The following is a 57,671-nucleotide window of genomic DNA, read 5'->3' as shown; positions in this document are numbered from 1 at the left end:
GTTCCCTCTGTCCGGTCTACAACAGCATTCAGAAGTTTTTCAGAACCACTGACTTCCACTTCCATCTCCTGCAGTTTCTGACCGGAAAGCATACTCAGAAGATAGGCAAAGCTTCTGGAGGCGTTCCCACAGAACTCCCCACCCATCATTTCCATCCTGAACCTGTCCTGGTCTGTCCTCTCTACAAACCCCACCTGTTCTCCCTTTAATTCCTTCTTTGCAAGGATCTGCCTGGAAATGGCAGGGTATTTTTCTCTCGCCACTGGAGTCATCACAAAAACAGTTATATTTCCCGCCGGATCTGCTACACGTACTTTTATCTTCAATCCTTCTCCTCCTCTCACCTTTCTCCAGGATGCTGCGGATATCGCCCTTCCGCCCATATTTCAGTCTGATATCATCATAACATGAATTTTCCATATCGACAATTATCATAAGCTATGATATATATTGTTATATCAGAGGCAATATGACCTCAATCATAATTTCAGGGGGGATTTTTTATGTCAAAAAAAGACGCCTCCGTAAATCAGATTACGGAAGGGGTTATATGGAAACAGCTGCTGATCTTTTTCTTTCCCATTATGCTGGGAACTCTTTTTCAGCAGCTCTATAATACGGCAGACGCCGTGGTCGTAGGCCGGTTCGTGGGAACTAAAGCTCTGGCGGCAGTAGGGGGCTCTACCGGCCAGATCACGAACCTGATCGTAAACTTCTTCGTGTCCCTGGCTTCCGGCGCTACGGTTATCATTGCCCGGTATTATGGAGCCAAAAACAAGAAAGATCTGAACGATACCCTTCACACCGCCGCCGCTCTTTCCATAGTAGGCGGTATCATCACCACCATCATCGGTATCGCTCTTGCGCCGGTTCTTTTGGAGATGATGAAAACACCTGCAGATGTTATGCAGGATTCTGTCACCTATCTGCGAATTTATTTTGCAGGTATTATTTTTGTGTTTATTTATAACGTTGGCTCCGCCATTTTAAGAGCTGTGGGAGATTCTACCAGGCCCCTGTACTACCTTATTGTCTGCTGCTTTATCAATATCTTTCTGGATATCCTTCTGGTAGTAGGTTTTGGTATGGGAGTAGCAGGCGCCGCTATAGCCACTGTAATTTCTCAGGTGGTCAGTGCCGTTCTGGTGGTTCACGCACTGATGAAATCCACAGACATGTACCGCCTTCATCCCAAAGAAATCCGGTTCCATCGGTTTCTGCTGATCTCCATTGTCACCATTGGGCTTCCGGCTGGTATCCAGTCTATTATGTATAATATTTCCAATATTATCATCCAGACTTCCCTCAATAATCTGGGAACTGATACTATGGCCGCCTATACAGCTTTTGGAAAAATCGATGCCATCTACTGGATGATCTCCGGTGCTTTCAGCGTATCCATCGTAACCTTTATTGGGCAAAATTACGGTGCCGGTAAATATGACCGTATGAAAAAAAGTGTTAAAGTCTGCCTGCTCCTGGACTTTATCGCTTCTCTCCTGGTAAGTGCTCTGCTGCTGCTTTTGGGAAGGTATCTGCTCCAGCTCTTTACCACTGACCCGGAAGTCATTGAAATCGGCATGGAGATCATACAGATTATCGCTCCTTCCTATGTTCTCTTTATCTTTATAGAAATCCTGTCCAGTGCCCTGAGAGGCATGGGCAATGTACTGGTCCCCATGATCATGACCTGTACCGGTGTGTGTATCCTCCGTATCCTCTGGATTTTCCTGGCAGTGCCTCACTGGCCTGGAGTACGGACTATCCTGATGAGCTACCCCATCTCCTGGGGGCTTACCGCAGTGCTCTTCATTATTTATTATTACTTTGATCAAAAGAAATTTTTTAAAATCCATCAGTAAGGAGAATTTGCTTTATGAATCTCGAGTTTAAGGGGAAGCCGGAGCTGATCCGGTCTGTAGAAGAAGGAAGCCGCCTTCTCTTATCAGAAAACAACAATAACCAGGATGGCTCTCTTACAATTATTTTGGAAGAGAGCCTCGATGCCGCCAAGGCTTCTATTGAAAAAAAAGACCATTCCTGCACCATTCGTTTCCAGGATCCGGTTCTCTACTTCCGTCTTTTTAATTATGTCCTTCATCACAGCGGAGAAGATTTCTCTCTGGAAGAAAATCCTTACTTCCAAAAGCGGGGTTTTATGCTGGACTGTTCCAGAAATGCCGTAGCTGCCCCGGAAAAGCTCAGGTCCATTATCCGAAGACTGGCCAAAATGGGAATGAACCAGCTCTTTCTTTATATGGAAGACACTTATGAGGTACCGGATCATCCCTACTTTGGCACCTACAGAGGCCGGTATACCCGTGAAGAGCTGCAAAGTTTGGACAGTTACTGCAGCCTCTTTGGCATAGAGCTTGTTCCCTGTATCCAGACCCTGGCTCATCTTCACAGTTTTCTTAGGTGGCATAATTCTGAAAATCTGAGAGACACCGGCGATATTTTAAAAGCCGGATCTGAGGAAGTTTATGCCTTTATCCGCAGCCTTCTGGAATCTCTGAAATCTTCCTTTACCACCCGGAATATCCACATCGGTATGGATGAGGCCCATATGCTGGGACTGGGAAATTATCTGAAGGAAAATGGATATGAAGAAAGTTCTGTGATCATCCGGAAACATACAGAAAAAGTCCTGGAGCTTTGTAAGGATGCCGGATGGAATCCCATGATGTGGAGTGATATGTATATCACTGCCAATACGGTCGGGGGCTACTATGATGTGAAAGCCTCCACAGATATTTCTGGCTGGGAAAAACCGCCCAAAGAACTGGGAATGGTATACTGGGACTATTATAATACCCGCAGGGATATCTACCACAATATGCTCCGGGTCCACAAGGAGCTGTCAGACCGAGTAATCTTTGCCGGCGGCGTCTGGAACTGGAACGGAATTTCACCCAACTACGGTAAAGCTTTCTGCTGCAGCCGTCTGGCCCTTGGAGCCTGCCGTCAGGAAGGAATTCAGGAAGTATTTGCTACCGGATGGATGGACAACGGCGCAGAAACTCCCATTGATGCCATCTGGCCGGGCCTTGCCGTCTTTTCCTTCCTCTGTTTCCACGAAGATTTATATGAGGAAGAGCTAAGCACTTATTTCCGGGACTGCATCGATGGCAATCTGGAGGATTTTCTTCTTTTGGATTCCCTGGACTCTCTTTTCAAAGGCTCTGGAAAAAATCTTACTGCAGATAATCCTTCCAAGTACCTTCTGTACCAGGATCCTATGCTGGGACTTTTTGACTTTCATCTGAAAGACGTGGATACCCGGACCTACTATCAGTCCCTGGGTGATAAGCTGAAGACCATCTCTGAAACACCCGGAGAATATCAGGAGTTTTTCAGATTCTATGCTTATCTGGCTTTGGTCCTTGCTCAGAAGGCTGACCTTGGCCTCCGGATAAAATCCGCCTACGACGCCGGTGACTTATCCACATTGAAGGAAATTTCTGAAGAAGTTATCCCCAATATTCAGAAGGATCTGGCCCAAATGCACACTGCCAGAGAAAATCTCTGGTTCACCGATGCCAAGGCTTTCGGCTATGAGCTTCTGGACATCCGGTTGGAAGGTGTAAAAGCCCGCCTGAAAAACTGTCAGAGAAGGACCCGCAGCTGGCTGGAGGGCCAGACTTCCCGCCTGGAAGAGCTGGAACAGGAACGCCTGCCCTACTGGGAACTGGGTAATATGAACCCTCATGACCCCAAAGCAGAATTAAGAGAAAATCTCTGGGACAAGATCATCAGCGGCTGTGACCTGGTGGATACCGTATAAAAAATGCCCCCTCTTTTGGCCGAGCACACATGTTTCTGCCAAAAGAGGGGACTTCACTATTTATAGAGAGAATTATTCCAGAGTATCTATCTGAATCTCCCCTTCTATATCAGCAGTGATCTTATTCCCCAGGTTATACACTGTACTGCTGATCACGTATTCTCCTCTATTAATAAACACCTCTATAAGATTTTTGTCCACATAGATTTCCAACAGATCTCCCTCTTTCACTTCCGGAGAAACTGCGGTCTGTCTCCAGCCTCTGTGTTCCCGGAAAACCCGGGTCCGGTCTGTGCAGATGCAGTTGTTTCTGCGGCTGATAAGATATCCCCCGATATCCAGGGATTCCCCTTCTTTCAGTTCCAGTGTCAGCCGATATCCGGCTTCATGGGCCTGTGCAGGGGAAGTGATCTTTTTGGTAAACCTTTTCTCAATATTTGGATGAGGATGGAAGTATATATGCCCTTTTTTTACCTCTGCTACTCTGGGAATACAGAACATTCCCCTCCACTTTCCATCTACAGCCTCAGGCATACGGATCCATCCTGTCACTACCCTGCGCCCCTCCTCATCCAGGGTACTCTGAGACGCATACAGATCCAGTCCGTAGTCCAGAAACTGATAGGTATCCGGAAATCCTACTGAGCAGTCCTTTTCCTGAAATTCTACCACCATACACACTGCATGATTGGCCTCTTTATTTTCTTCCTGAAGGATTCCCATAGGAGAAAGCATAAGTATGGTCTGCCCCTGGACCTCAAAAAGGTCCGGGCATTCCCACATCCATCCTCTTTCCTCTTTTCCGGCCTGATTTACAAAAATCCAGTTCTCCAGATCCTGACTTTTGTAGAAGAGAATTTTCCCCTGCTTTTCCTGGTCCGTAGTTCCCAGTACCATATACCAGGCATCTTTCCCTCTCCATACCTTGGGATCTCTGGTATGGGTCCTGTCTCCCTTCTCTCCTTCCATAAAGGCCGGAATGATCACCTTTTTCCCTGAAAAATTGTCAAAGCTGAAACCATCTGGCGATGTGATCATCATCTGTGTCGCCTGGTATTTATCCCCAGGACATTTATGGATATTTTCCCGGTCTGTTTCATCATAGTGGATTCCCGTATAATAAAGATACATTTTCCCTTCATGTTCCACAGCACTTCCGGAAAAGCAGCCGTTCTGATCTTCGTATCTGGTGGGAAACAGGGCCACGCCCTTGTGCTCCCATTCCGTGAGATCGCTGCTGACCGCATGTCCCCAGTGCATGGTCCCCCACTGAGGGGCATAGGGAAAATACTGGTAAAACAGGTGATACTGTCCTTTATAATAAATAAAACCATTAGGGTCGTTGATCCAGTTCCCTGGTGCTTTTAAATGTATTCTGTCTTTCTTCATATCGAAACTGTCCCCTTTTATAGTAATGGAAAATGGGACCGCCCATGAACACAGAATCTGAATGTTTCATGGGGCAGTCCCCAAACGAATAGCATCTCTGGCTGCCTTTGGGCAGGAGCCTTATTTCACTGCTCCGGCAACAACTCCGCCGATAATCTGCTTTTGCAGCGCTACGTACAAGATCATGATCGGTATTACGCACAGCAGAAGACCTGCCATGATCGTTCCGTAATCCGCTGAATATGTACCGTAGAAGCTGTACGTGGAAAGGGGTAACGTTAAAAGCTTCTTATCTGTAAGTACCAAAGATGGAAGAAGGAAATCATTCCAAAAAGACATGGCGTTCAAGATCACCATTGTGGAAATCGTAGGTTTCAGCAATGGAAATACGATCTTGAAAAATGTCTGGATATGTGTGCAGCCGTCAATGTAGGCCGCTTCTTCCAGGGCTATAGGTACATTTCCCTTTATAAACCCATGGAACATAAACACGGACATTGCCATGGAAAATCCTGTGTGCATGAAGATCAAAGTGATTCTGTGGTTCAGGATATTCAGCGTGCCTCCGTAAATACTTACCAGAGGGATCATGATCGCCTGGAAAGGTATGATCATGGAAGCAACCATTAGAGCAAAAGTAATCTTAGAAATCTTATTATTGTGTCTCACGATATAGTAAGCCAGCATGGTTCCCAGAATAGTAACCAGCACAGTGGCAGAAACGGTTACGATCAGAGAATTTTTAAAAGCATTCAGAAAGTCCATCTGGTTGAAGGCATTGACAAAGTTGTCAAAGGAAAGTCCCTTAATGGTAAACAGCCAGGAAAAAGGACTCTTGATGATATCCCGTTTCTGCTTTAAGGAATTGATCAGTACCATAAGGAAGGGAAACATATAAGTAATAAAAATAACGATCAATACTGCCATTGCGATAACATTCTGAACCTTTCTCTTGGTTCCGCCGATTTTTTTCTGATTCATTATGCTTCCACCTCCTGTTTCTTTGTGAGATATACCTGAAGACCGCTGATACATGCTACTACGATGAACAGGATCAGGGCTTCAGCCTGGCCTGCGCCGAACTGCCTGGAAGTAAAGGCTTTTTCATATACATGCATGGCTGCCATTTCTGTAGTGCCGTAAGGACCTCCTGCAGTAAGAGAAAGGTTTACATCGTAAACCATGAAGGCTCTTGATAAGGTCAGGAACAGGCAGATCGTGATAGAGGACATCATCAGAGGAAGTACGATCTTTCTCATCTTTAACCATCCGGAAGCTCCGTCAATGCTGGCTGCTTCCATAACGTCTTCGCTGAGTCCCATAAATCCTGCCACATAGATCAGGATCATATATCCGGAAAGCTGCCATACAGAAACCAGTACCATAGCCGCAAAGGCCTTGTTTGGATCTGAGAGCCAGGAGGCTTCAAAAAGACTCCAGCCGGTGCTTTCTCCAATATTTACAAACACTCTGGAAAATACGAACTGCCAGATATATCCCAGAACGATACCTCCGATCAGATTCGGTGTAAAGAAGCCTGCCCGGAAGAAGTTCTGGCCTTTAAATCCTCTTGTAAGAAGATAGGCGATGGCAAAGGCGATAATATTTACCAGCAGCACTACAAGGATCACATATTTAAAAGTCAGCAGCATAGATGTCCAAAATTCATGGTCTTCGATCACCTTCTGGAAGTTGGCAAGGCCGATAAAGTTCTTTACCTCGGCTACGCCGTCCCAGTCCGTAAAGGTAAGGTAAACGCCGTATATAAAAGGGATAATCACTACTGCAAAGAAGCAAAACATTCCCGGCAGCGCGAAAATACCGAAATCTTTTCCTTTATTCTTTGATTTCATCATTCAACCTTCTTTCTTATTCCTGTTCTGCCCAATAATCCTCAATGGATCCTATCAGTTCCTCCCGGTCACTTCTGCCTGCCAGATATTTCTGCATGGCTGCTCCCAGCACAGACCAGTGGTCATTAGGAACAATAGCAGATGCATTAAAGGCTTCTCCCCTCTGTACCTTCTCATAAATGTCACGGCTTAAAGGATCTGCCGGTTCATAAGGATTGTTCTGGAAGGGCGGTATCAGATTACAGGTATTTACCAGCATCTGCTGGCCGATCTCGCTGTATACGATCCAGTTCAGAAACTCTCTTGCCGCAGCCTTTTCTTCCTCAGAAGCCATCTGTCCATCCATCATGATCTGCTTGGAAGGTGAGCCCTGGATCATCTGGTTGGCAAAATCTGTTTCATCATCGCTCATGAAGAATGGAAGGAATCCGTATTCGTCCTCTTTCTCAGCTCCTGCCTCTTCCAGGTTCGGCCATGCCCAGTTTCCATTGACCCAGAAAACCGTCTTTCCATCTGCAAGGTCAATGGCCATCTCATCATAGTCGGCTCCCAGAGGATCTGCTTTCGCCACATTATATTTCTTCAGTACATCAAAAGTATCCAGAAAACCTGTCATACGGTCATAAGATTCCAGGTCCAGGCTTCCGTCCTTGATCTCCTCAATAATCTCCTGGGCCCCTGCTGAAGTTCCGTCATAGGTCTCATAAATATACTGTAAAAGATGAGCGCCTAAAGACCAGTCTTCCTTTGCCACAGAAATTGGTTTTTCCACTCCGGCTGCCACCAGCTCCTCTAAGATTTCTGTAAAGTCCTCTCTTGTCTTAATAGAGGAAGGATCAAACTCCTCTCCCAGAGCTTCCTCGATAGCTGCCTTATTATAGATAATCCCTCTTCCCTCAATACACAGGGGGAAACTGTATACTTTTCCGTTCACTTTTGTAAGGTAATCCTCTGCCTCAGCCGTCCAGTTCTCTCCTGACAGGTCCTCTCCCTTCTCCTCAGCCAGAGCGATTACATCTGTGGTATCCAGAATAGACAGTGTAGGAGGCGTTCCGGAATTATACAGGCTTACCACCTTGGTATAGGGAGATTCACCGTCTGTAACCGGCATAACCTCCACATGGACTCCTGACTTCTCCTCAAACACTTTCCCCATTTCTTCCAGGGCAACCTGGATTTCTGCTTTGGAATTCAGCAGCGTAATGCTAGTCCCGTTCAGGCTGGAGTCATACTGAAAGCTGTCCACAGACATGTCTATGGGAATTTCCTCCTCCACCTCATTGGGATCATCCGGGTCACTGGCAAAACCAAATGTACAGCCAGACAGCCCCACAGCCGTCATAGCCACCACAAGTCCTGCGGCAATGACCTTTGCAGCCATTTTTCTTTTCATAGCCTTTCCCTCCAATTTCTTTGTTTACCCTTCGTTCAGGTTTCTTTTTGTAACCGGTTAAGTAACCGGTTACTTTATGCTCATATCTTAACACCTGCACAATACAGCGTCAAGGCCATTTTAGAACTTTGTAAATAGTACACAATTTCATCAGTCTCGTTTTATCTATGTTGAACATAACCGGTTACGTAACCGATTACTTCTTGTTACTCTCATAGTTTTCTGCTATACTGTTTCTTAAAGAAAACACTGGCACCGCCCCTGGCAGAGCCTGTATTTCATGGAAAAGCAGGCCAGCCTGGGCAGCAGCCGAATATTTTAATGGAGATATTATGAGCGAGAAAAAAAATATAACTTTTGACGATATTGCAAAGTATACAAATTTTTCAAAGACCACCATCTCCCGCTATTTCAACCATCCGGACTCTCTCACCCTGAAAAATCAGGAGATCATCGCCAAAGCTCTGGAGGACTTAAACTATAAAGAAAATAAGGTGGCCCGGATCCTGGCTAACGGAAAAACGGAGTTTATCGGTATTATCATCCCTGGACTTCACAATCACTTCCATTCAGAAATGCTGAATAAAATCCTGCTGACCTATGAAAAATTCGGGTACAAGTTTCTCGTTTTTATCGGAAATGAGCGGGAAGAGACAGAGCGGCAGTATATCCAGGAGCTGATGGCTTACAAAATTGAAGGACTGATTATCTTAAGCTTTACCATTCCCTCCAAGGAGCTTGCAGATCTTCAGATTCCCATTGTGACCATAGAAAGAGAAGATAAATATGTGTCCAGTGTCAACACAGACAATTATATGGGAGGTATACAGGCCGCAAGCCTTCTGGCTAAGCATCAGTGCGATGTCCTTTTCCATATCACTGCTCCCACGGCCCAGGAAATTCCCTCCTATGGACGAATTCAGGGATTCCTGGATCTATGTAAGGAAAAGGGTCTGGAGCATCAGGTAATCTATAAAGATTTTGGAGCTGCCTATGAAGAGATAGAAAAAGTTCTCCGGGAAGTCCTGACAGAACTGGAACAGAAATATCCTAAACAGAAAAAAGGGATTTTTATGTCCAACGATACTCTGGCAAATGTGCTGGTAAACCTGCTGATCCGTAAATATGGCCGTATGCCTGAAGATTATCTCATTGTGGGCTTTGACAACTCTCCCATTTCCAGAGAAGCTGTGGTTCCCATCAGTACCGTGGGCCAGCAGATCGACAAAATTGCTCTGGAGGCAGTGAGCCTCCTTGTAGACCAGATGAATGAACGAAAAAAAAGAAAACCGGCTCCTCTGAAGGAACCGGTCCATAAAGTTATCACTCCTATCCTATTCCGAAGGGAAACCACAGAGGGGCCGCTGTAGCGGCTCCTTTCCTCTGGCCTTTCCCAGCACTTTGCCTGCTCTTCTGTCATCTTCCAGTTTTTCCATAGCCTTTAACTCTTTTCAACTCTTCTTTGCTCGGCAGAACTGTTTGATACTTGCTGTTCTTCTTCATAAATTCTGCAGCCAATTTCATAATAGGCGTATACCATAGATAAATTAACGGCTGTTTTTGAATGCGCCATATCATCGAAAGGCCTATTTAATAATTGGTCAGAAGGTGTCTGACCAATTCACTTCCACTTTTTACACTCTTTTAAGTTAAAATTTTATTATACCGTTGCGAATTATAAGTAGCCAAATACCTATATAGAATGTACCTCTCCATAATCAAAAATTCCTGTTTTCATTTTATTATTGACTTTTTATGATGTCAACAACATAGTAAGAACACCAGAAAAGCGGAGCGTTCTCACGCTCTCAGCCCCCGGTCCATCAGCCGGCAGAATATCACCGCCACCCCTGTACTCACCGCCGTGGCCGCAATCGCCGGCCCTACGATTGCCGTAGGATTTACACTGCCGTACTGGCTTCGGTAGGCAATGATATTTACAGGTATCAGCTGTATAGAAGAAATATTAATGATGAGGAAGGTGCACATTTCATTTCCTGCAATTCCTTTTCCTCTGGCCTTTCCCGGCGCTTTGCCTGCTCTTCTGTCATCTTCCAGTTTTTCCAGTTCTTCCATAGCCTTCAGCCCAAAAGGTGTGGCCGCCCAGCCAAGGCCAAGAAAATTGGCGATCATATTTGCAGATATGTATTCCAAAGATCTGTGTGCTTCCGGTATCCGGGGAAATAAAAAATGAAGCAGCGGCCTCATTGCATTAGTAAGCCGATCCACCAGGCCAGAAGCCCTGGCAATCTCCATCAGCCCCACCCACATGGCCACGATTCCCGCCATGGTAATGCAAAGAGACACTGCCTCTTCCGCAGAGGAAAGGGCAGCCTCCGTTACTTCATTCATGTTTCCGGTAATTCCCCCGTATATGATTCCCACCAGAAGCATACCGCCCCAGAGATAATTCAGCATAGGGAACTCCTAAACTTTTCTTAATTAACTATATGAGGGATTTTCTGATATTATTTAATACTATTTTATTTCTTAACCTCCATAATTGCTTTTATGCATTCATTACAGTTCTTATTCTGATCCACATTATAAATATGGCATACAATATTTCTTCCCTTTTCCAGCAATGCACTTACTCCCGCACTATAGTATCTTGGAACATAGCCGAAAACTTTTCCGTCCTCGCTCAGCATTTGCACTGCGTTGTTGTCATACGCATTGTCTTTTTCCTGTTTTAGATATACTTGGTCTCCTCTAGTGATTTCTGTCGCTTTTTCGCAATTTTTACCACTGCACTCCAAATAATGCCGAACTCCTGCCACATAAAAAATATGCTTTACAGCTTGGTCAGTATCCAAGATTGGGTCAATAAATTCTAGACTGTCAATAGGTAACCGGGCCCCGCTTCTTTTTAGCAATATATATTCGTCGTATTCTTCCAAATCATATTTGTCTAAAATTTTTTTAATATCCTTTCTCTTTCTGTCTGGCAGTCGGCTTGCAAAAATCGGAAAAAGTTTATCACTCTTATATACTTTATTCAAATCCTGAAAACATAACAAAGGCATAAATCCGTCATTTATCGCAGTCTCCACATCTGAATAATACTGAAATTCATACTGTCCATTTTTGATTAATTGCCCTACAATATACTGTTTTCTGGACTTCTCTGATTTCCAAATCAAATAAAGATAGTCTTTGCCGTCTTTGATTGACATATTTACGCCTCTTTTCCATAAACAATTCTACTGAAAACCTTTTACCCCTCTACGGCAGTCCCCGTCACAGTTCCCGACTGGCTCTCCTCCTTGTCACTGTCCAGAGAAGAGTTGATTACCGCCGGTTCTGTGCCATACTGATCTGCCAGACTTTGGGAATACTCCTCTATCCGGGAAATAATCCCTTCCCCGGTATCTCCTTCCACAGGCGTGGGCTGGTAATCATTGACTCCCTGAGCCCAGGAGCCGGAAATCTTTACTGGAGTGATATTGGTTACATTATCCCCCACCAGTTCTCCATCCTCCAGGGTAAAAGTCTGCTGAAAGATCATAGCATCCATATCATTTGGCCCGGAATTTCCTCCGAAACAGAAATTGCCCAGACTATAGACAATGTTCTTTCCTTTATATGTCTCGATTCCCTGAAGTACATGAGGATGATGTCCCAGGACCAGGTCTGCGCCGTGGTCTATAGCTGAATGAGCCAGATCCACCTGAATCTCATTGGGGACGTTGGTGCGCTCGATTCCCCAGTGGAAAGAGGCGATGATGAGCTGAGCCCCCTGTTCCTTCAGACTCTCGATATTTTGGATCATCTCTTCCTCGCATCCCATATGGTCCGCCAGCTCATATGTTCCCACAAGGCCTACTTTAACACCTTTTACATCCAAAAGAGCTGTTCTGTCATAACCGAAGGTAGGGATGCCGGCATTCTCCATAATCTCTATGGTGTCGGTATAACTCTGCTCTCCATAGTCACGGCTGTGATTATTTGCCAGATTGGCCGCTTCCACAGAACCTTCTGTAAGGATCTGCACATATTCCGGATCCCCTTTAAAAGCAAACTGCTTAATCTCCCTCTGGAGTTCCTCTGCGGTGAGAATACCTTCCATGTTCACGATTGTCAGATCATCCTGAGAAAATACAGGAAGCACCTTCTGGAAAAAATATCCCGGATCCTGCACTGCCTCATATTTTGCCGGAAGACTGGTGGCATAGTAAAAGTTCTCATCTGTTCCCAAAGTACAGTCTCCTGCAGCGCTGATGGTAAGACTGACCTTCTCCGGCTCTTTTTCCTGGACTTCCTGGGCCTGTTGTTTCTGTTTCTCTTCTTCCTGCTGCCGCTCCGCCCCTGCAGCCATTGCCCGTATTGCCAGCACCAGTATCAAAAGAAGAAGCGCTCCTCCTGCAGCCCCTCCCAGGATCATTTTCTGCCTGCGGACCTGACGGCGCCGCATTTCCATTTTTCTCTCTCGTTCCCTCTGTCTTTTCTTTCTGTTCTCCTCCATAGTTTATCTCCCGTACTTGCTTACGCCAGATTCAGGATTCCTGAAGCAGACTCTGATAAATATCACGTTTGCTCACGCCTCTGTCTTTTGCCACCTGCTTCATAGCCTCCTTCTTCTCCATGCCCCGGCTCAGATACAGCTCCATGTGCTCTGCCACAGACATGTCTTCCCATTTCCTTCTCTCTTCTTCTCTTATTTCCTCTCTGGATTTTCCCTCCAGCACCAGTACGCATTCTCCCTTTGGAGGATTGTCCTGATACCATTTCCATGCCTCTTCCAGTTTTCCCTTAAAGACTGTCTCGTGTTTTTTGGTCAGCTCTCTGCACACAGCAACATCTCTGTCTCCCAGTTCATGGAAAAGTTCCTCTAAGGTTTTCACCAGCCGGTGAGGGGCTTCATAGAGCACCAGAGTCCTGGTATCTCTCTTCATTTCTTCCAGGATTTCCTGACGTTCTTTCTTATCCTGAGGCAGAAAGGCCTCAAAGGAAAACCGTCTGGCAGGCAGACCCGACATGGTAAGAGCCGTGATACAGGCCGCCGGTCCCGGTACAGAAGTAACCTGGATTCCCGCCTCCCAGCACATGGCCACCAGTTCCTCTCCCGGGTCTGAAATCCCCGGCGTCCCGGCATCTGTAATAAGGGCTACCTGCTTTCCCTCTTCCATCTGACTTACCAGCCATCTGCCTTTATCGTATTTGTTATATTCATGATAACTGGTCATGGGTGTCTTTATCTCAAAATGATTCAGAAGCTTCCTGCTGTTCCTGGTGTCCTCCGCCGCGATCAGATCCGCTTCTTTTAATATACGCAGAACCCGGAAAGTAATGTCTTCCAGATTTCCAATAGGCGTTGCACATAAGTATAGCTGTCCCTTCATTTTTTCCACTCCTGTCCGTAAATGTCCAGAACCTCCCTGGCGTATACACCAGGAGCCTCATAGACGATAAGAGGCTTTTCCACAGTCATTCTGGAACGCCCCCCTCTCATCCCCTCGATCAGCACCAGATTAGGTTCTTTATCCACATAGGGATATACCAGCCGCATTCTTTTTGGCTCTATCTTATAACGGACCATAGCCGACAGGATCTCTGCCAGCCGGAAAGGCCGGTGTACCATATAGAATCTGCCCCTGGGCCGCAGGACTTTTGCTCCCTGCTCCAGAATGTCCTCCAAAGTACATAATGTCTCATGGCGGGCAATGGTCTTTGCCTGATTTTCTCCCGTAAGTCCGTGGCTGCCGATCATATAGGGAGGATTGGTGACCACTACATCAAAAGAAGAGTTTCCGTATATCTGTGAAGCCTCTTTAATATCTCCCAGTGTAATGGATATGTCTTCCTCCAGGTGATTGTAAGCCACACTTCTTCTGGCCATTTCAGCGCTTTCTTCCTGTATCTCCAGTCCTGTATATTTTCCCTGGGGGTACCGGGCTTTTAATAAAATAGGGACGATTCCTGTGCCCGTCCCCATATCCAGCGCCTTCTCTCCCGGTCTAACCTGGGCATACCAGGAAAGAAGCACTGCGTCGATGCCAAAACAAAACTGCGAAGGGTTCTGTATCAGCATGTATCCGTTCTGGAGGTCATCCAGCCTCTCATCTTCTCTGATCAGTCTGTTCTCTTCCATGAATGGATGATCCTTTCTCCTATTTATCCTTTTCCAGTTCTTTTAAAGCTTTCATCTCTTCAGGGCTGATCTTAATCTTATCTTTTTTCTGTCTGGATTTAAATTTCAGCTCTGAGGCCTGATACTCTCTCACTTCCTTCTCGTCTTCCACATCCACCACTACTTTCACCAGCTGGCGGAGGACATTGACACTCTGCACTTCCCCTTTCAGTCCTTCCGGGGTAGTTACCTTGTCTCCTGTGTTGGGAAGTTTCCGGTTCAGTTCTTCATAGTTTTCTTCCTCATTTTTCAGACAGCACATCAGCCGTCCGCAGACTCCGGATATTTTAGAAGGATTCAGTGACAGATTCTGCTCCTTTGCCATTTTTATGGAAACAGGGGCAAACTCTGAAAGGAAGGTATGACAGCATAATTCTCTGCCGCAGATTCCGATACCTCCCAGAATCTTGGTCTCATCTCTGACACCGATCTGACGAAGTTCTATCCTGGTCTTGAAAACTGCCGCCAGGTCCTTCACCAGCTCCCTGAAGTCAATCCTTCCATCTGCAGTAAAATAAAAGAGGATCTTATTATTATCAAAGGTATACTCCACATCAATAAGTTTCATTTCCAGGTTATGTTCCCGGATTTTTTTCTGACAGATCTTATAGGCTTCTCTTTCCTTCTTCCGATTTGTCTCTTCTTTCTTGTCATCCTGAGCATTGGCAATACGGATAACATCCTTTAAAGGCTGAACAACCTTTTCTTCCTTTACATCTCTTGGGGCCAGCACCACGTTGCCATACTCTACTCCTCTGGCAGTCTCTACGATTACGTGGTCTCCGGCTTTAATATCCAGATCTTTAGGTGAAAAATAATAGATTTTTCCTACGTTGCGAAATCTTACTCCAATTACTCTTATCATGTCAGTTCTCCCTGATTGTCAGGAACAGAAGCTCCATGGTCAGTTCAAAATTAACATTGGCCTGAAGCCGCACCTTGGCAGTCTCAATAGCCTTGATAATATTTTCCAGACCCTCGTAGGAACTTTTGTCCGCCCGATTTTTTATGTCTTTATACTCCTGTCTGAATACCAGACCGTCTATCTCATGTGTAGCCTTGAACATCAGCACATCCCGGAACCATACGAGAAACAGATCCAGATACTCATAGATGGTATGCTTTTCTTCCGAAAGAGCCTTAATGGCGTCTACCATCTCATACACTTCCATATCCTTGCTTCTTTTCAGTATCCTGAGAGCAGCCTCCATCATCTGAGAAAAATCCTCTGCCGTGGCAATCTGCTTTGCTTTTCCCACATTTCCCTGGGCAAATGCCACACTGACCTCTGCCTGATAGTCGGGAACATGAAGTTCTTCCATAAGATATTTCTTTATAACTTCATCTCTCACCGGCTTAAAGTTCAGGGTCACACATCTGGAAGAAATAGTAGGCAGCAGAGAACCACCGTTATTTACCAGCAGAAGGATTACCGCATAAGCCGGCGGCTCCTCAATGGTCTTCAAAAGAGCATTCTGAGCCTGGACGGTCATTTTTTCCGCTTCATCTACAATGTAAATCTTATAGGGACCGGTATATGGCTTGATGGCCACATCTCCGATAAGCTGTTCCCTGATATCCTCAATACCGATAGAGTTGGGTTTCTCATGGGTAACATAAATAATATCCGGATGATTCCGGTTCATGGCTTTCTTACAGGAACTGCACTGCAGACAGGGCTCTTTCCCATGTTTCTCGCACTGCAATGTCATGGCAAACAATTTTGCCAGAAGCTTCTTGCCGCTTCCCTTTTCTCCTGCAAAAATATAGGAATGGGAAACCTTGTCCATAGCCGCAGCATTCTGTAAATGTTTGATCACTTCTTCATGTCCTAATACTTTTTCAACTAACTGCATTGCAATCCACCTCAATTCCTGCTTGTTTTTGCAAATTTTCATTATGTAATTATAGCACAGATTTTTTCATTACTGCAACGTTTGTATACAGGTTTTCAATTCCTTTACACAGCTTTCCAGTTCAATATTCTCAAAGTGCCTTTCAATTCCTGCTTTTTTCAGATTTTCCAGAGAAAAATCTTCCTCATCTGCCAGGAATCTCCTGCACATTTCCGCATATTTAGGCTCAGGCTGAAACTCTTCCCTGCGGATTGCCCGTTTCAGCCGTTCTCCATCCTCTACCTCTATATAAAGGGGGCATATCTTCTCTTCTCCGTAATAATCTTTCATGTGGAGATAGGATTCCAGAGTACCGATTCCCAGATAATTCCTCTGTTCCAGCTGAACCTGTCCATCGTCAGCAGTAAAATAAATCCAGGGGCCGTAGACTGTCTGGTAAGTTCTGGATTCAATAATCTTTCCCTGGGCCTCATATTCCTTAAAGGTTTCCTCTCCTACAAAATAGTATTCCCGCCCCGGCTGTTCCCCCTGGCGCATAGGCCTGGTAGTGTAAAGGACAATATTCCTTAAGGCCAGCTCCCGGTCTTCCAGCAGCCTTCGATATATAGTATCCTTTCCTGAAGAACTTTTACCCATGATATAAAATATTTTTCCCATCTCTTCCCTCTTTATCTCTTTTTCACTGTTTTTATTCTCTTCTGTGTATAATCTGACAGGCCCTGGAGGCGGATTCCCTCCTTTTCCCACCGGACTGCCTGTTCTATGAACTCTTCGGTAATCTCTTCTCCCGGAACCAGCAAAGGAATCCCCGGGGGGTACAGATAGGCAAATTCTCCGGAAATGAGCCCTCTGGACTCTGTCAGGTTTCTCTCCTCCTGTTCCCTCTCCATAGCCTGTGATATAGACAGGATCTGCCGGGAACAAAGTTCCTGGGGATAATCTGTAAAACTCAGCGGTTTTCTTTTGTACCCTTTCATCAGCCTGGAATCAATTTCCAGCAATGCCTCTGCCAGCCTCTGAAAGCCCTCCTCTGTGTCCATAAGACTGGTAAGGGCCAGGACATACTTAGGGGCCTCCATCTCCAGCTCCAGACCGTATTTCTCCCTGAGTATCCGGTGCAGAGAAGGACCGTCTATATTTGCCCCTTCTCCTGAAATTATAATTTTTGACAGATCCAGATCAAAAATCCCTTTCTGTCCCAGAAGCTCCTTCCCCGGCAAATATAGGGTCTTCATCTGAGCCAGAACCCTTCTCCATTTGTCCAATCGGCATACATACTTCTCAAATTCTTCTTCTCCCCGTTGTTCCACATAGCGGAGGCAGGCCGTTATAGAGGCCATAAGCAGATAAGAAGGGCTGCTGGTCTGGTAGATGCCCAAAAACCTCTCCAGTCTTTCCCTGGACACCAGTTCTGACTGGTTGTGAAGAACCGCCGTTTGGGTCAGAGAAGGTAATGTTTTATGTAAGCTTTGTATCACAATATCTCCGCCCTGATACAGGGCAGATTCTGGAAAATAATCGTGAAAAGGCAGATGGGCGCCGTGAGCCTCATCTACAATAAGAGGAATCCCATATCTGTGAACCGTCTCAGCGATCTTTTTCACATCAGACAAAATCCCGTCGTAAGTAGGTGACGTGATCAGCACTGCCTGAATCTCCCCATCTGCTGCCAGGGCAGCCTCCACATCTTCCGGACAGATTCCTCCGTTGAGCCCCAGACTCTCCTCCCAGGAAGGATACAGGTATACCGTCTCCAGTTCTCTCAGGCAGGCTGCATGGTAAGCTGCCTTATGGCAGTTCCTGGCCATAAGGAGTTTCCCTCCTGGTTTCGTACAGGCAGACACTGCTGCCAAAATCCCTGCCGTACTTCCGTTGATCAAAAAATAAGTCTGCTTTGCCCTGAAGATTTCTGCCCCATATTCCTGAGCTTCCTTCAGGATACCCTCTGCATGGTGGAGATTATCGAATCCCGTAATCTCCGTAATATCTTCCAGATATGGATTTTCCAGATAAGGCGTCACTGCCTGTCTTTTATGCCCCGGCATATGAAAGGGATAGGCTTCTCCTCTTCCGTATTTATACAATTCTCTGTCCAGATATTTTCCCTGACTCATTATTCCAAGGCTCCTTTTACTGTCTTTTTTCTATATATTTTTCTCTGATTCCTATTGGAAAAAGACTCTGCCCTTCCCCGAAGGAGCAGTCTTCTTCCCTCAGGATTTCTTGTATAGATAAGATGGTATTTACCGATATAAGGCTTCATGTCTTTTCGGAAATTTTCCGCTTTTTCCCTGGTTCCAGAAAAAACCTGGGGTACGCAGAAATATTCTACAGGTTTTTCTATGTTTCGTCCATAGACAAGAAGATATCTCTGATTATCTATAGGTTTCAGCATATCTGCCAGGGCCTGGGCAAAGACTGTCTTTTCTCTGTCCGTCCCTCCGCTAAGCCATGCCCAGAAGCGGATTCCTATCTCCTCCTCTGTGGCAGCCTCACAGGAGGATAAGATATACCCTCTCTTCTTCAAAGCAGCCAGCAGTCCTCTGCTCAAAGCTTTGTACCGGCTCATTGGAGTAAGCCACCAGATCAGTTTCTTTCCCCAAAGAAATGTACCTGCAACAAAGACTGCCGAAAGGATAAAGAAGATGAGATTAGAAAACATGGTTCCCCTGGTTATATTCACTCGTACCAGTGTATTGCAGATCTGCATAAGCAAAAGCAGGATCTGGGCTCCCAGGGCGTTATAAAAATGTACGCCCCGACGGCTGCTCTTTTTCTCCGTGCCGCACTGGTCCGCCATCTCCATTTTCTCATAAAAGCACACATCTTCTTTCCATTGTCCGGCAACGATTTCCCGGTGGCTGGACAGCTCCTCCATCTCCAGATTGATCTGCTGCACATGGGTGGGATCATAAGGCGGTGAAATAATAGTAAGCCTTTCCATTCCATTTTCAATCCTGCTGCCGTCATAGCGAAGCCCTGGTATCCCTTCCATTCTTCTCTTTAATGTATAGAAATCCTGGGACAATTCCGGCTCCTGTATTCCCATTTGTTTCCTTTCTCTTTGTTCCTTTGGCTGCAAAAGGCAGACCAGATGCCAGATATTGCTGACTTTATCCGGTTTTTCCTTATTTACCCGGATAGCTCTTCCTCTCATCTGATTTCCCAAAACATAAGAGCCTACAAAACTGGCAAGAATAAGGGAATTAATACAGGGAGAATCCCAGCCTTCACCCAGAAGAGATTTGGTGCCGATAAGAATCTGGATGTCTCCCCTTTCAAAAAGCCTGGTCATAATTTGAATATAGATATGTTGTTTTCCCTGTACTGCTGCCTCTGTATAGCCAAGAGCCCCTCCTCTGCTGTCTGTAAGGGGCTTCAATTCTGGTTCCAGACCTGACGCTTCCAGAGCAGCCTCCTTCAGAAACTTCTCTTTTGCAGAATCTGGAAAGACAAGAAGACTTCCGCAGAGCACTCCCAGTTTCCAATCCATCCCTTGTCTCCTGAGAAGCTCGAATATGGGCAGAACTCCAATATTTCCCACTTCTTTTTCCGGCTCTCCCAGAGACTTTCTGGCCTCTTTCCTTACATAGTCCGTAAGGATCAGCATCCTCAGTTCTTCTCTTTCAGAAGCATACTCCCGGAAAGCAATCCTGCAGATACTATCCATCTTTCCCACGCTGTTTGCCAGCATTCGTTCTATTCGGCTGTTCATCAAAAAGCAGACCTTTCCCTTTTCTATGAGACCGGCTGCTTTCAGCTTTTTCATCAGTTCTTTCTGATAGTTTTCATAGCAAGTGTAGCTTTCTCTATCCTCGTAAAGAAAGCCCTGGAGAAATATTTCCATCCATTTTTCTGACATATCCGGCAGGCTCTCGATTCCCAAAACCTGGAGCCAGGCAGGTGAAAAGGAAATTCCCATACACTGGCAGTAAATCAGCAGGGAAGACAGGTAAGCCGGATTCTCCAGCATTTGGTCAAAATAATTCTCATAATCCAAAAGGGCCCTATGGGAAGCTGCAGCCTCTCTCAGCCTGGAATCTCCAAGAACTTCTTCAAACATCTCATCAGAAGTCATCCGAAACTGTTCCAGCTGTCTTTCCTCATCCCCTGCCGGATAATTGAAGTATACATAGTCCTGGTGAGGACAGAGGCTGCCTTCTTTTACCAATTCAGGAATCGTTATTTCTGCATCGATTTCTCCGCACATCCTGATATACCGTTCCCACTGGGCAGGAGTGGAATCATAGGGCGGTGTGGCAGTCAGACTGATCACCGTCACATCTTTCATTTCCTGCATAAAGCTTTCCAGGGCCTTCCACCACTCATTTTTCAGATGATGGCACTCATCCAGACAGATTGTTCTGATTCCTGCCTTACGAACAGTTTCCAACAGTTGAAAATCTGAAAAATCCACAGTCTCCGGCTCTTCCCCCTCCTGTTCCTCTTCTGTTCCCTGATAACCTTTTACAGAAGAATAGAGGGTCTGATAAGTTACAGAGGTAATCAAAGCCGGAGATTTCAGGTTGTTGGAAAGCAGCCCATTATTTTTTTCTTCTGTAAGAAAGAACTGGCGGATACGTTCCAGCCACTGCTCCCGGATCACGATCCTGGGGGAAAATATCAGACAGGGCTGGCCAGCCCTTCGTATCAGTTCAATTCCCAGGGTAGTTTTTCCTGCCCCCGGAGCCGCTACAATATGTATTTTTCCGTCCTCCAGATATTTATCAGCTTCCTCCAGCACTCTGTTTTGATAGTTTCTCCAGGTTCCTTTAAAGGAAAGAACACCTTCGTAAATATTTTCTCTTTTCACAGCAGCCTCCTATATACATTCCGGACTCGTTCCTGTAAGTCCCTGCGCCGGATTTGGGGCCGCAGCTAAAAAATCACGGCTCCTAATGTTCTTTCATTATACTATAAAAAGAAAAAGGGGCAAAGCCCAGGATTCACACTGAACTTTACCCTTTTTATTATCACCTGTTTCTCACACCTTAAAACGGTAGCCCACACCCCAGATTGTCTCGATATATTGGGGCTTGGCAGTGTTAAATTCAATTTTTTCTCTGATCTTCTTAATATGGACCGTAACGGTGGCAATATCTCCGATAGACTCCATATCCCAGATTTCTTTAAACAGCTCATCCTTGGTAAATACCCGGTTGGGATTCTGAGCCAGGAATGTGAGGAGGTCGAATTCCTTGGTAGTGAAATTTTTCTCTTCTCCGTTGACCCACACACGTCTTGCAGTCTTATCAATCTTCAGACCCCGGATTTCTATAATGTCATTCTCCTGGATGCCGGTTCCGATCAGTCTTTCATATCTGGCCAGATGAGCTTTTACTCTGGCCACCAGTTCACTGGGGCTGAAAGGTTTTGTCATGTAGTCATCTGCTCCCAGGCCCAGACCCCGGATCTTATCAATATCATCTTTCTTGGCAGATACCATGATGATCGGAGTGTTCTTCTGATTACGGATTTCCCGGCAGATTTCAAAGCCGTCTACCTCAGGAAGCATTAAGTCCAGGATAAACAGGTCAAAATCCTCTTCCAGAGCCCGTTTTAATCCCACATCGCCCCGATGTTCAATCTCCACTTCGAATCCGCTGAGCTCCAAATAGTCCTTTTCCAGATCCGCAATAGCTTCCTCATCCTCAATAATTAAAATCTTACTCATTTACTGGTACCTCCTGATATTTTCTAAGGACAAAATACATAACTGTCCCAATATTTTCTTTGCTGGTAGCCCAAACCTTTCCTCCGTGGTCTTCCATAATCTTTTTCACTATAGAAAGCCCTATGCCGCTTCCTCCCTGAGAAGAATTTCTGGATGCATCGGTACGGTAAAACCGGTCAAATATATTCGGCAGGTCTCTGGCTGCAATTCCCTTTCCATTATCCTCAAGCTCTACCTGAACAAAATCTCCTACATCCTTTACTCTCAGATTGATCCGCTTGGTTCTGCCTGGCGCCATATATTTCAGAGAATTGCTGACAATATTATTTACCACTCTTTTAATCTGCTCTGCATCTGCAATGACCATTACTTCCGGCTCTACATAGTTAGAGTAGGAAAAAGCCACGCCTTTGGCCTCCAGCTCCACGCTCAGATCTTCTGCACAGTCATCAAAAAAGTCTGTAACGGAAATTTTATTAAAGGTATAGGGAATCCTGTTGGTATCCATTTTGGAATAAAAGGTCAGTTCATTGATCAGGCGGTCCATGTCATTGGCTTTTGTATATATAGTCTTTATATACTTATCCTGCTTTTCCGGAGTGTTTGCCACTCCATCCATGATTCCTTCCACATAACCTTTTATGGCCGTTATCGGCGTTTTCAGGTCATGAGAGATATTGCTGATCAGCTCTTTGTTTTCCTTGTCAAAGGCGACCTTTTCCTCTGCATTTTCCTTCAGCCTCTGGCGCATATCTTCAAAGTCCTGACAGAGATCTGCAATCTCGCTGACTCCTTCCGTAGCTATGGAAAAATTCAGGTCCCCTGCTTTAATCTTCTGTGTAGCCATGCGCAGCTTATCCAGGGGAGTGATCACCCCTCTGTAAATCCACCAGGTTAGCCACAGGGCTGTAATGGCCAGAATGAGGATCACGGTAATGATCATAGTCTCGCCCAGCTGCTGGACCTGGGGAAGTGTCTCCAAAGCGTTAGAAACAATGTAGACATTTCCCTGTTCAATTTCATCTGTGGAAAAATTTATCTGCTTCACAAGAGACTGGACTTTATCTCCCAGATACATCCGGTCACTGATCCCTGCGTTATCTCCCTGATAGCTGTCATCCAGCTTTTCTATCAGGGCGCTGGGATAATCTTCGCAGCCATAATAAGTGACCCTGCCGTCCTCTCTTACTACCAGATAAGAATTACTTTCCGACATCTCCTTATTCAGAGAATCCAGGTACTGAATGTCTGTAAAACGCTCTGGGTCTGTATTGGCCGTCTCCTCTATGTTTTCCGCTGCTTTATTGGTAAGCCGTGCAATCATCTCCGCCGTATTAGCCAGCGTTTCATAAGTAGGATTCTCTATGCCATACTGTTTTTCAATAGCTCGGAACTGATAATGGCTGAAAAAGCAGAAAGCCAGCACTGTAAAGAGCAATGGCTCCAGCACAATAATAAAAAATGAAATGATAATCCTTGTTTTCAGTTTCATATATCAGCCTCTTTTACTGTTTCTCCTGATTCTTGTATTTTTTACATATGTGTTAATTATAGCATAATTTTTTTCTTTTTCCTCTAAATAATAAAGAACCAAATCTAAACTTTCTATAAAAATTCTTTGGAAATGTTTTGACTTTCTCGGGATTGGCCTCTAAAATGAAAACTAAACCTATGTACTACAAAAGAGGACGATTTATGTTTATAGATAAAGATCAATTGCTCAAAACTTTAAATAAGCTGTACCAGGAGCATAGTTCCTGCTGCATTTCTCTCTATTCCTATCCTGGTCAGGGGAAAAGCCGTCTGCTGGCAGAGTTTATGAAGGAAAAGACATGCCTGTATTTCAAAGCTTCCTGTGTTCCCTGGCAGGAAAATTTTTCCATGCTGAAAGAGCAGTGCAGCCGCAGCCTGGGTAAAAGTTTTTCTTCTTGTCAGAAAGCTTCTCAGCTTCTCAAAGCATTGAAAAAAGAGGCTTCCAAAGAACCCCTGACAGTTATCCTGGATGATTTCCAGTATCTCTCTGCTCAGAACCGAAGGTTTTTCAGTCAGCTTGCCGCCCTTGAGAAAGATTCTTCCGGATTATTTTTTATTTTATGTAAATCTTCTGCTCTCTGGGAGAAAGAATCACACAAAGATAGCCTCTGCCTTGGCCTCAGAAATTTTAATTTCTTTGAGACCCGGCAGCTCTATCCTCAGCTTTCTCCTAAGGACCAGCTTCTCCTGTACAGCATAACAGGAGGAAATCCCGGAATTCTGGAATATTTTTCCCAGGACCTCCCAGTCCAGGAAAGCCTGGAGCACCTGTACTTCCAGGAAAAAGGGATTTTGTACAGATGGGTTCCTCTTCTCCTTGGAAGATACTATGGAAATTCTCCATTCATCACAGGAATCCTGGCGGCCATAGGCGGCGCCCCCAGACATCTCCAGGAAATCTGTGATAAAACCGGGCTTACTCCCAGTGCTGCAGGCAGCCTTCTGGGTTCCCTGGAAAGTCACGGACTCACTGAGAAGCTTGTTCCTGTAACAGAGGATCTGTCCAGCAGACGGGCTCTATATCGGATTTCAAACAGTCCCTTCCGGTTCTGGTTTACTTTTGTCTATCCTTTTCAGGCAGAAATCGAAATGGGCAGAGGCAGGGAAGTCTTTCAAAAACAGGTTCTTCCCCATCTTTCTTCCTCCATGGAAAATGCCTTTGAGGATATCTGCAGGGAATTTCTCCGTCTGGAACAGAGCCGGGGACATGGCCCCTTCCCCATGGAGCATGTGGGAATGTGGTGGGGGCAGCATCCCACCAAGAAACGTACCGAATATATTTCCATTGCCGCTTCAGGAGAGAAGCAGATTCTTCTGGGGGCCTGTTTTCTTACTGAGGAATGGCTGGATGTTGACGCCTTATCCGTACTGCAAAAACAGGCAGGCCTTTTTCCTGAAAGAGAAAAATGGTACTATCTTTTTTCAACTTCAGATTTTGTGGCCGGATTTGAGGCAATATCAGGCAGTCATGTCCGCGCATTCAGTTTAGAGGAAATGTGCCGCATTATAGACAACTTATAATTTGCATTTCATAACTGTACATTAGCTTTTGTTGTATATTAGTTTGCATTTGCAAATATATAGTTTGTTTTTGCCAATTATTTCCAGTGCTATAGTGTAGCAAAAAGGAGATTGGCAATGACAGAAGATAAACGACTGAAACAGTTGAGAGAATTAGGATTGACTATTTCCTATTACCGGAAGCTGAAAGGCCTGACTCAGGGCCAGCTGGCTGCCCGGGTAGGTTTAAGCAGAACTCATATCAGCAATATAGAAGCGCCTAATATCAAGACGTCCATTTCTCTGGACAGTCTCCTGGATATTGCTGAAGTTCTTGGGATCCCGGTAAAAGATCTATTTGATTTCAAAGGTATCTAAAAAGGAGATGCCCCATTAACCGAAGTCGAAAATATTTATACATTTTATTGCTCAGTCTGCGCAGCTTTGAGCCTGTAGTCTCAAAGCTGCGCTCGGCAAATTCGCATAAAATGTATAAATATTTCTGATATGTGTTAACGGAGCATCTCCTTTTTATTTTTCAGTTTTTATTTTTCCAGATAAGCTTTCATAGCTTCTACTTTATCCAGTCTCTCCCATGGCAGGTCCAGATCGTTTCTTCCGAAATGTCCGTAAGCAGCTGTCTGTTTGTAGATAGGACGGCGCAGATCCAGCATCTTGATGATTCCTGCTGGTCTCAGGTCAAAGTTTTCACGGATGATCTCTACCAGACGGTTATCAGAAAGTTTTCCTGTACCGAAGGTATCCACCATAACAGAAGTGGGATGAGCAACGCCGATAGCATAGGACAGCTGGATTTCGCATTTCCTTGCCAGGCCTGCTGCTACCAGGTTCTTTGCAACATAGCGGGCTGCGTAAGCTGCGGAACGGTCTACCTTTGTGCAGTCTTTTCCGGAGAAAGCTCCGCCGCCGTGGCGGGCATATCCACCGTAAGTATCTACGATAATTTTACGTCCGGTGAGACCGCTGTCTCCGTGAGGGCCGCCAATAACAAAGCGTCCTGTAGGATTAATAAAGAACTTAGTTTTTTCATCTACCATCTCCTTTGGAAGAATAGGATCAAAAACATATTTCTTAATATCTTCATGAATCTGTTCCTGTGTCACTTCCGGATCATGCTGTGTAGAAAGGACCACTGCATCCAGACGCACGGGATGGTCATTTTCGTCATATTCTACTGTTACCTGAGTCTTTCCATCAGGTCTTAAATAGGTCAGAGTGCCGTCTTTCCGGACTTTTGTCAGCTGTCTTGCCAGCTTATGAGCCAGAGCAATGGGATAAGGCATATATTCTTCTGTCTCATCTGTAGCAAATCCAAACATCATCCCCTGATCTCCGGCACCAATGGCATCCAGCTCTTCTTCAGACATTTTATGCTCCTTGGCTTCCAGCGCCTTGTCCACGCCCAGGGCAATATCTGCAGACTGCTCGTCGATGGTAGTGATCACGCCGCAGGTATCTGCATCAAATCCGTATTTTGCTCTTGTGTAACCGATCTCTCGTACTGTATCCCGGACGATCTTAGGGATGTCCACATAGGCCTTGGTGGTGATTTCTCCCATGACCATAACCATTCCTGTGGTAGTAGCTGTCTCGCAGGCCACACGGCTCATAGGATCTTTTTCCATAAGAGCGTCTAAAATGGCGTCAGAAATGGCATCGCACATTTTATCTGGATGGCCTTCAGTAACAGATTCAGATGTAAATAATCTTTTTTCCATAATATTCCCCTTTCATTTGTCTTTCACCCATTCAGGTATTCGGATGTTTTTTCTGCATAGGAAAGGGCCCGCACAAGCGGACCCACATATGATACAATATGAATCCTCTTATTGTTCGATTAATTCGCTCAGGTTGGCACCTTCCGCAAAGCGGGGTTGCCGTGACTTCACAGTTCCTATGTAACTCCATCACTCTGAATAAGAGAAAAAATATCCTGTATTCAATTTTCGAATAATACATTAACGCTTTTTTCTTACTTCGTCAAGTACTATTTTCTAGCCAACACGAAATTGGAATTTCTTAATCTCTTTTTCGCTGGAAACTCTTTCAATCTCCGCGCCGAGACTTCTCAGTTTTTCCTCAAAACGTTCATATCCTCTCTGGATATATACAATATCATCTACTATGGTAATTCCTTCTGCCGCCAGACCTGCGATTACCAGAGCCGCCCCAGCCCGAAGATCGGGAGCGCTTACCTGGGCCCCTGTGAGTTTGGAAACACCGTTGACAATTGCCGTATTTCCCTCAACCTTAATGTCTGCACCCATTCTGGCAAGCTCGTCCACATATTTAAAACGATTTTCAAAAATACTCTCTGTAATAATACTTGTCCCCTCTGCCAGCGTCAAAGCTACTGCAAACTGGGGCTGCATATCCGTAGGATATCCCGGATATGGCATAGTTTTTACATTGGTTCTCTTCAGACGTTTATTGGCAACTACCCGGACAGCATCGTCAAACTCTTCTACCTGACATCCGATTTCCTCAAGCTTGGCGGTAGTTGCCTCCAGATGCTTAGGTATAACGTTTTTCACCATTACATCTCCCATGGTAGCTGCTGCGGCACACATAAATGTGCCTGCCTCAATCTGATCTGGAATAATAGAATAACTGGTGCCGTGAAGTTTTTCCACTCCTCTGATACGGATCACGTCTGTACCAGCACCTTTAATATTAGCGCCCATGCTGTTCAAAAAGTTAGCAACATCTACTACATGGGGTTCCTTTGCCGCATTTTCAATAGTCGTATTGCCGTTTGCCATGGCTGCAGCCATCATAATATTGATCGTCGCGCCTACAGAAACCATGTCCAGGAAAATATGTTTTCCTTTCAGCTCTTCTGCCTTTGCTACTACAGCGCCATGAATAATATCCACAGATGCCCCTAAAGCCCGGAATCCTTTCAGATGCTGGTCAATAGGACGGCTGCCGATATTACATCCTCCCGGAAGAGGAACCTCTGCATTTTTATATTTTCCCAGAAGGGCTCCCAGCAGATAATAGGATGCCCGGATCTTTTTGATATATTCATACTCAACAGTAATATTGCCGATGGTAGCGCCTACAATCTTTACCTCTGTAGGACTGATGCGCTCTACTGTAGCTCCGATTTCTCTGATAGCCTCCAGCAGTACATTAATATCCCGCACATCCGGCAGATTCTCAATATGCACAACCTCGTCTGTCATGATCGCTGCCGCCAGAATAGCAAGGGCCGCATTTTTCGCACCACCTATTTCGACTTCTCCCACTAAAGGATTACCGCCTTTGATAATATACTGTTCCATATACACACCTCTTATTTTGGCTTATGCCGTCTATATTAAAACGCTTGTCCTAAAAACAAGCTCTTATACTCCAATTCCCCTTGTAATACAATCTACCCATAATTACTTATCTTATCGTGATGATACCACGGATTGTTTCGCATTTTGGACCCTTGGTATCATTTTATGACTTAACCATAATATTATAACAGATAAACGCTTTTGTAAATAAAAATTAACATTTTAACGTTCCGCTTTTCCTGTCAGTATCCAGCTTCTTTCTGTAATCAATTCAGGATTTCCAATATTTTCTGCAAAGTTCCCTCTGCATTTGTTTTTTTCTCATCAATAATGTAATCTGCGTATTTTTCATAAAGAGGAACCCTCTCCTCGTATAAATCTTTCAGTGTCTGTCCTTCTTTCAGGACCACACCTCTTCCTATAAGGTTTCCCAGTCTCCTCCGCAGTATTGGATAATCCAGCTGCAGATAGATGACCGTACCGATTTCTTTCAGATGCTCCATAGCCTCCTGGCAGTAAACCACGCTCCCCCCTGTGGCAATTACCGACTTTTCTGTTTCAATAGAAGCATTTACCCTGTTTTCAATTTTCAGGAATCCCTCCTGGCCTTCCCTGGCGATAATTTCTTTCAGCAATTTTTTTTCTGCCTTCTGTATCAGTAAGTCTGAATCAATAAAGGAATATCCCAGCACTTTGGCCAGAATCACTCCCACTGTGCTTTTTCCTGAGCCGGGCATACCTATCAGTACTATGTTATCTTTCATTTTTTCTGTTTTTTCTTTCTCCTTTTTTTAATGCTGTATCCAAAGGTTCCCAGCTGTTTTCCCAATCCATAATATTCCCCGTGGGAATATACAATAGGACGGGCTGCCGCCAGGTCAAACTTTCCTTTTTCGTCCATATAGTCTTTGTCCACATGGACAGCCAGTACATCTGCAGTAAAAACCCAATGGCTTCCGTAGTCTTTCCCTTCACGGACTCTGCACTCTATAGATACAGGTGACTCTTTTATCATAGGCGCTCCTACATGGGCTGCAGCCTCTCTGGTCAGTCCTGTCTCCAGAAATTTGTCCACATCTCTTCCCGATTTTACTCCGCAGTAGTCTGTGGCATAAGCCAGCTTTTCTGTGGTGAGATTTATGACAAATTCTCCCGTATCCCGGATCATCTTCCAGGTATGGCGCTCTGGTCTTATGGAAATAGATACCATGGGAGGATTGGTGCACACCGTACCGGCCCAGGCTACCGTAATAATGTTATCATGGCCCTCATCGTCTGCTGCCGTAACCATTACCACCGGCAGAGGGTAGAGCATGTTCCCAGGCTTCCATTCTATTTTGCTCATTCTGTCTTCTCCTCTCAGCTGTTATTCTGCTGCAGGGTTCCAATAAAGGCCGGAATCAGCTGTTTTTTCCTGGAAACCACTCCAGGAAGCAGATATCCTCCTTCCTTTTCCTGTACCTCAAAAGAGTCTTCTACCAGTTTTCCGCTGCCATCTCCATAACAGATAATTTCTGATGATTCTTCCAAAATATTTGTAAGCATAAAAAACACCATGGAAATGCCATTCTTTCCACATTCATGTTTCATCATAGGAAGAAGTCTCTTCTTCAGGTCTTTCAGCTCCTCTGCATTCATGGAACTTATCTGTCCCACTCCAAAGTTCACCTTATCCGAAGTAAAACGCTTGAAATCCTGATAAAAAATAACCTCTATGGTCTTTCCTTTCAGATTGCTGCCTGCAGTAAACATTTCCTTTGCAAACTCTTCTATATTAATTCCTGCAATTAAGGCCAGGGCCCCTGCCGCCATCTTGTCTGATAATGTGCAGGTAGGAGAACGGAACATCAGCGTATCTGAAATGATCGCTGCGCAGAGAAGTCCCGCGATCTTGGGATCAATTTCCAAAGCTTTTTCCGCATACATTTGATAGAGTATGGTTGCCGTACACCCTACAGGCTGGTTGCGGAACACGATGGGCTGAAGTGTCTCCAGAGAGCCCAGTCTGTGATGGTCTATGATCTCCAGAATTTCCGCAGAATCAATATTGTCCACCGCCTGGGTCTTTTCATTATGGTCTACCAGTATCAGCTGTTTCTTCTTCATTCCAAGAAGATTTCTCCTGGACACCGTACCAATATACTTTCCGTGTTTATTTACTACAGGGAAAGCTCTGTGGCGGTTCTTAACCATGATATCTTTTATGTTATCTGTATAGTCATCTGTCTGGAAAGTAATCAGATTATCCTTTTTCATAATGTGCTTTACAGGAATACTCTGATTGATCAGTCTTGCCACACTGAAAGTATCCAGAGCAGACTGTATGATCACGCACTGATTCTTCTCTGCCGCCTCCCGGATATCCTGAGTCACTTCCGTATGATTGCAGACAATGATACAGCTTACATTCTGCTCTATGGCGCAGAGATGGTCCTCATGCCGGTCTCCAAGTATTACCAGATCATCTTCCTCCAGAAATTCCCCCAGTTTATCCGGATGAGCGGCACCGATGACTACCTTTCCTCTGACAAAATATCCATGAGGATTTCCTGTAACAACTGTTCCCTCCACCGTATTGGCTATACTCCTGAACTGGGTTCTGGCATTAGACAAGAAATAATTATCATGGGCATCCATGTAGGATTTTGCTATATCACCAGTAGTGATCAGTCCCTCCAGCTTCCCGTCTTCCTTAGTAATAGGCAAAGTAACTGCGCTGGTCTGCTTCATGATGGCCCAGGCATCCTTTATGGAAATTCCGCTGTCCACTCCCGGAGTCTCCCGGATCTCCATATCCTTCACCTGAGTTCCCACATCAGACAGATACCCCGGCGCTTCCACGCCAAACCTTTTCAGCACATACTCTGTCTCCTCATTTATCTGGCCCGCTCTCTTGGCTGCATACTTATTTCCCTTATTCAAACGGTTCTTCAGATCCGCATAAGCGATAGCAGAACAAATAGAATCCGTATCCGGATTCTTATGTCCGATAATATATATTTTTCTCTGCTTTGCCATTCCTAAATTCCTTTCCGACCATAGATTTTCACTTCTTTTTTTATACTATCACACTTCTAATTTCCTGGCAATTATGTTATGATACTAGGGGCGAAAGCTCAGGCATTTCATGCTTGCATGAATATGCCTGAATTTGAGCCCCGTCAAAACATGAGCATGGAAACCGGCAGGTTGGAATGCGAATGTTTTTCTGAATTGCGGGAGCCTGCAGGGCGGAGCAATTCAGGTAGTATCATTAAATTTCAAAGGTCAGGCTTTATCTGCTTGCAGAATAAAGCCTGAGGTTGGAACCCGCCTAAAACATGAGCATGGAAACCGATAGGTTGGAATGCGAATGTTTTCTGAATTGCGGGAGCCTGCAGGGCGGAGCAATTCAGGGGGGATATCATTTCCCAGGTTCAGGCATTTCATGCTTGCATGAATATGCCTGAATTTATAAAGCAGTAATTTAAGGAGGAGCAACATATGTCAGAAGAAACTAAGAAACAGGAAACCATGGATGATTATATGAATGAGATCAACGCATCTTTTTCTAATTTCCGGGATGATGATATGCTGATCTGGGACAAGCTGGCCCAGATGCAGGAAGATAAAACTGATTTTGAAGTTACCGTAGAAGGTATCGTAAAGGGCGGAGTTATTGCCTATGTAGAAGGAATCCGGGCTTTTATCCCCGTATCCCAGCTCGCCCTTCATTATGTAGAAAATCCAGAAGATTACTTAAAGAAGACCCTCACTGTAAGAGTAACAGAAGTAGATGAGCAGGAAAACCGTCTTATCCTCTCTGCAAAAGAAGTTCTGAGGGATAAAGCTCAGGCAGAAAAGCTTGAGAAAATCCAGAACATTAAGGTTGGAACCATTGTAGAAGGTACGGTAGAGTCCCTTCAGACTTACGGAGCTTTTATTGACCTGGGCAACGGCATTTCCGGACTGGTACATATCTCTCAAATATCAGAAAAACGGATCAAATCTCCCAAAGCTGTTCTGTCTGTAGGAGACCCTGTGAAAGCAAAAGTAATTAAAAACGAAGATGGAAAAATCAGCCTGAGCATGAAAGCTTTAGCTGAACCTCAGGAAGAAAAAACAGAAGAGCCTGATTTTGAGCTGCCAAAGAGCGAAGAAATCTCCACCTCCTTAGGTTCTCTTCTGAAAAACCTGAAGATCGACGGCTGACAGGAGACCACGCTGTGAAAAAAATTTTAAACCGAATTTTCATTGAAGGACTCAGCGGCATGGCCTACGGCCTTTTTGCCACTTTGATCATTGGCACCATTATACAGCAGATCGGCAATCTCATCGGAGGAAACTGGGGAACTCTTATCTACCAGTTCGGAAAATTTGCCGCTGCTATGACCGGTGCCGGAATTGGTGCAGGAGTGGCCTGCCGCTTTAAAGAAGGCCCTCTGGTTGTTCTCTCTGCCATTACTGCAGGTATGGTAGGGGCCTTCGCCGGAAATATTTCTTCCGGAGCAGTTTTTACGGAAGAGGGGGCACTTCTTCTTTCCGGCCCAGGAGAACCTCTTGGAGCCTTTATTGCTGCCTATGTCGCCATTGAACTTTCCAGGCTTATAGCCGGGAAAACAAAACTGGATATTATCCTGGCTCCCCTGGCAGGTATATTGGGGGGTGCTTTCGTTGGAATATTAGTAGGTCCTCCTATCAGCCGGCTGATGACTCAGCTGGGAGCCATGATCAACTGGGGAACAGAGCAGCAGCCTTTCCTTATGGGGATCGTTGTATCCGTGCTTATGGGAATGATCCTGACTCTGCCCATCAGCTCTGCCGCCCTGGGAGTTATTCTGAATCTCTCCGGTCTGGCTGCCGGAGCCGCTACTATCGGCTGCTGCTGCAACATGGTAGGCTTTGCTGTTGCAAGCTACAGAGAAAACGGCCTTTCCGGACTGCTGGCTCAGGGAATCGGCACTTCTATGCTGCAGGTTCCTAATATCATGCGTCATCCACTGATCTGGCTTCCTGCAATTATTTCCAGTGGGATCCTGGGCCCTGTAGGCACCATGCTGGCAGGAATGACCAACAATGCCACCGGTTCCGGAATGGGTACTGCCGGTTTTGTGGGCCAGATTATGACATGGCAGACTATGACTGTGTCAGAAGATCCTGTAATTGTACTGATAAAAATCGTCCTTCTCCATTTTCTCCTGCCTGGCATCCTTTCTCTCATTATTTCCGAAAAAATGCGAAAAATGGGACTGATAAAACCAGGCCATATGAAGTTGGACATGTGACAAACACTTCCATATAAATGTTTATAGTTTTGACTCTTCGCCGCTTTTCTGCTATACTTGATAAAAGCGGCGACTTTTTTTGTCTAAAGGAGGTGAAACAGGATTGGATAACTTCTCAACGCTGAAATTTTATGAGGATGTAGACAGCTGGGAAACTCTTATGTTCCTTTATAATGCCGCCTTAAAGGAGATCAACACCAAGATTGAAATACTTAATGATGAATTCCAGCATGTTCACCATTACACTCCTATAGAACATATTAAATCCAGGATCAAGACACCGGAAAGCATTGTTAAAAAGCTGAAAAAGAATGGATACGAAGTCAACGTAAAAAACATGGTAAAACATGTCCGGGACATTGCCGGAGTCCGTATAATCTGTTCTTTTACTTCGGACATTTATCTGATTGCAGATATGCTCACCAAGCAGGGGGATCTGAAGATCATTTCTCTGAAAGATTATATAAAGCATCCCAAGGACAGTGGCTACCAGAGCTATCATATGCTGGTATCTGTTCCCATTTATCTTTCCGGAGGATTTGTAGATACTATGGTAGAAATTCAGATCCGGACAGTAGCACAGGACTTCTGGGCCAGCCTGGAACATAAAATTTATTACAAATTTGAGGGCCATGCACCTGATTACATCAGTCGGGAACTCCAGGAATGTTCAAAGATCGTGGAAAAACTGGATGCCAGGATGCTCTCTTTAAATAAGACAATTCAGGAATTCAACGCAAAGACATCTGGGGATGCGCTTCCCTCTGATGCCTGAATTTTAAAAAAGGGCTATCGGTCAATGCCGATTTTGTCTCTCTGATGAATAAGGAAGAGACTATTCCATAAAACTCTGAATCTCTATGGAATAGTCTCTTCCTCTCTGTACACTTTATTTTGGATACAAAGCCCCTTTGTCTGGAGTTTATTCCGAAAACGCAGCATATCTACCATATTTTTCGGCTAAAGGTACAAGCAGCTTTAAAATCTCAGGCTTCACATTAGGCGCTACCGAACATGCAGAGCTTAAGATATATCCGCCTCCGCACATACCGTCTCTGATCAAATCCCGCACATATTCCTCCAGACTCTCCGGCGTTGCCTGAAGCAGTACGTTGACAGAGTCCATATTTCCCTTTAAAAAGAGTTTGTCCCCCACTCGTGCCTTGGCATCTTTTAATTCTGTATTGCCAAGAGGCGGCGGATCCATGCACTCAATTCCATCAATGCCGCTTGAAGCCATTAGTTCCAGCCGATCACTGATAAATCCGCAAGTATGGGTATATACCGGGATTTGCGGAGCATATGTATGAATCTGGCGCACTACTTCTCTCTCAAAGGGAACCACAAAACGTTTGTAAAACTGTGGAGAGATAAAACTCCCTCCTGCAAAAGGGGAAGATATCTTCATGGTATCCACGCCCACATCAATTTGTGCCTTTGCAAAAGCCACACACTGATTCACATAACGTTCTAGAATAGATTCACACTTTTCCCCGTCCGTAATCATAGCCATCAGAGCGTTTTCCAGGCCCAGAAGCACACATAAACAGTCAAAAGGAGAGACAATCTCCCCGTGTACTGAAAAACTCTCCCGCTTTCCTTCCGCTACTGCCAGCTTGTGAAGCTCCATAGCATCGGAATAGTCAAGCCGCAAAGGTATATTATCTGGCTCAATATCCTCGATGTCCATAAGTTTCTCTTCCTTGCCAGGATCATGGATAAGCGTAAGTTGGTCGTTTCGGTTCTCATACACACGTCCATCCGGAAGGATATAACGTTCCCCATTCACAGTATTCTCTGCCTTCGTCTGTTCATAAATTTCACGCCAGTTGTCCTCGAAACATACATTTAAAAGAATACCATCAAAATCTAAATCTTTACGTGTCTTAAAAAAGGCCCTGGCTGCACTCTCTGCATTGAAATACATATCGAAGGGTGCTTCACCGCCGTTTTTTGCCATATATCCCTGACTCAGCTGGCACATAACCGGCACACGATCAGGCTCCTTGTGGGCCATCGCCAAATGAATTCTCTCATAGTGTGTCATTTTTAGATTACTCCTTTCATAGCAGCATTGACACAGCTTTCTATATGGCTTCAAATAAAGTTCCCGAACAATCCCTATAAGGCTAACCAAACAATGGCCTCATAAGGCTCCAGCTCTCTATTCTTCAGTTCCTTTTCTCCAGGATAATTCGTAATGAGCAGTTCTGTTTTCTTCCCCTTCCATTCCTCCGGCATCGTAAACTTTGCCCTCTCTTCAGAAAAATTCAGAACAACCAGCATCTGTTTTTCTTCGAAATTTCTTTCATATATATAAAGCTGCTCGTTTTCCGGTTCGTATTCTTGAAAGTCTTCATATATAGCAACTTCGTTTTCTTTTCTCATTTTTATAAGACGCTGCATATAATGCAAAATAGAATCCTTATCTGTCAAAGCCTCTTTCACATTTATTTCTTTATAATTAGGGTTTACCTTCAGCCAAGGAGTTCCGGTGGTAAATCCTGCGTTTTCAGTATCATCCCACTGCATAGGTGTTCTGGCATTATCTCTGGCTCTGTAGCGTATACCATCCAGCAATTTGTCAGGATCAGCGTTTCCGTTTATAACGCGCTCTCTCCAGCAGTTATGGATTTCCACATCATCGTAGTCCTCAATGGAGTCAAAGGCAACATTGGTCATTCCAATCTCTTCGCCCTGATAAATGTAAGGAGTCCCCTGCATGGTCATAAGCATAGTATAGAGCATTTTCTGGCTTTCCTTGCGGTATTTGCCATCATTTCCTCTTCTTGAAACGGTTCTTGGCTGGTCATGATTTGTCCAATACAGACTATTCCAGGCTTTCCCATTCATCTGATTCTGCCATTTACTTAAAACTGCTTTCAGTTCTGGCAGAGGAACCTTCCGATATGCCCAGCGCTCGCCATCCAGAGTATCCAGATTATCATGTTCAAACTGAAAGACCATATTTAACTCATGCCCATCATTCCCTGCATATTTCAGAGCCTCTTCTCTGACTGACCCATGGTCTCTTTTCTATGGTGCAGAAAGCTTTTTCATACCATTTCCTCTGCTCTTCAAGAGCAGTCTCTCCTTCTACCTCCCAGTCATCTGCCGGATAATAGCCGCTGGAGCAAATTACATCCACACAGTCCCACCCGCTTTACATTATGTTCCTGATGCTTATCTATAATGTGATTCCCATGATGTAATTCATAATTCACTGCCATTCGTCCGGATTACGTCTCTATACCAGTATGCTGAATCCTTCAGTATACGTTCCTGGGTGTCAAAGTCCACGTAGACGAGACCGAACCGTTCTGCATATCCTTTCTCCCACTCAAAATTATCCATAAGTGACCACTGAAAATACCCTTTCAGATCAATCTCTTTCGCCGCTCTTTTCAGCTGTCCCAGATATCGTGCCAAAAAGTCAATCCTGTTTGGGTCATGGACCTTTCCATCCAGGGATATTGTGTCATGGCACGCCATGCCGTTCTCGGTGATATAAATAGGCTTTTGATATCTCTCATACAAAAATTTCGGACCCCAGTACAGGCACTCAGGGGTCACCGGCCAGTTGGCTGCTGTCTTAGCATATCCGGGTATGCGGTCCACTTCCTCCGGTTTTCCATCTGCTCCCATACGAAACGCTCTTCCATTGTAGATGTTCTGCCCATACATATCAATAGGCTCGGAGATAAGCCTCATATCCTCCTCTGTAATCTTGGGCAGATATTTCTCATATCTGATCAGGCCCTCTTCCGGATAATGACCCAGAAGAACAGGATCTGACCACCATGCCACATTCCATGTCCAGTTCTAATCCTCCTCAGGCATGGAGAAATACTTTTGCCTGGCCGCTTCAATATCCTCCGGGCGGTCTGAAGCCGGATAAATAATTCCGCTGGTAGGCGCATAACCGATTATCAGCGGCTGCTTTGCATACTGCCTCAGCATCTGTACAGCCCTTCCATGGGCACGGAGAGCATTATGAGCCATCTCAAAGGTATCCCGCATGGAGCACTTAAGCCCCGGTGCATGTACCCCCTGACAGAAATCCCAGCCCTACGAAGCACTGCGGCTCATTCAGCGTAAAGAAATGGGTCACTCTGTCACTGAAACACTCTGCTATGAGACGTGCATATTCTCCAAACCACTCTGCAATATCCCGGTTCATCCAGCCGCCTTTTTTATACAGTTCATATGGCAGTTCCCAGTGATACAGTGTTATATAGGGCTCAATCCTGTTTTCTAAAAGAGTGTCGATTAGATTGCTGTAAAACTGTACCCCTTCTTCATTTACTCTCCCTGTTCCTTCCGGCAGAACCCGAGACCAATCTATGGAAAACCGGTATGCTTTCAGTCCCATCTCTTTCATGATTCCCACATCTTCCTGAAAGCGGTGATAATGGTCACAGGCAATATCTCCCGTATGCCCGCAGTAGACCTTACCCGGCTCTTTTGTATACACATCCCAGATATGAAGCCCCTTTCCGGTACTATCGACGCCGCCCTCAATCTGATAGGCGCTGGTAGCAGCGCCCCATATAAAATCTTTAGAAAATCCCTTATACAAATCTCCTTATACTTGATAAATTTATCTATAATTTTTGTCTTACTACATATCACTTTGGCAAAAACTACTCTGCCATTCCTTCCACAGCTTTTGTCAAATCATCCAGTTTCTTCTGTGCATCTGCATTGTCTGTTCCCTTCACGCTTTTTTCACAACGCCTACGCTTTCTCCCGGCTCTACCATACTATCCACGGTAACCGTTTCTCCATCTATCCCTATACCAGGAAATTCAATTCTGTTGATCAGCTTGTTTCCTGCCTGGATCCCTATAGAAACCGTATCCTGGCGGATAGTGGTAAGCCTTGGTCTTACAATCCCTGCAATACTGATCCCGTCATAACCGGCAATAGAAATGTCTTCAGGAACCCTGACTCCCATCTCCTGCATCACGCCCAGCCCGCTGATGGCCGCCAGGTCATCGGGATAAAGGATACAGGTAGGGCGATTGGGCAGGGCCAGCACTGCCTTGGTCAGAGCATTGGCCCTCTCCACATCTCTGTAAGGACAGGTATACACATATTCTTTCGGAACCTGAAGATGATGCTCATTCATAAAATCCAGATACGCAGATAATCGTCCTCTTGTCACTTCGCTGTTTTTCCCATGAATATATGCGATTTTCCGATGTCCTCTGTCAAAGACAAACTGCATCAGTCTGCGCATATCTCCATATTGATTAGACGCAATATTCACATGTTTCTTTAACGTATGGTCAATAACCACCACAGGTATATTGGATGAAAGAAGCTCATCCAGCTCCTTCTGATGAAAGTCTGCGCAGACCACAAGCACCCCGTCATACTTCATATATTGACATTGTTTCATATAGGAAAACCGGCTGGGTGAATTGCTGGTATTTAAAAAAGTGATCACATATCCTCTTTCTTCCACCGTATCCTTAAAACTGTTCAGTATCTTGGCGAAATGCTCATGGGTCAAACCCTGTCCTGCTTCTTCCGCAAGGATCACGCCAATATTTCTGGTATACTGATTTTTCAGGGCAGAGGCCATATAGTTTGGGACATAATTCATCTCCCTGGCAACCCTGCGGATTTCTTCTTTCTTTGCGCTGCTTACGTCAGCCCTGTCGTTCATCGCCTTACTGACTGTGGAAACAGAAACATTACAAGCTTTTGCAATATCTTTCAGTGATACGCTCTCTCCCATATATCTGTCTCCACCTCCTTATTCACTGACAACTTCTCCACTTTTACTAAATCGTTTTCCTGCATCAGATTTTAGATATCCTCCTTGATTTTCGCAATGGCATTTCGTAAATTCAAGTTTTTTCATACAGTTAAACAATAATATAACATTTTTATCATGGATATGGCACTGTTTTCTGGTGTTTTTTTCAAAAACTCCTGTTTATTTTTCTTTTCTCTTACGAAAACATTTCGCAATTTTGTTTTCGAGCCCTGATAAATTATATTCATTTTTCTTACTTTTGCCTTGTATTTCCCTGTTCCTTTTGTTATAATCGTCTTGCAGTTTAATGACTGATAGGTTTTATACATAGTGACTGATTATTTTCTGCCATTATTTCTAAATCGTTTTCGAAATTTATTTGATAAGATAATCAGGAGGATTTTCACTATGAAATACGGATTTTTTGATGACGCTTCTATGGAATATGTAATTGAGCGCCCGGATACTCCCCTGCCGTGGATCAACTATCTGGGAACCAATAGCTTTTTCCGTCTTATTTCCAATACCGGCGGCGGCTACTGCTTCTATAAGGATGCAAAACTTCTGCGTATCACCCGTTATCGGTACAACAATGTTCCCTATGATAACAATGGCCATTATTTTTATATTAAAGAGGGAGATTCTGTCTGGAATCCTGGCTGGCAGCCCACAAAGACCCCTCTGGACTTTTATGAATGCCGTCACGGCCTTGGCTACAGCCGCTTCACTGGAGAGAAAAACGGTCTTAAAGCCCAGGCGCTGTGCTTTGTTCCTACAGAGGATCCCTGCCAGATCCAGAAGGTTACCCTGACCAACCGTTCTTCTGAAAAGAAAAATTTCCAGCTTTTCTCCTATGTAGAATGGTGTCTCTGGAATGCAGACGACGACTCCAGAAACTTCCAGCGGAACTTAAGCACCGGAGAAGTGGAGATTGAAGGTTCTGCCATCTACCATAAAACAGAATACAGAGAACGCCGGAATCACTATGCTTTCTACAGTGTCAATGCTCCTGTAAGCCATTTCGACACCAGCAGAGACGCATTCCTGGGCGTTTACCAGGGACCGGAAGCTCCCAAAGCCGTTCTGGCAGGAGAACTGACAGATTCTGTAGCCAGCGGCTGGTATCCCATCGCTGCCCATCAGCTGGACCTTTGTCTGGAACCGGGAGAAAGGAAAACCTTCATTTTTGTCCTGGGCTACGCAGAAAATCCTCAGGAAGAAAAATGGGAAGCTCCAAATGTTGTAAATAAAGCCAAAGCCAGAAAGCTTCTGGAAAAATATGGAGACGAAAAGACTGTAGATCAGGCCTTTGAAGAACTGTGCCGTTATTGGAAAGAGCTCTTATCCAATTTCCAGGCAGCATCTTCTGATGATAAAGTAAACCGCATGGTGAATATCTGGAACCAGTATCAATGTATGGTAACCTTTAATATGTCCCGGTCTGCTTCTTATTATGAATCAGGTATCGGCAGAGGCATGGGATTCCGTGATTCCTGTCAGGACCTTCTGGGATTTCTCCATCTTATTCCAGAACGGGCAAGAGACCGTATCATTGACATTGCTTCCACACAGTTCCCAGACGGCAGCGCTTACCACCAGTATCAGCCCCTGACCAAAAAGGGAAATTCCGATATCGGAAGCGGATTCAACGACGATCCTCTGTGGCTTATCGCTGCAGTAAACGCCTATATCCGTGAAACCGGAGATCTTTCGATTCTGGAAGAACAGGTGCCTTTTGACAACGATATGTCCACAGCAGTTCCCCTTATGGAACACCTGAAACGTTCCTTTGATTTTATCGCTGCCCATAAAGGACCTCACGGCCTTCCTCTTATCGGAAGAGCAGACTGGAACGACTGTCTGAACCTGAATTGCTATTCTGAACATCCGGGAGAATCTTTCCAGACCTTTGGTCCCAGCGAAGGACCTGTGGCAGAATCTGTATTTATCGCCGGCATGTTTGTAAAATACGGAAGAGAATATGCAGATTTATGTAAACTTATCAGCATGGATAAAGAAGCAGACTACGCTCTTGAAGAAGTAGACAAAGTCTACCAGGCAATCTTGAAAGACGGCTGGGATGGAAAATGGTTCCTTCGGGCCTATGACGCAAATTCTGACAAGGTAGGCTCTCATGAATGTGAAGAAGGAAAAATCTACATTGAACCTCAGGGATTCCTTCCTCTCTCAGGCGTAGGCATCGAAGAAGGGCTTGCAGTCCAGGCCCTTGACTCTGTAAAAGAAATACTGGATACAAAATACGGCATTACAATCCTGCAGCCTCCTTATACCCGTTATTATCTGAACCTGGGAGAAATTTCCTCCTATCCGCCGGGATATAAGGAAAACGGAGGTATTTTCTGCCATAACAATCCATGGGTTTCCATTTCAGAAGCCATTGTAGGCAGAGGAGAAAGAGCCTTTGAAGTCTACCAGAAGATCTGCCCGGCCTTCTTAGAAGAAATCAGTGAAGTTCATCGTACAGAGCCTTACGTATACTCTCAGATGGTGGCAGGCAAGGATGCTCCTAATTTCGGAGAAGCCAAGAACAGCTGGCTTACCGGTACGGCAGCCTGGACCTTTGTAAATATTTCCCAATATATCCTGGGAATCCAGCCCACTCTTCAGGGACTGAAAGTAGATCCATGTGTTCCAGGTGATTTCGGGGATTTCACCGTAACCAGAAAATACAGAGGCGTAACCTATCACATCCAGGTATCAAATCCTGACCATGTGGAAAAAGGCGTGGCTTCCATGACCGTAGACGGTACTGCGGTAAAGGGTAATCTGATTCCCTTCTCTAAAGAAAAAGATCAGGTAGAAGTAAAAGTAATCATGGGATAATCTATAAAGCTTTATATATCAGGAGGTAAAAGAACATGATCAAGCAAATTCTGGATACAGGCTGGCGCCTCAGGAGAGCAGACTCTCAAGAATCTTTCCCTACATCCATTCCTACCAGTGTCTATACTGTTCTGGCCGAAAATAATAAAATCCCGGAACCTTACTGGAAGGGAAACGAAGAGCTTGTCCGAGACGAGATCAATCATGACTTTATTTACAGCTGTACTTTCGATGCTGCTCCCGGACTTCTGGACCAGGAGCAGGCCCTCCTCCGCTTTGAGGGCATCGATACCATGGCTGATATTTACTTAAACGGCATTTTGCTGGGTCATGCTTTCAATATGCACCGGACCTGGGAATTCCCTGTAGTCGGCATCTTAAAATCTGAAGGGAATATCCTGGAAGCAGTGCTCCACTCCCCCCTTGAGGCCGCCGCAAAGGCCTTTGCAGAATGTCCTACCCGAGGCAGCGAAGACGCCTGGGAAGGATTCAGCCATATCCGAAAAGCCCATTATATGTATGGCTGGGATTGGGGCGCTCATCTCCCTGATGCAGGAATTTTCCGCAGCGTCGCCCTGCTGGGGATTTCCAAAGCCCGGATTGACTCTGTATACGTAACCCAGGAGCACAAAGACGGAAAAGTGACTCTTCATTTTGCGCCTTCTTTTTACAGTGCCAGAGAGTGGAAAAAGGAGCAGGCCTTCCAAGAGCTGTGCGGCACAGAAGAAGGGGCCTTCTATGGTTATCAGGTAACTGTAACTGCCCCTGACGGAGCTTCCTTTACTCTGGAAAACAACCCGGAATCTGCCCTGATTTCGGAGCCGGAACTCTGGTGGCCCAACGGCCTGGGAGACCAGCCCCTGTACCAGGTAACCCTTGACCTGCTGTATAAAGGAGAAGTACTGGATACCTGGAACCGGAGAATCGGTCTTCGGACTATGACCATGTGTGTAGAAAAAGACCAGTGGGGAGAATCTTTTGCCCACATGGTAAATGGCGTAAAATACTTTGCCATGGGCGGAGATTACATTCCTGAAGAACACCTTCTTGGAAGGCTCAGCTCCCAGAAGCGCCGCCGGCTCCTGGAGGATGCCAGACTGGCCAACTTCAACAGTATCCGTGTATGGGGCGGCGGCTACTATCCCGACGACGAATTCTTTGACCTTTGCGATGAGCTGGGCCTGGTAGTCTGGGAAGACTTTATGTTTGCCTGCTCCGTTTATGAGCTTACAGCCAAATTTGAAGAAAATATCACTCGGGAATTTATAGACAATATCAAACGCCTCCGCCATCATGCCAGTCTGGGCCTGTGGTGCGGCAATAATGAAATGGAGTCCTTTGTCAAAGACGGACTGTGGGTTTCTAAACCATCTGAGGTCCGGGATTATCTTTTCATGTTTGAGCGCATCATCCCCAAAGTTCTCCAGAAATACGACCCGGAAACCTTTTACTGGCCCTCCAGCCCTTCTTCAGGGGGCTCCTTCGACGATCCCCAGGACCCCAACCGGGGAGACGTGCATTTCTGGCAGGTATGGCACGGAAACAAACCGTTCTCCGAATATAGAAAGTACGGTTTCCGCTATCTTTCTGAGTTCGGATTCCAGGCCTTCCCTTCGGTCAAAACAGTGGAGGAGGGAATCAGCGATGATCCTCAGGACTGGAACATCTTCTCCTATGTAATGGAAAAGCATCAGAGAAATGACGCTGCCAACGGAAAAATCCTGTATTACCTCCAGCAGACCTACAAGTACCCTTACGATTTTTCCTCCCTGGTATATGCCTCTCAGCTTCTTCAGGCAGACGGCATCCGCTATGGAGTAGAGCACTTCCGGAGAAACCGGGGACAGTGTATGGGTGCAGTTTACTGGCAGTTAAATGACTGCTGGCCCGTAACTTCCTGGTCTTCTATCGACTACTGCGGACGGTGGAAGGCTCTTCACTACTATGCAAAGCGGTTCTTTGCTCCGGTAATGATCTCCTGTGAAGAGCAGAACTGGATGACTGCTTCTGCAGATATGAACCACCAGCATTTTGCCTTTGAAAAGTCTATCCGCTTAAATGTGGCAAATGAGACAAAAGAGGAAAAACATCTCACAGTAAAATGGGCTCTGAGAAAAGCCGACGCATCTGTGATACGGGAAGAATCCCAGGAAATCACCGTAGCTCCCCTCTCTGCCTGTTGGCTGGATAAAGTGCTCCTTCCAGAAGCCGATTTGTTTGAGGAATATGTAAGCTATCATGTAGAAGAAAATGGAAATATTCTTTCTTCCGGGACCGTCATCTTCTCCTACCCTAAATATTTCCACTATGTAGACCCTCAGCTTCAGGTTCAGGTAGATGGAGATGAACTGGTAGTAAAAGCTTCTTCCTATGCAAAAAGCGTGGAGATTCTCAATGAAAAGGAGGATCTTGTTCTGGAAGACAACTATTTTGATATGAACGGCGGAGAACGAAGAGTAAAAATTTTAAGAGGAGAGCCTGTAGGCCTCCGAGTCCGCAGCGTATACGATATCGGACGTTAAGAGTATAAAAGCGATGTTCCGAGAGGTCCATAGGCTTCTCGGAACATTAAGATTTTCAGAGAGGAAGGGATGGAGAAATGTCAGCAGTAAGTGATTTTATTCGGAAAAGTTTTAAAGAAGGAGATGATATCCGGGACGCCGGATTGACAACCCCTGAAGATGTGATTCGGTATGACGATATTCTCTATGGTTCTGACCCCAAATGGCAGGTACTGGACGTTTACCGGCCAAAGGACAGAGCCGGGGAAAAGCTCCCTGTCATTGTCAGTGTCCACGGCGGCGGCTGGGTATATGGAGATAAGGAGCGATATCAGTATTACTGCATGAGCCTGGCCCAAAGAGGATTTGCAGTTGTAAACTTCACCTACCGCCTCGCACCGGAGTTTAAATATCCGGCTCCTTTAGAAGACACAAACCTGGCCTTCTCCTGGGTATTTGCCCATCAGGAAGAATATGATTTTGATACCCGTCATATTTTTGGAGTAGGAGATTCTGCAGGAGGAAATATCCTTGGCCTCTACTGTGCAATATGCACCAACAAAGAATATGCCCGGAAATACAGTTTCCAGACTCCCCAGGGCTTCGCTCCTCAGGCGGTGGCCCTCAACTGCGGCGCCTATGTGGTAGACGCAGAGCAGATCTCTCCAAATGAACAGACCCTGGCGCTGATGGCTGACTACCTTCCTCAGAAGGGTACCAAAGAAGAGCTGGAACTTCTCAACGTGGTTTCCCATGTAACAGAAGACTTCCCTCCAGTCTTTCTTATGACAGCCACAGGGGATTTCTTAAAAGAGCCCACACTCCTGATGGCCTCTGCCCTGACCCGGTGCAGCGTGCCCTTTCAGTATCACTTTTATGGAAATAAAGACAACCTCCTTCCTCATGTATTTCACTGCAATATGAAATCAGAAGATGCAAAGAAATGCAATGACGAAGAGTGCGCGTTCTTTCTGAGTTTCTGCTGAACAGAAAAATTGGAAAAGCCAAAGTTCTAAGATCGTATAAAAAAGAAAATCCCCTCGGAGGCCTCTTGCTGGTATAAATAAGCAGAGATCCTGGGGGGATTCTTTTAAACTGTCGGCGATATAGGGGATTCCTTTCTCTTGACTACATTACTACCGCTCATATCTTGATTTTCTTATTCTGGGCCACAGGGACATGGGCCTTTCTACCGCCTAGGGACCGATTTCCTTATTCTGGGCCGCAGGGATACAGGCTTTTCTACCTCCCAGGGCCCGATTTCCTCATTCTGGGCCGCAGGGACACCTACTTTTCTACCGCCCAGGTCTCGATTTCCTCATTTCGAGCCGCAGAGGCATGACCTTTTCTACCTACCAGCTCCCGATTTCCTCATTCTGGGCCGCAGGGACACCTACTTTTCTACCTCCCAAGCCCCGATTCCTTCATTTCGGGCCGTAGAGACCAGAAACTCCCTTAGTCGGACTGTATAAAGACAAGCCTTCGACTAAGGGATTCTTTCTTTTTATTCTTCAGGAGCCAAAATAGCATTTGCTTGACAGGCTCGGGGCATATATTCCTCTGCCATATAAAATGTTATTTGTTATCTGCCGCTGCCTGCAGCTTCACGATCAGTTCCTGAATTTCTCCGGTACTCATTCCCATAAAGCTTCTCAGAGTTCTGAGAGGAGAATTCTCCATCATCTTCAGGGACATCTCCTTGCTGATTGCTTCAGAAGCTGCGCTTTCTTCCTCTTCATCGCCTGAAGAGCCGCCCATATGCTGGATAAGACTGTCTGTCATTCCCTCAATTACAGCTTTTGTCCTTGGATTTTCCAGAAGTTCTCCGATAGTTGTATTCATGTGTACATGGATAGGCAGTTCTGTAGTGCTTTCTACATATACAGTTTTCTTTAAGCGGATGTCTCTGGAGGAAGCTGCTGCCAGGATTTCATATTCTCCGGAAGCTGCATACCAGTCATGGATCTGGGTATTGTACCATGCAAAGCTTCTCTTATCCAGCTCCATTTCCACAGTCTTCTCTTCCTGAGGCTGAAGCTCTACCTTTACAAAGTTTTTCAGTTCTTTCACCGGACGGCAGGCAGCTCCGGTCTTGTCTGCCACATAAAGCTGTACGATTTCTTTTCCGGCTCTGTCTCCTGTATTCTTTACTTTCAGGGTAACCTTTAAGGTATCTGTATCTTTAATCTTATCTGCTGAAAGCTGAAGGTCGCTGTATTCAAAAGTCGTATAGCTGAGGCCGTATCCAAAGGGATAGCGTACTGGCATTTCTTTTGTATCATAATAGCGGTATCCTACAAATACCCCTTCATTATACGCTACTGTCTGACCATCTCCCGGGAAGTTCAGATAAGATGGATTATCGGCAAGTTTGTAAGGAATTGTCTCTGCCAGTTTTCCACATGGATTTGCCTTTCCGAAAAGTACATCTACTTCTGCCTGGCCTACAGCCTGTCCTCCCAGATAAGCTTCCAGGATTCCCTTTACCTCATCTGCCCAGGGCATTTCCACTGGAGAACCATTGTGAAGAACAACTACTACATTTTCCTGTACCTTTGCGATTTCAGAAATCAGGGTATTCTGGCATTCCGGCATTCTCATGTGGCTTCTGTCATATCCTTCCGACTCAAAGGCATCGGGAAGTCCCGCAAAGATAACTGCCACATCTGCTTCTTTTGCAGTCTCTACCGCCTGATTCAGCATATCCTGGTCAATAACGTCTTCTTTAATGTCATAGCCCTGAGCATAAGTAACCTGGGCCACCTCTTTTGCAGCTTCCAGAGCGCCGGTGATCTTGAAGGAATTGATGTGAGAGCTTCCTCCGCCCTGGAATCTGGGAGCCTCTGCGAATTTTCCGATAAAAGCGATCTTCTTTCCCTGGGTTGGAAGAGGAAGTACCCCCTCATTTTTCAGAAGTACCATAGACTCTGCCTCTATCTTCGCAGCCAGCTTGTGGTCTTCCTCTTTGTCAAATTTACCTTCCTGACGGTTATCTGCAAACTTGAAGACAATGTTCAGGATTCTTTCTACAGCTCTGTCCAAAACAGCTTCATCCAGCTCTCCATTCTTTACAGCTTCTACGATTTCTTTATCTGTAGTGCCGCCGCTTGCAGGCATTTCCAGTTCAAGTCCTGCTTTTAAGCCTTTTACACGGTCATTCACTGCCCCCCAGTCGGACATTACATAACCATCAAAGCCCCATTCATCTCTCAGAACTTCTGTAAGAAGCCAGTGGTTTTCTGAAGCAAACTCTCCATTGATCCGGTTATAAGAACACATAACCGTATCCGGCTTTCCTTCTTTGATGGCAGTTTCAAAAGCAGCCAGATAGATTTCTCTTAAAGTTCTTTCATCTACTTCTGAAGAACAGGACATTCTCCTGTGTTCCTGATTATTTGCTGCAAAATGCTTAATAGAAGTTCCCACATTTTTAGACTGTACGCCCTTAATGTGAGCTGCAGCCATCTGAGAAGCCAGGTATGGGTCTTCTGAAAAATACTCAAAGTTTCTTCCGCAGAGAGGTGAACGTTTAATATTCACTGCAGGTCCCAGAATTACAGACAGGTCCTCAGCCTGGCATTCATCACCGATTCTCTCTCCCATTTCCTCCAGCAGATCTCTGTCAAATGAGCATGCTGTAGCACAGGCAGTAGGGAAGCACACGGCCTTGATACTTTCATTCAGTCCCAGGTGGTCAGCCTCTGCCGCCTGTTTTCTCAATCCGTGAGGTCCGTCGCTGACCATCACTTCCGGAATTCCCAGTCTCTCTACTCCTTTTAAATGCCAGAAGTCCTTTCCAGAGCACATACCGGCCTTTTCTTCCAGGGTCATTTCCCTGATAATCCCTTTTACATCACGTTTCATTTCTATCGCTCCTTTGCAATGTCTTTATGGCTTAAAGCTATCACAAATCCCCGCAAAAAAATATCATGTTTTTGCTGTTTTTATTATTTAAATGCTGCATTTTTTCTGGTATCCTATAAATGATACGATTACCTAAATATGCAAAACCCGAAAGCCCCTGGAGATAAAGCAGGGGGGCTTCCTGCTACAGCAGTTCAAAGTTGGGAATCACCGGAATCGGGTATCTATCTGATAAAAGTTCTATGAAAAATCATTCTGGGAGAAAGATTATGAGTATTTTTGAGAAAGATAATTTTAATTTTTTAGACAAAAAAACACGGCAGATCCTCCTGGCATCCAGGGAATCTTTTGTTCCCCATACGCCCTACCGTTATGAAAAAGACATGCTGGAAGCAGTGCGTATGGGAAACCTTGTCCTGGCCAGAAAATGCGTGGAAAATTTAAATAAGACCGGCCAGGCCGGAAAGCTTAGTACCAATCCTCTGCGCCAGGAACAGATTATTTTTATCTCTTTTATCACCCAGATCACCAGAGCTGCTATGGACGGAGGAGTCCCTGAAGATCTGGCCTACGCCATGAGCGACAGTTATATCCAGACCTCTGAGGAATGTACCTCCCTTTCTCAGATAGAAGGCCTTAGAAACCGGGCTCTGAAAGACTTTGTCAGCGCCGTGAAGCATAAGCAGGAATCACCGCCCTACTCCAAGGCCATCCGCAGCACCATTCACTACATCCACAGCCATATCCAGGAGAAAATTTCCCTGGAGCAGTTAGCGGACGCCTCCGGGTTGAGCAGCGGAAGGCTTTCTCATCTCTTCAAGGAAGAGACGGGAATGAGTCCACTTTCTTATGTGCAGAAAGAGCGGCTGGAAACTGCCAAGTCCATGCTTCTGTACACAGATTATCCTCTGTCTGAAATCAGCGCTGCCCTGTGCTTTTCCAGCGAAAGCCATTTCATTAAGGTATTCCGGGAATATACAGGAAAGACTCCCGGCAGGTACCGGAAGTCTCAGAGTTGAGGGCAGTCTACAATTTACAGTCCATAATAGACCTGATAATTTTTAATCCGTGCAGTTTAAGTAGCTCCTTACAGTTATAAAGGGACTTTTTGGATCTACAACCGTACTTTCAGGCAAGATCCTACGGTTATAAATCGATTTTCTGGGTCTACAACCGTATCTTTAGCCGGTTTCTTACGGTTATAAAACGACTTTTCAAATCTGCAACCGTACTTTCAGCCGAGGCCCTACGGTTATAAATCCGCTTTCTGAATCTGCCACCGTACCTTATAGCTTACTACCAAAAAACTCGCCTTCCCAGATGCGCCGGGACAATCTCAATATTTCCTTAAGGGCAATTTTCAATTTTTTCCAGCCCTTTTCTCAAACTTTCCTGCTCTTCCAAAGACAGGTCTGTATTTCCCAGGATTTCCCGGAGGGTGCGTTTATCTGTCATCAGCCAGAATCCCTCTATGCCTTCTCTTCTGGTGATCTCTCCTGCGGCAGGTCCTATGTGGTCTGCCACCTGCTGCCGGTTTTCTTCCAGCCATTTCAGGAAAGGCTCCATCACAGGGGCGGCTTTTTCACAATGCCGCAGATAGCCCAGGGTACATTCCAGAGAAAGGTAGTCGTCATAGTCTCCTGTCACATGTTTTGGGCAGACAGGGGCTGTCATGGTCTTCTCTCCAAAGTCTCCCAGCACATCCCTCAGCCATGCAATACTGTCTTCCGTCCACCGGGGCGCCCGGCTGCACAGATGGGAATCTTTATATTGAACGGAAGTATCCCCTGTGGAAAATCCGTGAGGTCCGTAGGCGTATATATGAGTTTCAAAGGAAACCCCGTTTTTGGCCAGAGCGGTTACAAATTCCAGAGAGTTTTCTATGGGGACTACGCTGTCATCCCTGGTGGCAAAAACAAAGCAGGGACAGGTATGTCTGTCTACCGCCGATACCACATCGGGAGCTGTCTCTTCGCAGTTTTTCACCATGTCTCCCAGGGTTACCGCATATCCCAGCACAGCCGCTGCAGGCCTGTGTTCTGCCATCGTGGCCCCACAGGCCGCCAGATGTCCTCCTGCAGAAAAGCCTAAAACAGCAATCTTATCTTTGTATACCTTCCACTCTCCCTCTTTTGACTGTATCAGCTCCATAGCTGCCTCATAGTCATTCAGAGGATTTGGCCATGCGGCGTCTTTGCCTATGGAGTATTGGAGAATAAATACCTGAAACCCGGCTTTCAGAAAAGCCATGGCAGGCGGGTCCGCTTCCCGTTCAGAGCAGTACTGATAGCCCCCTCCCGGAATGATCAGCATTCCCGGACGCTTCTCAATATAGTCAAACCTTCCCTCTGTCTCTTGGATATAGGCAGTAAGGGTCACATTTCTTTCCTCATTAAGTACGATCTTCTCTATATTCATAGTCTTCCTCCCATATCAGTCCAGGGGACCGCTGCATTAAGATAAAATCGAGAATATTTATACATTTTATTGCTCAGTCTGCGTTGCTTTGAGCCTATGGTCTCAAAGCCATACTCGACAAATTCGCATAAAATGTATAAATATTCCTGATATACGCTTAATGCAGCAGCCCCCTGGTCCTGCAGTTTATCTTTTATTTCAGATGGTCTACTGCTGCCCGCTCAATGGCCAGACCTTCTTTGTATCTTACCATAAATTCATCAAAGCCTTTGACATCATTCTCATCCGGCTGTACTTCAACGCCTTCCTGTCCAGCAAAGACTTTATTATCCAGATACTCTTCCAGAGTCTCTCCTTCTTCTTTATTGATCAGATAGGAAGCCAGTACCGCAATACCCCAGGCGCCGCCTTCTCCTGCTGTCTCCATAACAGTTACAGGAGTATCAATAGCTGCAGCCAGGATATTCTGTCCTACGCCTTTGGTCTTGAACAGACCTCCATGTCCCAGGATCTTGTCCAGCTTCACGCCTTCTTCCTTCAGAAGGATATCCATACCAGTCTTTAAAGCGCCCAGAGAAGTGAACAGATTTACTCTCATAAAGTTTGCCAGATTGAATCTGCTCTCCGGTGTGCGGACAAAGAGAGGACGTCCCTCTTCAAATCCGGTGATATGCTCTCCGGAGAAATAGTTGTAAGCCAGCAGTCCGCCGCAGTCTGCCTCCCCTTCCATAGCCTTTCTGTAAAGAGTGCCGAAAAGCTGGTTCATGTCCACCTGAATGCCCATGGCTTCTGAAAATTCTCTGAAGATTCCCACCCAGGCATTTAAGTCTGAAGTACAGTTATTGCAGTGTACCATAGCTACCAGATTTCCTGTAGGTGTAGTTACCAGGTCAATTTCCGGATAAACCTTAGACAGCTCTTTTTCCAGAACTACCATGGAGAATACAGAGGTTCCAGCAGATACGTTTCCTGTTCTCTGGGCTACACTGTTAGTAGCTACCATTCCTGTTCCTGCATCTCCTTCCGGAGGACAGAAAGGAACTCCTGCTTCCAGTTTTCCGGTGGTATCCAGAAGTTTTGCTCCTTCTTCTGTAAGGCGGCCTGCCTCTTCTCCTGCCAGAAGGACTTTCGGCAGGATTTCATGGAGCTTCCATGGATATCCGTAAGGAGCGGCCAGATTCTCAAACTGCTCCATTCTCTTCTGATCATAATTCTTAATATTCATATCTACCGGGAACATACCAGAAGCTTCTCCTACTCCCAGAACCTTCTCTCCAGTAAGTTTCCAGTGCACATACCCTTCCAGAGTGGTCATAAAGGTAATATCCTTTACATGCTCTTCTTTGTTCAGCATAGCCTGATACAGGTGAGCAATACTCCATCTCTGAGGAATATGATAAGCAAACAGTTCTGTCAGTTCTTCGCTGGCTTTCTCTGTCATGGTGTTTCTCCATGTACGGAAAGGCACCAGAAGATTTCCCTCTTTGTCAAAAGGCATATAGCCGTGCATCATGGCGCTGAAGCCGATGGCTCCCAGCTTTGTGATCTCCACTCCGTACTTTTCTTTCACATCTCTGGCCATGTCCTGATAGCTGTCCTGGATACCTGTCCAGATCGCTTCCTCGCTGTAGGTCCAGATATTGTTTACATACTGGTTTTCCCATTCATGGCTTCCGGAAGCAATGGGCTGATTCTCCTCGTTGACCAGCACTGCTTTGATCCTGGTGGAACCAAGCTCGATACCAAGTACCGCCCGGCCTTCCTGAATTGCTTTTTTGTTCTTTTCTGCGCTCATGTAAATACCCTCCTGTTTTTCTGGTTTATTCTGTCCCCATCCCGGCGGACAGCTTTACACTTTATTAACATTCTAATTTACATTATAGTGCTTGTATGCTTGTTATTCTACTTGTTTTTTCACAAGTCGACCTACCTCTCCAGATCTTATCCATGTCTCTTAAATCTATGTAGGATTCTGGTGATTATATAAGCAGCCACTGTTATCAGAAAATACAGGCACCCTCCGGTAAAGACCAAAGCCCCGAAGGTATCTCCCGCCTCCTGATTTCCCAGAAGAGGCGTATAGGCTTCTGCCATAAGCATGATAAACTGGCTGACTGTGATCAGCAGACTGTAGACAATATGTATCCGCCATCTGGAATAATATTTCAGCAGACGGCTGTATCCCCAGTACAAGCCCGCTATCACCAGAGCAAGAAGAAAGTAGAACCAGTCGTTGTCATCTGTAGCTCTCATCATACTTCTCAGCAGCACCAATACCGCTACAAAAATCCATCCGCCAATATAATATTTACGTCTTTTTTTCTTAAACTTACAGTGAGAATCCAGGATATGATACAGCTTTCTGGCACCGGGCTTTAACTGTTCAGGCTGATATTCGCGCATGTGATATTCTCTGGCGAATATCTCATAGACTTCCCGTTTCAGGTGAGTATTCTCCAGGAGTCTGCAGACTCCTTCCACACACTCTGGGTCAAAAAGCAGGTCTTTATATTCTTCTTTGGCAAAGAAGTCCTCATAGCATTTCAGCCGGTGTTTTTTCGAATTTGTGGTAAGGATGATTTCCAGATCCTTGAGGGCCAGGGCTATATTAGCCTGGTCTTTCAGCTCCTTTTCCTCCCGGGCCTTCCATTCAATCTTTTCAAAGTCTATTTTCTCCCGGGCTTTTCTCAGTTCTTCTTCCTGTCTGGCCCTGCGGTAACGCTCTTCCTGCTGCCGGGCTCTGCGGGCTTCCTCTTCCTGAAACTTCCTTCTTTCCTCTTCTTCCCTGCGAAGCTCCTCTTCCCGCTGTCGTTTCCAGGTTTCCCAGTTGTCTCCTGCCTGGCGGAAAGATTCCTCCTGCTCCAATTCTTTCCAGTTCAGAGGCTCCTGTTCCTGCTGCCCCGGCTCCTCTGTATCAGGCTCCTCTTCATTCTCCTGCTGGCCTGATTCTTCCGCCTCGAATTCACTTTCCCGGTTCTGGCTTTCTTCCTGTCTCTCTTGGGGAACCCCGGTTTCCATATCCGCTTCCTTTTCTTCCCAGAAACCTCCGCCGTCTCCGTTTCCTTTTATCAAAACCTCATAAGCTTCCTGTATCCGCTGGAATTCCTGAGGATAATCCTCAGGGTGATACATACGGAGCATTGCCGCATAAGCTTTCTTAATCTCCTTTTTCGAAACTCCGGGGCTGACGCCCAGAACCTTTTGGGCTGTTAATTTGTCCATTTTTTACTAAACTCCATAAAATCCAGATCTTCTTCTGGTTTCTCCTCCTGTTCCTTCTCTTCTTCTCCCTCTTCCTGATAAAAATCTCCCCAGAAATCAAAGTCATCCAAAGCCTCTCCCAGGGAAAAGTTATCAATGGTGTCCTGAATCTGTTCCCCGTATTTTTTAATCTTTCTGGGATTCTGTTCTTCCAGAACCTTCTCAAAAAGAGCGATAAGGCCTGCAAAATATTCCCTCTGGCTGGGAGGGCATTCCTCACAGAGTGTCGTCAGCCGGCTGAGGAGGAGCTTGTTCTCTGTAACCTCCCGGGGATGTACCTTCAGCTTCTCCAGTTCCTTCATCCTGGCCTGGAGCCTCTCGTCATCCACGGTCTGAGACACCACGCTGCTGATAGTATGGCCTGTAGAGACCACCTGTATATCCGCCAGAAGGATTCCGTCAATATCATAGGTAAACCGTACATCCAAAGCCTCCTGTCCCGCAGGACCATCAGGAACCGTCAAGGTATACTCCGCCAGTTTCCGGTTGTCTCTGGCATAGACATGTTCCCCCTGAAGCACCGGGAAGGTCACCTGTCTCTGATGGTCTTCCGCCGTGTAAAATCTATGGACTCTGGAACAGGGGAGCACGGTATTTCTGGGAATGATCGGGGTAAAATAAGGGTTGCTGGCATCGCTGGCATTTTTGGTGGCTGTTCCCAGAGAAAATGGGCAGATATCCGTCAGTACATAGTCTTTGATCGACTGTTCCCTTGCCTTAACGCCGCAGAGATACCCCAATCCCCGGACAATCATTTCATCACTGTTCAGATTAATCTGAGGCTCCCGGTGGAACAAGTGAGATACATAGGATGTGACAACAGGCATCTTGCTGGAACCTCCTGCCATAACAATATCAGACAAATCCTCCGGACGTATCTGGGCACTTTTTACCGCATGGTTCAGCACCTCCTTAATCTTATAGAAGATTCCGGCGCTTTCCTCCACCAGCCGGCGGTTGGTATATACACTGGTATACTCCTGCCCCTTTATCCAGGCAGTCATCCTGCTTTCCTGGGCGTCGCTCAATTCCCGCTTGCATTTTTCCGCCTGTCTTTCCAGTACCGCCAAATCCTTTTTGGACACATCACCCTTTGGAATGCCATGCTCTTTCAGAAAGGCTTCCACCATAATCTGATGGAAATCATCCCCTCCCAGATGGTTATTTCCTGCCACAGCCTCAATTTCCACCACATTTTCAAAGCAGTCCACAATGGATACGTCCAGAGTTCCTCCTCCGAAATCAAAGACCAGAAACAGCTGCTCTTCTCCGTTATCCATATAGGAGGCCAAAGCCGCCGCACTGGGCTCATTGATCAGCCGATGGACCTGGACCCCGGCCAGCAGCCCTGCCTTTTTCGTGGCATACCGCTGCTTGTCGTGGAAATAAGCAGGAACCGAAATGATCACTTCCTCAATCTCCTCTCCCAGATAAGCCTGGGCATCCTCCACAATAGAGCGGACCACAAAACTGGACAGTTCCTCCGGGGTAAAGTTAAGGCCTCCCAGATGAAAGGTCTTCTCTTCTCCCATAAACCGCTTGAAAGAACTGGCCGTTCTTTCAGGAGCGGTAATAAGCCGTTCCTTTGCAATTTCACCTACAATAATTTCCTGGTTTTCATCTACACTGACTACGCTGGGCGTAAGATAGGAACCGTAGCGATTGGGAATCAGCTGAATCCTTCCATCTTTATATACGCAGCCCAGGGAATTGGTAGTTCCCAGGTCAATGCCTAAAAGATATGACATAAAATCCCCCCTTCCTGTCTTTCTAATACCGGCGGCTTTTCAGCCAAAAACCGGCCATGTCATCATTTATAAGAAAAGCGTCTGCTATTCCAGCATGCTTTCTTCCTTCCTGCATTCTTCCAGAAGCTTTTCCTCTTCCTTCCTGTAAAGAAGCTTTTCGCTCCATTTCATATACAGCGGACTTTCATGAAGGCTGAGGAAATCCATAGCCAGAGTGTCCTGGGTCAAGCCGGATACAAAAAGTACCATATCCTGTCCGTCTCCAAAGGACTTCTCTGCAAATCTAAAGGCTCTTTCTGTCTGTTCCAGGATTTTCTCTATCTCCTTGCTTCTCTCATGAGTCTCTCTGCTGAAATACTCTTTAATCCTTTCAAATCCTTCTGAAGATTTCCGGATATGTTCTTTTTTCAGGTTCAGGCAATATTCTTCCAGCTTTCCAATCACCCAGTTTTCTTTTCCGATTTCTTTCTCCGTCATCAATCCTGCTTCTATCTTCACTTCCATACTGTTCCTTCGGTTCTGGATAAAGGCCTCTATGTCCTGGATTTCTCCGTGTTCCCGGACATAGTTTTTCAGATAGCCCAGGGCTTCGTGAAGGCTGATAAGCTTTCCTTCTCTTCCTGCAAAGCCGGCAAAGGAGGTATGAAGAGCTCCCATCAGAAGGTTCACTACCGTAAACCTCTCTTCAAAACCGCCTTTCCCAGCCATAGCCGCCTTTTCCTCGTAGTCTCTGTCTGAAAGGCTGCCTTCCAGTATATCCGTAATCCCATAATCTGTTCCATATTTTCGGTACAGCTGATAATAGGCTGTAAAATCCCTGGCCGTCTCTTCCTTCTGAAGATACTGACTGACTAAAGCCTCCGTTATAGGAATCTGGAACGCTTCATAGCTTTTCAGGATTTCTGACAAATCTTCCCAGCCTCTGGCTGTGACGAAAAACTTTCCGTCTACGGTGTTTTCCACAGAATAGAAATTTTCTTTCTTAATCCTCAGATAGGATAGGATTGCCTGATGGACTTCCTGGCGGCAGGCATACTCCATCCATACGTCACAGTCTGCTTCTACGTCAATCTTACGCACTCTGTCCAAAGTAACAATGTCAAATTCCCGGACGGATTTGTTATACTGCGGAGGGTTTCCTGCTGCAACAATAATCCACCCTCTGGGCACCTTATGACTTCCGAAAGTCTTATTCTGAAGAAACTGGAGCATGGTCGGCGCCAGAGTTTCTGATACACAGTTAATCTCGTCGATAAAGAGAATCCCTTCTTTGTTTCCTGTGTCCTCCATGCACCGATACACGGAAGCAATAATTTCGCTGAGGGTATATTCTGTAACACTAACTTCTTTTCCCTGATACATTTTCGTCTCAATGTGTGGAAGTCCAATAGCGCTCTGCCGGGTATGGTGAGTAATGGTGTAAGCTACCAGTCCTACTCTGCATTCCCGGGCAGCCTGCTCCATAATGGCGGTCTTTCCGATTCCGGGAGGTCCCATAAGGAGAATAGGCCTCTGCCTTACCAAAGGAAAGGTGTAGCATCCCAGGTCGTCTTTCTTGTTATATGCTCGAATAGTATTGATAAT

46 protein-coding genes, 1 pseudogene and 1 riboswitch (2 of these 48 running past the window's edge) are annotated in these 57,671 nt (G+C 45.6%); of the genes and pseudogenes, 12 read left to right on the top strand and 35 right to left on the bottom strand.

Annotated features, from left to right (window positions below):
• A protein-coding gene (locus tag B5G33_RS02415; protein WP_087416752.1) for a hypothetical protein crosses the window boundary here: on the bottom strand, positions 1-326 show its beginning. It extends 478 nt beyond the left edge of the window; the window shows 326 of its 804 coding nt (coding positions 1-326); its start codon is at positions 324-326; its stop codon lies off the left edge, out of view.
• Positions 327-503: 177 nt separating this feature from the next.
• Between B5G33_RS02415 and B5G33_RS02410 the strand changes: the two genes are divergently transcribed.
• Complete coding sequence (locus B5G33_RS02410; protein ID WP_087416620.1) at positions 504-1,862, top strand: MATE family efflux transporter; 1,359 nt, start codon at positions 504-506, stop codon at positions 1,860-1,862.
• A 14-nt stretch (positions 1,863-1,876) separates the two neighbouring features.
• A complete protein-coding gene (locus B5G33_RS02405; protein ID WP_087416619.1) occupies positions 1,877-3,784 on the top strand; it encodes a beta-N-acetylhexosaminidase in 1,908 nt (635 codons plus the stop codon).
• 72 nt (positions 3,785-3,856) lie between these two features.
• Here the strand turns inward: B5G33_RS02405 and B5G33_RS02400 are convergent, their stop codons facing one another.
• From B5G33_RS02400 to B5G33_RS02385, 4 genes are all read right to left on the bottom strand, one after another.
• Positions 3,857-5,173, bottom strand: coding sequence for a glycoside hydrolase family 32 protein (locus tag B5G33_RS02400; protein WP_087270274.1), 1,317 nt, complete (start codon positions 5,171-5,173; stop codon positions 3,857-3,859).
• Positions 5,174-5,293: 120 nt separating this feature from the next.
• Positions 5,294-6,154, bottom strand: coding sequence for a carbohydrate ABC transporter permease (locus tag B5G33_RS02395; protein ID WP_087416618.1), 861 nt, complete (start codon positions 6,152-6,154; stop codon positions 5,294-5,296).
• Positions 6,154-7,026 carry a carbohydrate ABC transporter permease gene (locus B5G33_RS02390; RefSeq protein ID WP_087416617.1) on the bottom strand — a complete coding sequence of 291 codons (873 nt, stop codon included), beginning with the start codon at positions 7,024-7,026 and terminating at the stop codon, positions 6,154-6,156. Before B5G33_RS02390 ends, B5G33_RS02395 begins: the two co-directional genes overlap by 1 nt.
• A gap of 16 nt (positions 7,027-7,042) precedes the next feature.
• Positions 7,043-8,407, bottom strand: a complete 1,365-nt coding sequence (locus tag B5G33_RS02385) for an ABC transporter substrate-binding protein (RefSeq protein WP_087270579.1) — start codon at positions 8,405-8,407, stop codon at positions 7,043-7,045.
• Between the two features lie 344 nt (positions 8,408-8,751).
• Here B5G33_RS02385 and B5G33_RS02380 point away from each other — a divergent pair, with 344 nt between their 5' ends.
• The gene (locus B5G33_RS02380; RefSeq protein WP_087416616.1) at positions 8,752-9,789 is read left to right on the top strand and encodes a LacI family DNA-binding transcriptional regulator; all 1,038 of its coding nucleotides are present in this window, start codon (positions 8,752-8,754) and stop codon (positions 9,787-9,789) included.
• Between the two features lie 430 nt (positions 9,790-10,219).
• Here B5G33_RS02380 and B5G33_RS02375 read toward each other — a convergent pair whose 3' ends face one another.
• From B5G33_RS02375 to B5G33_RS02320, 12 genes are all read right to left on the bottom strand, one after another.
• Positions 10,220-10,837: a nucleoside recognition domain-containing protein gene (locus tag B5G33_RS02375; RefSeq protein ID WP_087270263.1), complete on the bottom strand. Its 618-nt coding sequence runs from the start codon at positions 10,835-10,837 to the stop codon at positions 10,220-10,222.
• A 65-nt stretch (positions 10,838-10,902) separates the two neighbouring features.
• A complete protein-coding gene (locus B5G33_RS02370; RefSeq protein ID WP_087416615.1) occupies positions 10,903-11,595 on the bottom strand; it encodes an HIRAN domain-containing protein in 693 nt (230 codons plus the stop codon).
• 41 nt (positions 11,596-11,636) lie between these two features.
• The gene (locus B5G33_RS02365; protein ID WP_242974445.1) at positions 11,637-12,884 is read right to left on the bottom strand and encodes a CapA family protein; all 1,248 of its coding nucleotides are present in this window, start codon (positions 12,882-12,884) and stop codon (positions 11,637-11,639) included.
• Between the two features lie 31 nt (positions 12,885-12,915).
• Positions 12,916-13,761 carry a 16S rRNA (cytidine(1402)-2'-O)-methyltransferase gene (rsmI, locus tag B5G33_RS02360; RefSeq protein WP_087416614.1) on the bottom strand — a complete coding sequence of 282 codons (846 nt, stop codon included), beginning with the start codon at positions 13,759-13,761 and terminating at the stop codon, positions 12,916-12,918.
• Complete coding sequence (locus tag B5G33_RS02355) at positions 13,758-14,510, bottom strand: tRNA1(Val) (adenine(37)-N6)-methyltransferase (RefSeq protein ID WP_087416613.1); 753 nt, start codon at positions 14,508-14,510, stop codon at positions 13,758-13,760. Before B5G33_RS02355 ends, rsmI begins: the two co-directional genes overlap by 4 nt.
• Before the next feature lie 19 nt (positions 14,511-14,529).
• Positions 14,530-15,414 carry a PSP1 domain-containing protein gene (locus B5G33_RS02350; RefSeq protein WP_087270250.1) on the bottom strand — a complete coding sequence of 295 codons (885 nt, stop codon included), beginning with the start codon at positions 15,412-15,414 and terminating at the stop codon, positions 14,530-14,532.
• Position 15,415: 1 nt separating this feature from the next.
• Positions 15,416-16,405: a DNA polymerase III subunit delta' gene (gene holB / locus B5G33_RS02345; RefSeq protein ID WP_087270247.1), complete on the bottom strand. Its 990-nt coding sequence runs from the start codon at positions 16,403-16,405 to the stop codon at positions 15,416-15,418.
• Between the two features lie 69 nt (positions 16,406-16,474).
• Positions 16,475-17,062 carry a guanylate kinase gene (locus B5G33_RS02340; protein WP_087416612.1) on the bottom strand — a complete coding sequence of 196 codons (588 nt, stop codon included), beginning with the start codon at positions 17,060-17,062 and terminating at the stop codon, positions 16,475-16,477.
• An 11-nt stretch (positions 17,063-17,073) separates the two neighbouring features.
• Positions 17,074-18,519, bottom strand: a complete 1,446-nt coding sequence (locus B5G33_RS02335; RefSeq protein ID WP_087416611.1) for an aminotransferase class I/II-fold pyridoxal phosphate-dependent enzyme — start codon at positions 18,517-18,519, stop codon at positions 17,074-17,076.
• Positions 18,519-21,218: a DEAD/DEAH box helicase family protein gene (locus tag B5G33_RS02330; RefSeq protein ID WP_087416610.1), complete on the bottom strand. Its 2,700-nt coding sequence runs from the start codon at positions 21,216-21,218 to the stop codon at positions 18,519-18,521. The genes B5G33_RS02335 and B5G33_RS02330 overlap by 1 nt, the downstream gene beginning before the upstream one ends.
• 171 nt (positions 21,219-21,389) lie before the next feature.
• On the bottom strand, positions 21,390-22,079 hold the full coding sequence (locus tag B5G33_RS02325) for a response regulator transcription factor (RefSeq protein WP_087270234.1): 690 nt from the start codon (positions 22,077-22,079) through the stop codon (positions 21,390-21,392).
• The gene (locus B5G33_RS02320; protein WP_087416609.1) at positions 22,072-23,571 is read right to left on the bottom strand and encodes a sensor histidine kinase; all 1,500 of its coding nucleotides are present in this window, start codon (positions 23,569-23,571) and stop codon (positions 22,072-22,074) included. The genes B5G33_RS02325 and B5G33_RS02320 overlap by 8 nt, the downstream gene beginning before the upstream one ends.
• Before the next feature lie 203 nt (positions 23,572-23,774).
• On the opposite strand from B5G33_RS02320, the gene B5G33_RS02315 reads away from it, so the two are divergent.
• Both B5G33_RS02315 and B5G33_RS02310 read left to right on the top strand, forming a co-directional pair.
• Positions 23,775-25,133 (top strand): ATP-binding protein, encoded by a 1,359-nt coding sequence (locus B5G33_RS02315; RefSeq protein WP_087270228.1) that lies wholly within the window; start codon positions 23,775-23,777, stop codon positions 25,131-25,133.
• A gap of 117 nt (positions 25,134-25,250) precedes the next feature.
• Positions 25,251-25,490, top strand: a complete 240-nt coding sequence (locus tag B5G33_RS02310) for a helix-turn-helix domain-containing protein (RefSeq protein WP_087270226.1) — start codon at positions 25,251-25,253, stop codon at positions 25,488-25,490.
• A 167-nt stretch (positions 25,491-25,657) separates the two neighbouring features.
• Here B5G33_RS02310 and metK read toward each other — a convergent pair whose 3' ends face one another.
• The 5 genes from metK to B5G33_RS02285 all read right to left on the bottom strand — a co-directional run bounded on the left by metK (position 25,658) and on the right by B5G33_RS02285 (position 31,438).
• Complete coding sequence (gene metK, locus B5G33_RS02305; protein ID WP_087270223.1) at positions 25,658-26,851, bottom strand: methionine adenosyltransferase; 1,194 nt, start codon at positions 26,849-26,851, stop codon at positions 25,658-25,660.
• A gap of 105 nt (positions 26,852-26,956) precedes the next feature.
• Positions 26,957-27,056: riboswitch (SAM riboswitch) on the bottom strand.
• Positions 27,057-27,127: 71 nt separating this feature from the next.
• Complete coding sequence (locus B5G33_RS02300; RefSeq protein WP_087270220.1) at positions 27,128-28,420, bottom strand: UDP-N-acetylglucosamine 1-carboxyvinyltransferase; 1,293 nt, start codon at positions 28,418-28,420, stop codon at positions 27,128-27,130.
• Between the two features lie 266 nt (positions 28,421-28,686).
• Positions 28,687-29,184 carry a shikimate kinase gene (locus B5G33_RS02295; RefSeq protein ID WP_087270217.1) on the bottom strand — a complete coding sequence of 166 codons (498 nt, stop codon included), beginning with the start codon at positions 29,182-29,184 and terminating at the stop codon, positions 28,687-28,689.
• Positions 29,181-29,765: a flavin reductase family protein gene (locus tag B5G33_RS02290; protein ID WP_087270214.1), complete on the bottom strand. Its 585-nt coding sequence runs from the start codon at positions 29,763-29,765 to the stop codon at positions 29,181-29,183. Before B5G33_RS02290 ends, B5G33_RS02295 begins: the two co-directional genes overlap by 4 nt.
• A 14-nt stretch (positions 29,766-29,779) precedes the next feature.
• On the bottom strand, positions 29,780-31,438 hold the full coding sequence (locus tag B5G33_RS02285; RefSeq protein WP_087270212.1) for a putative manganese-dependent inorganic diphosphatase: 1,659 nt from the start codon (positions 31,436-31,438) through the stop codon (positions 29,780-29,782).
• 465 nt (positions 31,439-31,903) lie between these two features.
• Between B5G33_RS02285 and B5G33_RS02280 the strand changes: the two genes are divergently transcribed.
• The 3 genes from B5G33_RS02280 (at position 31,904) to B5G33_RS02270 (ending at position 34,459) form a co-directional block, all read left to right on the top strand.
• Positions 31,904-32,611 (top strand): S1 RNA-binding domain-containing protein, encoded by a 708-nt coding sequence (locus B5G33_RS02280; protein WP_087416608.1) that lies wholly within the window; start codon positions 31,904-31,906, stop codon positions 32,609-32,611.
• Positions 32,612-32,625: 14 nt separating this feature from the next.
• Entirely contained in the window at positions 32,626-33,684 is a 1,059-nt protein-coding gene (locus B5G33_RS02275) for a PTS transporter subunit IIC (protein WP_242974443.1), read from the top strand.
• A 160-nt stretch (positions 33,685-33,844) separates the two neighbouring features.
• Positions 33,845-34,459 carry a GTP pyrophosphokinase gene (locus B5G33_RS02270; protein WP_087270570.1) on the top strand — a complete coding sequence of 205 codons (615 nt, stop codon included), beginning with the start codon at positions 33,845-33,847 and terminating at the stop codon, positions 34,457-34,459.
• 147 nt (positions 34,460-34,606) lie between these two features.
• Here the strand turns inward: B5G33_RS02270 and B5G33_RS02265 are convergent, their stop codons facing one another.
• From B5G33_RS02265 to B5G33_RS21555, 7 genes and pseudogenes are all read right to left on the bottom strand, one after another.
• Positions 34,607-35,731 carry a uroporphyrinogen decarboxylase family protein gene (locus tag B5G33_RS02265; protein WP_087270206.1) on the bottom strand — a complete coding sequence of 375 codons (1,125 nt, stop codon included), beginning with the start codon at positions 35,729-35,731 and terminating at the stop codon, positions 34,607-34,609.
• Positions 35,732-35,805: 74 nt separating this feature from the next.
• Positions 35,806-36,651 (bottom strand): alpha-amylase family glycosyl hydrolase, encoded by an 846-nt coding sequence (locus tag B5G33_RS02260; RefSeq protein WP_242974441.1) that lies wholly within the window; start codon positions 36,649-36,651, stop codon positions 35,806-35,808.
• A gap of 16 nt (positions 36,652-36,667) precedes the next feature.
• On the bottom strand, positions 36,668-36,832 hold the full coding sequence (locus tag B5G33_RS21560) for a hypothetical protein (RefSeq protein ID WP_191385605.1): 165 nt from the start codon (positions 36,830-36,832) through the stop codon (positions 36,668-36,670).
• A gap of 65 nt (positions 36,833-36,897) precedes the next feature.
• Positions 36,898-37,686, bottom strand: a pseudogene (locus B5G33_RS22295) (glycoside hydrolase family 1 protein).
• 25 nt (positions 37,687-37,711) lie between these two features.
• A complete protein-coding gene (locus B5G33_RS22290; protein ID WP_330396620.1) occupies positions 37,712-38,263 on the bottom strand; it encodes a glycoside hydrolase family 1 protein in 552 nt (183 codons plus the stop codon).
• A gap of 138 nt (positions 38,264-38,401) precedes the next feature.
• A complete protein-coding gene (locus B5G33_RS02250) occupies positions 38,402-39,430 on the bottom strand; it encodes a LacI family DNA-binding transcriptional regulator (RefSeq protein ID WP_087416607.1) in 1,029 nt (342 codons plus the stop codon).
• Between the two features lie 122 nt (positions 39,431-39,552).
• The gene (locus tag B5G33_RS21555) at positions 39,553-39,780 is read right to left on the bottom strand and encodes a hypothetical protein (RefSeq protein WP_087416606.1); all 228 of its coding nucleotides are present in this window, start codon (positions 39,778-39,780) and stop codon (positions 39,553-39,555) included.
• A gap of 79 nt (positions 39,781-39,859) precedes the next feature.
• Between B5G33_RS21555 and B5G33_RS02240 the strand changes: the two genes are divergently transcribed.
• The 3 genes from B5G33_RS02240 to B5G33_RS02230 all read left to right on the top strand — a co-directional run bounded on the left by B5G33_RS02240 (position 39,860) and on the right by B5G33_RS02230 (position 45,782).
• Positions 39,860-42,295: a GH36-type glycosyl hydrolase domain-containing protein gene (locus B5G33_RS02240; protein ID WP_087416605.1), complete on the top strand. Its 2,436-nt coding sequence runs from the start codon at positions 39,860-39,862 to the stop codon at positions 42,293-42,295.
• A 35-nt stretch (positions 42,296-42,330) separates the two neighbouring features.
• Positions 42,331-44,817, top strand: a complete 2,487-nt coding sequence (locus B5G33_RS02235) for a beta-mannosidase (RefSeq protein ID WP_087416604.1) — start codon at positions 42,331-42,333, stop codon at positions 44,815-44,817.
• 77 nt (positions 44,818-44,894) lie between these two features.
• Positions 44,895-45,782: an alpha/beta hydrolase gene (locus B5G33_RS02230; RefSeq protein WP_087416603.1), complete on the top strand. Its 888-nt coding sequence runs from the start codon at positions 44,895-44,897 to the stop codon at positions 45,780-45,782.
• Positions 45,783-46,371: 589 nt separating this feature from the next.
• Here B5G33_RS02230 and B5G33_RS02225 read toward each other — a convergent pair.
• A complete protein-coding gene (locus B5G33_RS02225) occupies positions 46,372-48,660 on the bottom strand; it encodes a glycoside hydrolase family 3 C-terminal domain-containing protein (protein ID WP_087416602.1) in 2,289 nt (762 codons plus the stop codon).
• A gap of 269 nt (positions 48,661-48,929) precedes the next feature.
• Between B5G33_RS02225 and B5G33_RS02220 the strand changes: the two genes are divergently transcribed.
• Positions 48,930-49,679, top strand: coding sequence for a helix-turn-helix domain-containing protein (locus B5G33_RS02220; RefSeq protein WP_158229566.1), 750 nt, complete (start codon positions 48,930-48,932; stop codon positions 49,677-49,679).
• Between the two features lie 328 nt (positions 49,680-50,007).
• On the opposite strand, the gene B5G33_RS02215 is transcribed toward B5G33_RS02220, so the two are convergent.
• The 5 genes from B5G33_RS02215 to B5G33_RS02195 all read right to left on the bottom strand — a co-directional run.
• Complete coding sequence (locus B5G33_RS02215) at positions 50,008-51,078, bottom strand: alpha/beta hydrolase (protein WP_087416600.1); 1,071 nt, start codon at positions 51,076-51,078, stop codon at positions 50,008-50,010.
• Between the two features lie 193 nt (positions 51,079-51,271).
• Positions 51,272-52,873, bottom strand: coding sequence for a xylulokinase (locus B5G33_RS02210; RefSeq protein ID WP_087416599.1), 1,602 nt, complete (start codon positions 52,871-52,873; stop codon positions 51,272-51,274).
• Between the two features lie 146 nt (positions 52,874-53,019).
• Positions 53,020-54,300: a J domain-containing protein gene (locus tag B5G33_RS02205; RefSeq protein WP_087416598.1), complete on the bottom strand. Its 1,281-nt coding sequence runs from the start codon at positions 54,298-54,300 to the stop codon at positions 53,020-53,022.
• Positions 54,288-56,087, bottom strand: coding sequence for an Hsp70 family protein (locus tag B5G33_RS02200; protein ID WP_087416597.1), 1,800 nt, complete (start codon positions 56,085-56,087; stop codon positions 54,288-54,290). Before B5G33_RS02200 ends, B5G33_RS02205 begins: the two co-directional genes overlap by 13 nt.
• 84 nt (positions 56,088-56,171) lie before the next feature.
• Positions 56,172-57,671 carry the 3' portion of an ATP-binding protein gene (locus B5G33_RS02195; protein WP_087416596.1) on the bottom strand. The gene runs 27 nt beyond the window's last position, so 1,500 of the gene's 1,527 nt are visible here — the last part of the coding sequence; its start codon lies off the right edge, out of view — the gene reads right to left on this strand; it ends in the stop codon at positions 56,172-56,174.

It is taken from the genome of Blautia sp. An81 (assembly GCF_002161285.1).
In the GTDB taxonomy this organism is placed as follows: domain Bacteria; phylum Bacillota; class Clostridia; order Lachnospirales; family Lachnospiraceae; genus Blautia; species Blautia ornithocaccae.
Note: the sequence above shows the minus strand (reverse complement) of the source record. Positions and strands in the feature narration are given on the sequence as shown.

Coding starts and splice junctions, on each gene's coding strand:
- metK (WP_087270223.1), bottom strand. CDS start 26,851: ATGGAAAAAAGATTATTTACATCTGAATCTGTTACTGAAGGCCATCCA.
- B5G33_RS02260 (WP_242974441.1), bottom strand. CDS start 36,651: ATGGTCTTTCAGTTTGAACATGATAATCTGGATACTCTGGATGGCGAG.
- rsmI (WP_087416614.1), bottom strand. CDS start 13,761: ATGAAGGGACAGCTATACTTATGTGCAACGCCTATTGGAAATCTGGAA.
- B5G33_RS02365 (WP_242974445.1), bottom strand. CDS start 12,884: ATGGAGGAGAACAGAAAGAAAAGACAGAGGGAACGAGAGAGAAAAATG.
- B5G33_RS02340 (WP_087416612.1), bottom strand. CDS start 17,062: ATGGGAAAAATATTTTATATCATGGGTAAAAGTTCTTCAGGAAAGGAT.
- B5G33_RS02265 (WP_087270206.1), bottom strand. CDS start 35,731: ATGACACACTATGAGAGAATTCATTTGGCGATGGCCCACAAGGAGCCT.
- B5G33_RS02375 (WP_087270263.1), bottom strand. CDS start 10,837: ATGCTGAATTATCTCTGGGGCGGTATGCTTCTGGTGGGAATCATATAC.
- B5G33_RS02335 (WP_087416611.1), bottom strand. CDS start 18,519: ATGAGTCAGGGAAAATATCTGGACAGAGAATTGTATAAATACGGAAGA.
- B5G33_RS02200 (WP_087416597.1), bottom strand. CDS start 56,087: ATGTCATATCTTTTAGGCATTGACCTGGGAACTACCAATTCCCTGGGC.
- B5G33_RS02310 (WP_087270226.1), top strand. CDS start 25,251: ATGACAGAAGATAAACGACTGAAACAGTTGAGAGAATTAGGATTGACT.
- B5G33_RS02315 (WP_087270228.1), top strand. CDS start 23,775: ATGTTTATAGATAAAGATCAATTGCTCAAAACTTTAAATAAGCTGTAC.
- B5G33_RS02370 (WP_087416615.1), bottom strand. CDS start 11,595: ATGTCAATCAAAGACGGCAAAGACTATCTTTATTTGATTTGGAAATCA.
- B5G33_RS02355 (WP_087416613.1), bottom strand. CDS start 14,510: ATGGAAGAGAACAGACTGATCAGAGAAGATGAGAGGCTGGATGACCTC.
- B5G33_RS02220 (WP_158229566.1), top strand. CDS start 48,930: ATGAGTATTTTTGAGAAAGATAATTTTAATTTTTTAGACAAAAAAACA.
- B5G33_RS02225 (WP_087416602.1), bottom strand. CDS start 48,660: ATGAAACGTGATGTAAAAGGGATTATCAGGGAAATGACCCTGGAAGAA.
- B5G33_RS02215 (WP_087416600.1), bottom strand. CDS start 51,078: ATGAATATAGAGAAGATCGTACTTAATGAGGAAAGAAATGTGACCCTT.
- B5G33_RS02395 (WP_087416618.1), bottom strand. CDS start 6,154: ATGAATCAGAAAAAAATCGGCGGAACCAAGAGAAAGGTTCAGAATGTT.
- B5G33_RS02250 (WP_087416607.1), bottom strand. CDS start 39,430: ATGGGAGAGAGCGTATCACTGAAAGATATTGCAAAAGCTTGTAATGTT.
- B5G33_RS02400 (WP_087270274.1), bottom strand. CDS start 5,173: ATGAAGAAAGACAGAATACATTTAAAAGCACCAGGGAACTGGATCAAC.
- B5G33_RS02385 (WP_087270579.1), bottom strand. CDS start 8,407: ATGGCTGCAAAGGTCATTGCCGCAGGACTTGTGGTGGCTATGACGGCT.
- B5G33_RS02240 (WP_087416605.1), top strand. CDS start 39,860: ATGAAATACGGATTTTTTGATGACGCTTCTATGGAATATGTAATTGAG.
- B5G33_RS02410 (WP_087416620.1), top strand. CDS start 504: ATGTCAAAAAAAGACGCCTCCGTAAATCAGATTACGGAAGGGGTTATA.
- B5G33_RS02235 (WP_087416604.1), top strand. CDS start 42,331: ATGATCAAGCAAATTCTGGATACAGGCTGGCGCCTCAGGAGAGCAGAC.
- B5G33_RS02290 (WP_087270214.1), bottom strand. CDS start 29,765: ATGAGCAAAATAGAATGGAAGCCTGGGAACATGCTCTACCCTCTGCCG.
- B5G33_RS21555 (WP_087416606.1), bottom strand. CDS start 39,780: ATGTATAAAACCTATCAGTCATTAAACTGCAAGACGATTATAACAAAA.
- B5G33_RS02205 (WP_087416598.1), bottom strand. CDS start 54,300: ATGGACAAATTAACAGCCCAAAAGGTTCTGGGCGTCAGCCCCGGAGTT.
- B5G33_RS02230 (WP_087416603.1), top strand. CDS start 44,895: ATGTCAGCAGTAAGTGATTTTATTCGGAAAAGTTTTAAAGAAGGAGAT.
- B5G33_RS02300 (WP_087270220.1), bottom strand. CDS start 28,420: ATGGAACAGTATATTATCAAAGGCGGTAATCCTTTAGTGGGAGAAGTC.
- holB (WP_087270247.1), bottom strand. CDS start 16,405: ATGCAGTTAGTTGAAAAAGTATTAGGACATGAAGAAGTGATCAAACAT.
- B5G33_RS02390 (WP_087416617.1), bottom strand. CDS start 7,026: ATGAAATCAAAGAATAAAGGAAAAGATTTCGGTATTTTCGCGCTGCCG.
- B5G33_RS02380 (WP_087416616.1), top strand. CDS start 8,752: ATGAGCGAGAAAAAAAATATAACTTTTGACGATATTGCAAAGTATACA.
- B5G33_RS02280 (WP_087416608.1), top strand. CDS start 31,904: ATGTCAGAAGAAACTAAGAAACAGGAAACCATGGATGATTATATGAAT.
- B5G33_RS02350 (WP_087270250.1), bottom strand. CDS start 15,414: ATGATAAGAGTAATTGGAGTAAGATTTCGCAACGTAGGAAAAATCTAT.
- B5G33_RS02210 (WP_087416599.1), bottom strand. CDS start 52,873: ATGAGCGCAGAAAAGAACAAAAAAGCAATTCAGGAAGGCCGGGCGGTA.
- B5G33_RS02320 (WP_087416609.1), bottom strand. CDS start 23,571: ATGAAACTGAAAACAAGGATTATCATTTCATTTTTTATTATTGTGCTG.
- B5G33_RS02295 (WP_087270217.1), bottom strand. CDS start 29,184: ATGAAAGATAACATAGTACTGATAGGTATGCCCGGCTCAGGAAAAAGC.
- B5G33_RS02270 (WP_087270570.1), top strand. CDS start 33,845: ATGTTCCTTTATAATGCCGCCTTAAAGGAGATCAACACCAAGATTGAA.
- B5G33_RS02405 (WP_087416619.1), top strand. CDS start 1,877: ATGAATCTCGAGTTTAAGGGGAAGCCGGAGCTGATCCGGTCTGTAGAA.
- B5G33_RS02285 (WP_087270212.1), bottom strand. CDS start 31,438: ATGGCAAAGCAGAGAAAAATATATATTATCGGACATAAGAATCCGGAT.
- B5G33_RS02325 (WP_087270234.1), bottom strand. CDS start 22,079: ATGAGTAAGATTTTAATTATTGAGGATGAGGAAGCTATTGCGGATCTG.